We start from the raw sequence: 56,557 nt of genomic DNA, 5'->3' as shown, positions 1-56,557 counted from the left end.
TGTGAAGTATTTTTTCAATATAACATTTATTAACATTGCCGAACATGAACACCAGGCAGCTCGTGACAGCCTTGCAGCCCGCGCAGAATCAAACGGACGAGCGGTAGCCCATTGCGACCAGCGCACTGATCTGCATCAACCAGGCGTCTACACTCGAGACCGATGCTGTTAGGCGCAACATCAACGATCAGTGGTACCGCCCTTCATCGCCCACCCATTGACGGTGGGCGCGGGACGGCGCTGTATGGTCAATCCGCAATGCTTGAACAAGGATATTCAACATGGCAAAGATCAATGTATTGGCTGGTGATTTTCTACAAGGGAATGGCGAGTACCGACAGGGCGTCTTCAAGCTGCCGACCGTGACCAACCCCTCGCCGGGCGTCGAGGTCAAAGCTTCCGCATTCAAACACCTGGAAATCGCGACACAGGACAGCATCACCAACAGGGACGCCATTGGCTACGGCATCGCCGGGGCCATGCTGCTGGGTCCGGTGGGTGCGCTTGCGGGCTACCTGATAGCCGGCAAGGAAACCGAGGTGACCTTCATCGGCACCTTCAAGGATGGCCGCAAACTGCTGGCGGCCACAGACAGCGAAACCTACCGGGATATCGAAAAACGACTGACGGCCTGACGCCTGTCGTTTGCCCATGCCCGCAACCTCGGGCATGGGCTTCTCCCCTTCCCTACACCGATCCGGCTTCGCCCGGCACAGCCCGGCGTTGCTGGCGTCTGCCTTCCAGCCAGATCACCAGCCCCAACAGGCTGCCGCCGGCGATCAGCAGGCTGACGAACCAGCCCAGGGTGTCCGCCAGTTGGGTGAAGAACAGCGTGTACAGCTGGATGATGAAGAAGGTCGCGCCATAGCCCACCAGCATGGAAAAGCGCAGGCGAATGCGCAGTGCCAGCAAGCCCAGGCTGAACGCCGCCCACAGCCCATTGAACAGCACCAGTTCGCCGGACTCGGCCAGGTGCCACGGACCGTCGATCAGGTCGTAGCTGCCGAACAGCGACAACAGCCACAACGACATCTGGGCCATGAACAGCCCGGCGGAAATCCACACCTTGGCAAAGCCGCGATAACGGGCCAGCGTCGAGGCCTCGCCCCACAGATGGACAAAGCCGAACAGCACCATGACCAGGGCCGCGCCGAGGAAGCGCAGCGGGTAGTTCATGCCGAACCAGTAGGCGCCCCACCCCGACTCATAACCGCTGCGCCCGCCGAACCAGATGAAGAACAGCACACTGCACAGGGTCAGCAGCAAGGCGTTGTTCAGCACATAACTGAGCGCCAGCAACAGCAGCAGGTCCACCAGCAACAGCGCCGGCCAGTTGCCCGAGCCGTCGGAGTAGATCATGCCCAGCACCAGGCTCAGGCCGATCAGGGCAAAACCGCCGAGCAACTCCAGGGTCGCGCCGAGCAGTTTCAGTTGTTTGCCCAGCAGCCAGCGCCCGGCGACAAACAAGCCGACCATCAACAGGCCAAGGCCGCCCGCCAGCTTCGGCAAGGTGAACGTCAGGTGCTCATGCAGCAGGATCAGCAAGCCCGCCGCCAGGCTGATGGCGCCGAAGGTCAGGAACCAGCGCCCCAGGGAACGCCAGTCCCAGCGGGTCTGCGGGTACAGCTCGGCGATCCGCGCGTGGGCCTGGGTGTCGATCAGGCCGTCGCGCAGCCATTGGTCCAGAGCGTTGTGCACCTGGCGATTACGGCGATCCGGGTTCATTGGCCAGCCTCCCCGGCGCGCAGCGCAGTGCGTTCGAACAACCAGCCCAGGAGCATGCCGAGGGCGCCGGCCACGGCAAAAAACACCGCGGCACTCAGCTGTTCCCAGGCGTACTCATAAAAGCGCGTGTACAGGTCGATGCCGAGGAACACCACGCCAAAACCGGTGAAGCTGGGATGCTTGAAGCGCGCGCCGAGTACCAGTTGGACGATGGCGCCCAAGGTGAACAACAGGGTCCAGGTCAGGGTCTGGCGGTAAGCTTCTTCCAGGCTGAGGAACCACAGCGAACAGTTGAAGTACAACAATCCGAAGATCACATACAGCCGTCCGAAGCCACTGAACCGGCGCAAGGCGTGATCCTCGGCGCGCTGGTGCCAGAGCCCCAGGAGCGCAGTCAACGCAGCAATCACGGCCATGGAGCGCGGGTCCTGGATGCCAAAATAGTAAGTGCCGGAACCGCCATACCACTCCCACGAACCCAGGCCGTGGAAGACGCAAAGCAGGCCCAGCAGCAGCGGCCAGCGCAGGCGATAGCCATAGGCGGTGGCGATGCTCAGGGCGGCGGTGACCAGCAGCGCCAGGGACAGGTTGCCGAAGTCGCCGGTCTCGCTGTCGGAGCTGCCCAGCAACAGGCTGGCGCCCATCAGGATCAGGCCGATGGTCAGGATCGCCACCCCGGTGACCGGCATGCGCCGCGCCGGGTCGCGGGCCAGGCGCGCGCCGATCAGCCATAGCCCGACACCGGCGGCGAAAAACAGCACCGCCCCCACCAGCACCGACTCGGCCAGCAGGCCAATGCCGCCCAGCACCGCCATGCCGATCAGCAGCACCGCGCCGATGCCCAGCCATTGCAGGACAGTGGACAAGCGGTGTTCGGGACGTTCGTGCAGGGCGCCGAGCCGCTGCTGCGCCTCGGCATCGATCAGGCCACGGTGGCGCCAGTCGGCGATTTCGTGGAGCAACATCTGCTGGGTGGTTTTTCTCATGGCGCTCTTGGGGCTGGGGACATGGGGACCGGCTGCATACCGGCTATAGACTCGACAGCATAGCCAAGCGCTGCGCAGCCGTTTGTCTATCAAGACGCCCAGCGGACCGCCGCGCGGCACGCCGTAACCACAAAAAAGCTGATCCCAGCTCGTTACTGTAGGAGCGAAGCTTGCTCGCGATAGCCGTTAACGATAACGCCCACTGACTGGGTAAACGCGGCGCTCTCACGTTCATCGCGAGCAAGCTCGTTCCTACAACCTCCTTAGCTGTTGGCGCGCGAACCTCGGCGGCAGCCCCTACTCCGCCGTCGTCGGATCGATGATTGAGGTGACTCGCGATACCCGGTCCGCCGGAAAACCGCCTAGCCTGGCGTGCTCCCTGACGAGTTCCTCGTCCGGGGAGATATAGACACAATAGATCTTGTCGCCCGTGACGTAGCTATGCAGCCACTGCACTTGCGACCCCAGCTCACTGATAACCTTGCAGGATTTTTGCGAGATCTGTTGCAGATCCTGCGGCGTAAGCGCCCCGGCTTCCGGCATCTCGCGCTCAATGACGAACTTTGGCATGACAACCTCCACTTCGTGAATGGCCGGGGCACGCCGACAAACAGCGTTACCCCGTATATTGGCCGAGGCAGACAGCCCTCGGCGGATCGCCAACGGTCTGCTTGCCCGTTACCTGCCAAGCGCTGCCGCCAATAGCGGCGCGGCCTGTTCATCGGTCAACGCCGGGTGCACTTCCATGCGCAGCAGGTCACTCCACTCAAGCACCCATTTCTGCATCAGCGCGAGATCGCTGGTTTCCGCGATCCCAAACCCCGTCATGCCGCCAACGGCATGCCAGCGCCCCAACATGCTCACCCCTGCGGGTGGCGCCCCACCGGTCTTGAGAAATCGCTCGATCGCACTGTTACGACGCTCGGGACTGATTGACCAGCTGACAATGAATAACATTTGGCACCTCCAGCGAAACTGGCGCCCGTTGTTCTGCGCGCGCACCTGGCAGGCACCTTGACCACGGCCACGCATCGGTATCGACCCGCATTCCGTCTGGTCTGAAACGATTGTCCCAAGGGAAGGAATAGCAGCCTTGCGCCCCCGCCGCATGACCGCCGATCCTGTTCCCGCCCCCAGCATGAAGCCACCGGTCAGTGGCCCAATTGCTCGCGCGCCCCAGGCCGCTTGAAAGCACGCTCGTTTGGCCCAGCGACGCCCTCTCTACAGGGTCGGGAGGCCGGTAGATAAAGCCTGATCCGGGGGCTATACCTATGCATAGCGGTCGGCCCTACACCTAAGGAAGGGGGAAAAGACCATGGATAACAGCAATGGCTCAGGTAACAACCTCGTCCTCTGGTTACCCGGTAGCGCCCTCATCCTCAGTCTGGTCGTCTCGACCTTCGCCCTCACTCGCGAGCCTTTCCTCGAACCACGCCCCATCGGCGCGCAATTCCAGGCGCAACCACCGATAGAAGCGCGCCTGTGGCAGGACCCGTTCGATGCGCTCGAGCGTTATCGCAAAAAGTTCAAGGAGGGTAACAAGCCCCCAAGTAATGACTTTGAGTGCAGCCCCCAGCTTGTAGTCAGCAAGCCATTGGTACTGGACGCCGAACTGCAGCAACCACCGCCAGAGCCTCCCCAACTCATAGTGGCGCTGGTCGAAGGCGGCCCCTATGCCGATGAAGTGGAGCTGCGCCGGCGCATTCGCTATGCAATCCTGGCCGGGTTCAAAAACTCGCGCATGGTGCCCGAGGACGAACAGCACATCCGCTGCCTGGCCCTTGCCGACGACCTGTCAGGCACGCCGATAACGTCGCAAGCCGGTCAGCAAGGAAAGTCGAAGTACGCAGAAATCCCCTATGAAGCCTTCATTGCCAACCCATTCGACCCACCCAGGGACATGCAGGACAAACAGCGCCCATCCGCCCGGACCATACTGCTCTGGGTAAAGCAGGAGCATCTGGGCTCACACCCGCTACAACGACTCGAAGCCTTGCGCCTCACCCTGCAGAGCAGGCTTCATTCGGATTGCGGCCCGCCACAAACCTGCCCTGGTGTGTCCAACCAGACACTGCTGAAGGTCATCGGCCCCTCCACCTCGAAAGTCTTGCTCGATATGTATCGGGACGAAGCCAACGGCCACGCCAAGCCCAATATCGAGATTTACTCCCCCCTGGCCACTGCTGATTACGACATATTGATGCATGCCCTGGACAAGCCCTCGCCCGGCGAAGCAACCTCCCAGCAGCAAACACCAGCGGCGCCGAAACGCTCCATGAACCTGCTGCGCACCGTCAGCCACGACGGCACCATGACGCGCCTGCTGCTGGAGGAACTGAAGCTGCGCCATGTGGATCCAGTCGCGGGTGTGGAATGCAGCCAAGGGGCATTGCTGCGGGTCGGCACCCGCTGCGGCTCTGGAGGCTGGCCGCGCTCCAATCGCATCGCGCTGGTCTCCGAGTGGGACAGTTTCTACAGCCGCGCACTGAGCGAGAGTTTCAAATCGCAGGTTGCCCAGGATGCCGGCATCGAGGGCAAAGACCAGGCGGCGGTCAATGACTGGGTCTTACGCTTCAGCTACCTGCGAGGCGTGGACGGGCGTTTGCCAGAGGAGGTCGCCAGCGGCAACAAGGCGCCTGGTAGCGACGACAATAAAAACAGCAAGGACAAGAACACCCTGGATCTGAGCCCGCTGGAGAAGTCCGACGGCAATTCCCAGCTCGATTACCTGCGCCGCCTAGCCGACCATATCGCGCGCGAGGACGAAGCCTATCGCCGCAAGGGCACCAGCGGTATCGGCGCCATCGGTGTGCTGGGGGCCGATACCTACGACAAGCTGCTGGTGCTGCAGGCCCTCAAGGGCCGGATGCCGAACAAAGTGTTTTTCTCCACCAACCTCGATGCGCGCATGCTCCAGCGCGGCCAGGCCCAGACCACCCGCAACCTGGTCCTGGCAGCCCCCTACGGGCTCACGCTGACCCGCGCCCTGCAACAGGATGTGCCACCGTTTCGCGAGAGTCTGCAAAGTGCCGTGTTCATCGCGGTTCTGGCTGCCCAGGCACCACAGGACTACGAGACCAAGCGGGCGAAGTTCGACTACTCCAAATCGGAGCTGCTTTCGCCGGGCATCTATGAGGTGGGTATCAGCGGCTTCATCCCCCTGTCAAACAAGCAGAGTGCCGAACGCCCCAAGGATTGCGCGGCACCCGGCCAGACCCGGCAAGCAACGCACGACCTCATGGCGTTGCGTTGCCTGCAGGATCCTTCGCCCCCTCCTTATCCCGAACTCTCCCAGTCGGTACGCGACAAGCTCGATGAAAGACAGTCGTTTTTCTGGGCCGGGCCGCTGACGTTCATCCTGCTGGTAGTGGTGATCCTCCTTGGCTGGTGGTGGACCTATGCGCAATCCAGAGACAGCAAACTGCCAGCCTGGGTGCACAGTATCCCGCTGACGCTGTATGTGGTGTCCGGACTGTCGGCGTGGCTCGCCATGCGGTTCTGGCGCGTGGAGTTCATGTGGACCGCCTTCGTGCTGATCCTGTTGGGCATCGTTTGCTCGGAACTTATCCGCCGTCATCAGCCCCAACCAGCGCAACCCGGACAGGTCCCCGCTCCTGCAAGCAGTGGCTTGTTCGACGCCTCGGCGTGGTACGTCGTGGTACCGATCGTGGTATTCGTCCTGGCCTTGCTGTGGATGTACCAGATCCGGCGTGCATTGACGGATGACGGGCTGGGTGAACCGATGTTCCTGTTCGAGGGCATCAGTGCCTGGCCCACCTTGGCCCTGCGCCTGCTCGCCGTGGTCATCTCGATCACGGCGCTGGCCTGGGGTTGGCGCACCCTGCGCATCAACCGTGTCGAGATCGAAAAGGCCTACCACCTGGATCGACACATGAGCAGGCTGCAGATGAGCCTGTGGGGGCAGCTACTGCGCCTGGTCAACCGAGAAAGGGGCACAACGCCACATAGGTGGCGAGCCGCCCTGGGACGTTGCCTGTTCCTGATCCTGTTCCCGCTCTTAGTCAGCGAGCGCGACTGGCACACGCCGAAGAGACTGACGACCACAATCCAGTCATATGTTGCCGACAAGCGCAGGATCATTTTCGTCACGAGCTTCTGGAGAGAACACTGCGTGGCTGGCACCTTCGGCGCCCGAATGCTGCGCGCCCTCCTCGCCACCTGGATATTCGTCGTAATCACCAGCGCGCTCTTCGTGCTCTGGCCAATGGAAGGCGCGCCCATTCGGGGCGAGTCATCGATCTGGATGTTGAACTGGCTGCTGCCAACCCTGACCTTCCAGCTGTTGGTGTTCTGGGTAGTGGATGCCAACCTCCTGCTGACACGGTTCATCCGCAACCTGAGCACGCATTACGCGATCTGGCCAAAAGCACTGCGCAAGGAGCACTGGAGGGTTTTCGGCGTGCCTCTGCACCCCTGCATCGACGACTGGATGGACATGCAACTGATCGCCAAGCGCACGGCGACCGTCAATCGCCTGATCTATGCCCCCACGGTCGTCATGTTGATCCTGATCGCGTCACGCAACAGTGTGTTCGATAACTGGCCGACACCGCCCAGCATTGTCATTTCCTTCCTGCTGACCACCCTGATCTTGCTCGTTTCCGCTCTGTCGCTGCGACGTGCCGCGGAAAAGGCTCGGCGCGCGGCGTTACAACGTCTTGATAACCACCTGTTGGAAACACCCGACAACACACCGCTCTACAGCAAGCTCAAACTGATCCGCGAGCGCATCAATACCCTCAGCACTGGGGCCTTCTCGCGTTATTCGGAGGAACCACTGGTGCGCGCTCTGCTGCTGTCGCTGACCGGCGTGGGTGGCTCGCTGATTGTCGACGCATTGAATTACGCGAAGTTCTAGGCACCGACGGTCAGGAACGAACGGGCCGATCAGCTGTTGACGGCCATCGTTCAGGCATGACCAACCCGGCAGCCATCCATGAGTGGCTATGCTTGATCTGTTGCAGCAAGCAATCCCGCCTCGCCGATAACGGGCTACGACGGGCGCCCCCTTTTCCGTCAACGCCCCCCAGCGCCGCGCGACATCGGCAAGGAGTGGTTCGAGATGCAATTGATCAGCGTGAACATCGACAAGCCGGAAGCCACCAACTTCATTTTCGGCCAGACCCACTTCATCAAGTCCGTCGAGGACATCCACGAAGCCCTGGTCGCCAGCGTGCCGAACATCGCCTTTGGCCTGGCCTTTTGCGAAGCCTCCGGCCAATGCCTGGTGCGCTGGTCCGGCAGCGATCCGACGATGATCGCGCTGGCGCAAAAGAACGCCCAGGCGATCGCCGCCGGCCATAGCTTTATCGTGTTTCTCGGCGACGGTTTTTATCCGTTGAACGTGCTCAACACCCTGAAGATGGTGCCTGAGGTGTGCCGCATTTTCTGCGCGACCGCCAACCCGAGCCAGGTGATTCTCGCTGAAACGGCACAGGGCCGGGCGGTGCTGGGGGTGGTGGATGGCTTCTGCGCCAAGGGCCTGGAAGGCGACGACGACATCCTGTGGCGCAAGAACCTGCTGCGGCAGATCGGCTACAAGCAGTGAAGGTCGCGCAAGATTGCCCACCGCGCCGACCGGCTACTCGGACGGCGTGGTCCGGCAACTCTTGCGCTGACGGATCTCCTGCTCCGAAGGGCGCTCCTTGACGAACTCGAAGCGTGGCTCGCCCTCGTTGTAAGTGACCAGCCAGCCCCAGTCCAGCTCGGACTCATCCTGGCCCGGTTTCGGCGGCGCGGCCCACCACGGCTCTTTGCTGACGATCTGGCGCATGTCCTCCTCCCGTTGATTCGGCCTCATCAACTATAACGTGCAGGCCCTGGGGCACTCGGATTTCGGCTGACCGGCGAACCTGTTGACAGGGTTGCCCCGAGCGTCACCGCGCCAGCGCCCATTCGGCCGGCGACCGATAACGGCCCTTATGCGACTCGTACAGGGCAAAGTGCCGGGCACTCAGCTGAAAATCCGCAGGGGTCTGGGACTCGGGCACTGGCGCCCGATAGTCGCGCATCAAGGTCAAGTGTGGGCGAAATTCCCGCGGCGAATCGACCAACCCAAGGGGCAGCAGCGCTTCCTGCAAGGCATACACCAGCTGACGCAACGCCAGCGGCGCCTGTGCCGGCGCCAGCAACAAGACCCCGGCCCGGCGCCAGACCTCCAGGCGGTCGAGCGGGACGTGCAGCGCCTCACCGGGCGTTCGCACGTTCGCCGCCGCGGCGCAGATCCGCGGAATCTGCGCCACGGTGACCGAGCCCAGGAACATCAGGGTCAAATGAAAGTTTTCCGCCGGCACTGGCCGGCCGCTCCTGAGCCCCAGGGCGCTGCGCCACTGGGCAATGGCCCGGCGTTGGGCGGCGGTGCAGGGCAAGGCGAAGAACAGCCGCTTGAACGGCTCGCCCTGCTCGCGGGACTCATCATTCATGCCCTGTCCTCCGATTCGGCCCGGGCGAAGTGCTGTCTGTCAGGTTACTCCAGGCCCCTGGTTTCCCGGTTGCCCGAACCGACGGACAGGCGGCGCACGGCAGACCGGCGGTCGGCAGCAACAGCATAGCCAAGCGCTGGGACAGCCATCGCCTGGGCGCCCGGGCCTCGTCAGCCGAGCGGGTACAGCGCCTCGTCGAACTGTGACAACCGTGGAAATTCAATCGGCAGGTCGTCAGCGAGCTGCTCCAGTCGGTGCCGGTAAGCCACCAGGAACTCCTCGCGGGCCTGATCGCTGATGTAAGGCACATGCCAGGCGACGAAGGGCTCCAGCACCTTGAACCCGACATAGGCCAGGGTGCCGCGCAGGATCGGCCGCAGCATGTCGTTCAGCGGCCCGTGAATCGCCCCCTCGCCAAACATGTGCTCGCGACCGCCCAGGGTCACGCTGACCAGTGCCTTCTTGCCGCTCAGGCCGCCCTGGTCGTAGAAACGCTTGCCGCCATAGCAGATCCCGGACACCAGCACCCGGTCGATCCAGCCCTTGAGGATCGCCGGCGCCGAAAACCAGAAGATCGGAAAATTCAGGATCAACAAGTCCGCCCACAGCAGCTTGTCGAGCTCCTGGCGGATGTCCGCGGCGATCGACTGGCTTTTCACCCCCAGGCGTTGTTCCAGCGCGTACACCAGGTAGTCGGGATTCTCCCGTGAGGAAAAATCGGCGGCACTGGCCACCGGGTTCCAGTGCATCGCGTACAGGTCGCTGACCTGCACCTGATGCCCCTGGGCCTCGAGGGTGCGCAGCGCCTGGTCACGCAGGGCGGCGGTAAAGGATTGCGGCTCGGGGTGGGCGTGGACGATCAGTACATTCATGGCAGGTTCCTTAGGCATATTCCAATGAGCAAGGCGTGGTTCGGGCGGAAAAACCGGCCGCCCGGTAGCGCAACAAGGCGGGATCAAGCGTGCAGCCAAATGGCCAGACACAACAGCGCAAAGCTCTGTGCCCCGCCACCGGCGTAACGGGATTCAGCGCTGGATGGCCTTGGTTTCGACAAACTCGGCCAGGCCCTCCTCGCCCCATTCGCGACCGTTGCCGGACTGCTTGTAGCCACCGAACGGCGCCTGGTAGTTGAACGCCGCGCCGTTGATGAAGCACTGCCCGGCGCGCAGTTGCCGGGCCAGGCCCAGGGCGCGTTCGGGGCGGGCGGCCCAGACCCCGCTGGACAGGCCGAACGGCGAATCGTTGGCCAGGGCGACGGCCTGGGCCTCGTCGGCATAGGGAATCAGGCACAGCACCGGGCCGAAGATTTCCTCCTGGGCGATGCGCATGCGGTTGTCGACATCGGCGAACAGGGTCGGCGCGACATAATGGCCCCGCTCGTACTGCGCCGCACCGCCCCACAGCAGGCGCGCGCCTTCCTGCTCGCCGAGCTGGATGTAGGCCTCAACGGTGTGACGCTGGGAGGCCGAGCACATCGGCCCGAGAAAACTCTGCGGGTCCAGAGGGTCGCCCATGCGCAGGCTCCGCGCCTCTTCCACCGCCAGCTCCAGCGCCTCGGCATAACGCCTGGCCGGCAGCAGCATGCGAGTCAGCGCGGTGCAGGTCTGGCCGGAGTTGATCATCACGTCCTGCACGCCATAACGCACCGCCGCAGCCAGGTCGGCATCCTCGCCGATCAACAGCGGCGACTTGCCGCCCAGCTCCAGGCACACCCGCTTCACCGACGGCGCCGCGGCCTGGGCCACGCGCACCCCGGCGCCGGTGGAGCCGGTGAACGACAGCATGTCGACGTCCGGGTGCCGGGCCAGGGCTTCGCCGACCTTCGAGCCCGGCCCGCTGACCAGGTTGAACACCCCGGCCGGCAGGCCGATGGCCTCGATCATTTCAGCCAGCAGAAAAGCATGCAGCGGCGTTTCCTGGCTCGGCTTGAGCACCACCGTGCAGCCCGCCGCCAAGGCCGGCGCGAGCTTGCCGATCAGTTGATGCAACGGATAGTTCCAGGGATTGATAAAGGCGCAGACGCCCACGGGTTCGCGGACCACCAGCGAGTTGCCGACCTCGCGTACTTCGTCCATCGCCCCGGCGAGTTCGACGTACTGCTCCAACCCGACGATCGGCCCGTCGACCTGCACCGCGCGGCACCACTGCACCGGCATGCCCAGCTCAGCGGTGATCAGCGCGGCCATCTCGCCGGCGCGCTGACGCAACTGCCCGGCCAGCGCCCGGATATAACCGGCACGCACCGCCGACGGTGTTCGCGACCATAGGCCGAAGGCGCGCCGGGCCGCGGCCACGGCGTTATCGACATCGCGTTCGTCGCCCAGAGGGACCCTACCGACCACTTGCTCGGTGGCCGGGTCGGCGACCTCGGCCCTGCCCTGCCCCGACGGCAGGCGCCAGGCCCCATCGATGAATAGTCGGCTGTAATCACGCATCGATCGCAGCCTCCAGCAACTCACGGGCACAGCGGGCGATCCGCTGGCAGGCCTCGCGCAGTGGCGCCGCACCGAGGACCAGCCCCAGGCGGATATGCCCGGCGGCGCTTGGGCCGAAGGCCTCGCCGGCCAGCACCGACACCCCATGGCGTTCCAGCAGGCGATCGGCGAACGCCTGGGCGCTGAGCCCGGTTTCGCGGATATCGACCATCACGAACATCCCGCCATCGGGTTTCAGCGCGCGCACGCCGGGGCAATCGGCCAGGCATTCACAGACCAGGTCGCGGCGCTGGCGATAGGCCTCGCGCATCGCGTCCAGCTCCGGCAAACCGCTGTCCAGGGCGACCACGGCAGCATCCTGGATAAATTCCGGCGAGCCGTAGAGCATGCACAGGGCGAGGTTTTCCAGGTGCGCCGCCAGCGCCGGCGGCGCGACCACCCAGCCCAGCCGCCACCCCGTCATGGCGTGGGATTTCGACAGGCTGTTGAGGGTCGCCGTACGCTCGGCCATGCCCGCCAGGCTGGCCGGGCTGATGTGCTCGCCGTCGAACAGCAGCTCGCTGTAGACCTCATCGGAAATCAGCCACAGGTCATGCTTGATACACAACTCGGCCAGGGCCTGCCAGGTGCTGCGCGGCAAGCTGGCGCCCGACGGATTGTGCGGGCTGTTCAGCGCCATGGCCCGGGTACGCGGGGTAATGCGCGCGGCGACGTCCTCGGGCAACACCCGAAAGCCGTTCTCGGAACGCACCGGCACCGGCACCACCACGGCGCCGCATGCACCGAACACCGCTTCATAGGTGACATACATCGGCTCGGCGACCAGCACCTCGTCGCCCGGATCGAGCAGGCACTGGGCAACGCTGAACAGCGCGCATTGGGCACCGGCCAGCACCATCACCTGATCGGCGCCGACCTGCTGGCCGCTGCGCTGGCGGTGCCGCCGGGCAATGCTTTCGCGCAGGCTGCGCTTGCCTCGCACGTCGGTGTAATGGGTATTGCCGGACAGCAGGCTGTCGATAGCCGCCTGCACGATCGGCGCCGGGGTGTCGAAATCCGGGTCGCCGACCGACAGCAGCAGGATGTCTTCACCCTGCTCCTGCTTGGCCAGGGCCCGGTAGTGAATGCCCCAGGCGGCGGCACCGTCGCCGGCGATACGTTGAGTCAGATCGGAAAAACGCATGGTAAGAGTCCCCGCAAAAAGCGTTGAGGGTCAGCGCGCGCAGGCGTGCTTGAGTTCGATCAGGGTCACGCCGTTGCGGCGAAAGCCGCTGCGCAACTCGTTCTGCAATTGCTCCAGGCTCTGCGGCTGGGCCACGGTGCAACCGAAGGCGCGGCCCAGTGCGGCGAAATCCGGATTGCGCGGCAACACGCCGATCGGCTCGATATCCAGGCCCAGCATGTCGTCGCGGATCTGCCCCAGTGCGTCGTTGTTCCACAGCAGGATCACCAGCGGGCTGTCCAGCTCCTCGACCGCGGTCGCCAGCTCCTGCGCGGTGTACAGCAGGCCACCGTCGCCGACCAGCACCAGCCCGGGCCGCTGCGGCGCGCCGAACTTGGCGCCGATCCCCGCCGGCAGCCCATAACCCAGGGTGCCGTAGCCTGTCGGGTGCAACCAGCTGCGCGGCGCCCGGCTGGCGAACAGGTAGTTGCCGCTGTAGGCCAGCTGGGTCATGTCGCTGCTGACAAAGGCCTGCTCCGGCAGCTCCGCGGCCACCCGTTCGAGAATCGCCTGGTGGATCAGCTGCAGGGGGCCATGGCCGGCGCGTACCGCCGCGCGCAGCCGCGCCACCGCCTCGATGGCCGCCGTCGCGTCCCGGGGCCTTGGCTCCAGGCGCTGCAACAAGGCCGCGACCGTCTGCCGGGCGTCGCCCTGCAAGGCCAGCGCACAGGGATAGAAGTCATTGAACTTGCGCGGGTCGATGTCCACCCGCAGCAGCTCGGCATTCAGCGGCAGGCGCTCGCGCCAATAGTCGGTGTCGGCCATCTCGGTGCCCACGGCCAGCACCACATCGGCTTCGCCGATCAGTTGCCAGCCAGGCTCGACACACAGGGTCGAACCGGCGTTCAGCAGGGCATCAGGCGCCAGCAATCCCTTGCCGGCGACACTGCTGAAAAACGGCGCGGCCAGGCGCGTGCTGAGCTGTTGCAGTTCCTGCGCCGCATCGAGCGCGCCGCCGCCGGCGATGATCATCGGCCGCCGGGCGGCCTGCAGCCTGGCCGCCGCCTGGTCCAGGGCCTGCGCCGCCGGTACGCCGCGGCCCGGGCAGCGCCGCACTTCAGTGCTCCAGTCCCGGGCCACTGGCGCCGCCAGCACATCCAGCGGCACCGAGATATGCACCGGCCGCGGGCGCTCGCTGTCGAACACCGCGTAGGCGCGGGCAATCAGCTCGGGCAGGTCCTCGGCACTCAGGGCCACCGCGGAGAACGCGGTGATCGGCGCGGTCATCGCCCGCTGGTCCTGGGTTTCGTGCAGGCAGCCCCAACCCTTGCCGAGGCTGGCGGTGTGGTTGACGCTGGAAATCACCAGCATCGGGATCGAGTCGGCGTAGGCCTGGCCGATGGCGGTCGCGACATTGGTCACGCCGGGACCGGTGATGACGAAACACACCCCCGGCTTGCCACTGACCCGGGCGTAGCCGTCGGCCATGAAGCCCGCGCCCTGCTCGTGACGGGTCAGGACATGGCGGATGCCGCTGCCGGGCAGGCCGCGATACAGCTCCAGCGTGTGCACGCCGGGGATGCCGAATACCGTATCGACACCGTAATTGGCGAGCAGGCGTACCAGGGCCTGGCCGCCGGTCAAGGTAGTGCTGTGCATGTTCATCTCCTCAGGCGTGGCCGAGGCGTATCAACGCATCGACCGCAAGGGTGCCCCGGGCACCGACCAACAATGGGTTCACATCGAGTTCGAGCAACTGCCCGGCGTTTTCGCAGGCGTAGTCCGCCACCGCGCGGATCGCCGCCACCAGCGCGTCGAGGTCCGCCGGCTCGCGCCCGCGAAAGCCCTGCAGCAGCACCGCGCTGCGCAGGCTGAGCACGGCCGCGCGAATGGCGCCATCGGTGGTCGGCAGCAACAGGCTGCGGCTGTCCTGGAGCAGTTCCACCAGCACGCCCCCCGCGCCGATGACCAGCGCCAGGGCAAAATCGTTTTCCCGCTTGATGCCGACGATCAGCTCGGCCAGCGGCGCACTGGCCATGGGTTCCAGCAGCACCTGGGTGAACGGCACCTGCGGGGCGCAGGCGGCGATCCGGCGGCCCATCTGCTCCAGCGCCACGCTCAACGCCGCCGGGGAACCCAGGTTCAGTGCCACGGCGCCGACCTCGGTCTTGTGCGGCAACTGCGTGCTGACCGCCTTGAGCACCAGCGGGTAACCCAGCCCCTGGGCCGCTTGCAGGGCACCGTCCGGGGTGCTCAAGACGCCGCTGGGGATCGGCAGGCCGAAGACCTGCAAGGCCTGTTTCGATTGCCACTCGTCGAGCAGCCGCCCGCCCCCTGACAAGGAACCCGGCAAGGCCTGCGGACACAGCGGCGCCAGCGCCGCCTCGCCAAGATCCAGCAGCGCCTGGCGCGAAGCTTGATAGCGCACGATGCGGCGCCAGGCCGCCAGCCCGTCCTCCACCCCCTGCAAGGCCGCCACGCCGCGGGCGTGCAAACGCTCGCGGGCGCTGGCCGGCAACAGCTCGGGAAAGGCCGAGGTGACGAAACCGGTCTTGCCGTGGCGCTCCAGCGCTGCGCAGTAGAGCTCCAGCAGCAGGTCGCACTCCTTGCGCTCGCCGGTGAATGGCGCCGGGTAATCGAGCACCAGCATGGCCGCGTCGGCGCTGCTGCGCAGGGTACTGTCGAGCATGCGGGTCAGGGCCTCGCCATCGCCCCAGATCGCGGTGGTGAAATCCAGCGGGTTGACCAGGTTGGCGTAAGCCGGCAACACCTGGGCCAGTTCGGCGCGCTGGCTGGGGTCGAACTTGACCAGACTCAGCTCGTTGCGTTCGGCATAGTCGGCGATCAACCCGGCATCGCCACCGGAACAGGCCAGCGCGACCAGGCTGTCGCCCGCCGGCAGCGCGCCGCAGGCGGCGGCCTTGAGCGTCTCGACGAAACTCACCGGGCCACTGACGCGGATCACCCCGAGGCGGGCGAACAGGCTGTCGTACAGCGCATCGGAACCGGACAGCGAACTGGTGTGACTCAAGGCCAGTTCGGCACCGATCTGCGACACCCCGGTTTTCAGCGCGACGATCGGAATACCCTTCTCCAGCGCCTTGTACGCCGCCCTGGCAAAGCCGGGCACATTTTTCAAACCTTCCAGGTGCAGGCCGATGGCAGTCACCCGCGGCTCGTCGAGCAGCACATCCATCAGTTCGGCGATGCCCAGCTGCGCCTGGTTACCCACCGAGGCCATGTACGCCACCGGCAACGAGCGGTCGCTCATCGACAGGTTGTAGGCAAAGTTGCCGCTCTGGGTCAGCACCGCCACGCCCTTCTCCACCGGCTGGCCGCCGTGGGCCACCGGCCACAGCGCCGCATTGTGCAGATAGTCGAGCAAGCCATAACAGTTGGGGCCCAGCAGGGCCATGTTGCCGGCGGCTTCGAGCAGCTGCCGTTGCAGGGCCTGGCCCGCGGCGCCGGTCTCGGCAAAGCCCGAGGCATAGCAGATCGCCCCGCCCGCGCCCTTGGCCGCCAGCTCGGCGACGCAGGTCAGGGTCAGCTCTCGGTTGGTGGCGACGAACACCGCATCCGGACCACAGGGCAGCTCGGCCACGCTGGGTACGCAGGGCACGCCTTCGAGGCTGGCATGCTGCGGGTTGACCAGCCACATCGGGCCCTGGAAACCGCCTTCGGCGCAGCGCCGCAGCGCCCGGGCCATGCTGCGCCCCCCGACAAAGGCCAGATGGCGCGGTGCGAGCAGTCGTTTGAGGTTGTCGCGAAGAATCTGGGACATGGGCATTCTCCAGGCGGCTCAGCGCAACAGCGGACGCAGCAGTTCGCGGGAAATGATGTGCCGCTGGATCTCCGAGGTGCCCTCCCAGATCCGCTCGATCCGCGCGTTGCGCCAGATGCGCTCCACCGGCCCTTCGTCCATCAGGCCCATGCCGCCGAAAATCTGCACCGCCTCGTCGGCCACGCGCCCGAGCACCTCACTGGCGAACAGCTTGGCCATGCCGGCTTCGCCGTCGGTCATGCTGCCCTGGTCCATCTTCCAGGCGGTGTGCAGGGTCAACAGCTCGGCCGCGCGGATCTGCGTGGCCATGTCGGCCAGCTTGAACGAGACCCCCTGGTAGCTGCCGATCGGCTGGCCGAACTGTTGGCGATCCGCCGCCCATTGCAGCGAAACATCCAACGCGCGCTGGGCCTGGCCGACACAGTTGGCCGCGACCATCACGCGGCCGGCGGTGAGCCAGGCGTTGGCCACCTCCCAGCCCTTGCCGACTTCGCCCAGCACCTTGGACGCCGGCACGCGACAGTCGTCGAAGAACATCTCGAAAGTGTGGTAACCACGGTTGCTCACGCATTTGGGCCCGCGGCGAATGGTCAGGCCCGGCGTGCCGCGGTCCACCAGGAACGAGGTCACGGCGTTGCGTTTGCGACCGTTGTGCTCGTAGGTGTCGGTCACGGCGAAGACAATCGCGAAATCGGCGTGCCCGGCGTGGCTGATGAAATGCTTGCTGCCATTGAGGATGAAGTCATCGCCGTCGCGGACCGCGCGGGTCTTGATCGCGTTGGCGTCGGAACCGGCGCCCGGTTCGGTGAGGGCAAAGCAATCGATCTTCTCGCCCTGGATGCAGGGCAGCAGGTAGTCGTCGATCTGCTGGCCGGTACAGGCCATGAGAATCTTCGACGGCCGTGCGACAAACACATGCAGGGCCCAGGAGCACTTGGACAGCTCGCGCTCGATCAGCGCCTGGGACAGATAGTCCAGGCCACCGCCGCCGACTGCCTCGGGCATGTTGAAGGCATAGAAACCGGCGGCGATGGCCTTGCCGCGAATCTGCGCGGCCAGTTCCGCAGGGACTTCGTCGGCGCGGTCCACCGCCTCCTCATGGGGCAACAGTTCCTTGGCGACGAAGCTGCGAACCGCATCCACCAGCATTTCTTGTTCTTGGCTCAGTTGGAAATTCATGGCGCTACCTGTTGTGCGTTTTTATTGAGGGACCTTTAGGAGCGAGCTTGCTCGCGATGGCGTCATGCCTGACACAGCGCGGCGCCCACATCGCGAGCAATCGAGCGTCGACCGGCTGCTCCTACAGGGTCGGGCCTAGCGCCCGATAAAGTTCGGCGCGCGTTTTTCCGTCGCGGCGCGCAGGGCCTCGGCGCCATCCGCGCTGCGCCCGCACAGCAGGCCGGCGGCCAGCTCGGCCCGCAGTTGCTCGGGCAGGCTGCGCCCGGCGCCTTCGCGCAATAGCTGCTTGGTCTGGGCAAAGGCAAAGGTCGGCCCGCTGGCCAGGCGTGCGGCCAGCGCCCCGGCCACACTCGACAGCTGTTCGTCGGCGCACACCTCGCCGACCAGCCCGGCCGCCAGGGCACGCTCGGCTCCCCAGGGCTCATCGAGAAACAACAGGCGCTTGGCCTGTTCGCTGCCGATCAGCCGCGGCAGGTGCCAACTGGCGCCGGCGTCCGGCGAGTACGCCATGCTGGTGTAGCCCGCCTTGAACCGCGCCGATCGGGCAGCGATGCGCAGGTCGCAACACAGGCTCAGGTCCATTCCGGCGCCGACCGCGGTGCCGTTGATCGCGGCGATGGTCGGTTTATCCAGGCTGTACAGGCGGCCCATCAGCGCGTGGGCGGTTTCGGTCCAGCCATAACTTTCCAGCGCCCCACGGGCCTCGGCTTCGGCCCACTCGGTAAGGTCGGCGCCCGCGCAAAAGCTGCGGCCGCTACCGGTCAGCACCAGCACGCGGACCGCGGGATCGGCGTTGCAGTCATCCAGCAGGCCGTGGAGTTTGTGCAGCGTGGGAATGTCCAGCGCATTACGTTGGTCGGGGCGGTTGAGGGTGATCCAGGCAACGCCTGCTTCGACCTGACAGAGCAGCGACGACGGAGTAGTCATGTGAGTCCTCGAATTATTGTGTTTGGCGTGAGGTGGGGACGACTTGCCGACGATACTAAACGAGTGTTCAGCAAGGCGACAATCCGCGGCCCGGGGCCTTGTAACAGCGGTAAACAGGCGCTACTCGATTGTTTTCATTGAGTTATTTTTCTGTTCCGCGGTGCGCGGCCGGCGTGGTGTTACAACTTTGAACAACTGGCTACAGGGGAGCGGCCTTTGTAGCCGCTGCCGAGCCAAAGCGAGGCTGCGCACCAGCCCAGACACCGCCGAGAGTCAGTCACACCGCGTCGTCCGGTTTACGGGGCTGTGCCCCGATCGCAGCCTGCGGCAGCGGCTACAGGATTCGGTTGGCACAAACGAAAACGCGACAGTCGCCTGTCGCGTTTTGGTTTTACCGCTGCCCGTCCTAGACCGGCACGGTTGGCGCCAGCACCGGCTGGCGCTTGCGCTGCACCAGGTAGTAGGCGCCGTAGCACAGTGCGATAAAGCCGAAGCCCCAGTACAGCGAAGGCCGCTGGGTCGCGTCCATGGCCAGGAACACGAACAGCGAGCAGCACAGGCCGATGCACAGTAGCGGCAGGAGCGGGAACCACGGCGCCCGGTATTTCAGGTCACTGAGCTGGCCGCCGTCGCGCAGGTAGGCGCGGCGGAACTTGTACTGGGCCAGGGCGATGACGATCCAGGTCACGGTGCCGGACATGCCGCTCACGGCCATCAGCACCATGAACAGCGTGTCGGCGGCGATGAAGCTGGTCATCAGCGAGATCAGGGCAAAACCCAGGGTGATGCTCAGCGCCCGCAGCGGCACGCCGCGCTTGCTCAGCGGCGACAGGCTTTTGGAGGCCATGCCGGTTTTCGACATGGCCCACAGGATCCGGGTCGAGGCGTAGAGGCCCGAGTTGCCGACCGAGAGAATCGCGGTGAGGATCACGAAGTTCATCAGGTCGGCGGCATAAGGAATACCGACCATGTCGAACACCTGGACGAACGGGCTTTCCATCAGCCCCGCCTGCTGCCAGGGCACGATGGCCGACAGCACCACGATCGCCAGCACGTAGAAGATCAGCACGCGGAACACCACGTTGCGCACCGCCCGCGGGATACTCTTCTCCGGCTGGTCGGTCTCCCCCGCCGCCACGCCCATGATCTCGCAGCCCTGGAAGGCGTAGACCACGGTCATCATCACCGCGAACACCGCCGAGAGGCCGTTGGGAAACAGGGTGTCGCCGATCAGGTTGCTCATCATCGGCGCCGGTGCGCCGCTGGCCAGCGGGATCGCGCCGAAGATCACCAGCACACCGACCACGATAAAGCCCAGGATCGCCGCCACCTTGATCCCGGAGAACCAGTATTCCGCCTCACCGAAAGCGCGGGTGGCCAGGGCGTTGATGCCGAACAGCACCGCCACGAACAGCCCCGACCAGTACCAGATCGGCACGCCGGGGAACCAGCGCTCCATCAGCATCCCGGCGGCGGTGAACTCCAGGCCCACGGTGGTGGCCCAGCTCATCCAGTACACCCAGCCGATCATGAAGCCGGTGGCCGGACCGATGAACTTCGTGGCGTGGGTCTGGAACGAGCCGGATACCGGCATCTGCACCGACAGCTCGCCCAGGCAGACCATCACCAGGTACATCAGGAAACCGGCCACCAGGTACGCCAGGATGGCCCCGACCGGGCCGCCCTGGTTGATGATCACGCCGGAGCCCATGAACAGCCCGGTGCCGATCACCCCGCCCAGAGACAACATGAAAATGTGCCGGCTCTTCAAGGCCCGGGTCAGGTGGATGCCTTTGCGTTCGATAGATTCGCTCATGTCGGCACCTCAGCAGTCAGTGAGGGGCGCGGCGGCTGACAGGACGTCATGGCGCGGGGAAGGATCAGCTTTACGGCAGTTCATTATTATTATCTCCAATAAGCTTCGAGGACCGCGCCCGGCGCGGTTCAAGCGATTATTGGAAAGCCATGTAAGTTCGCGTTGAACCTGAAGATCAAAGATGTAAAAAGTCGTAAGGATTTTGTACGTCAGCTCTCCAGCAGCGCATCCAGGGTCTGCAGGGAGCGTTGCAATTGCGCGTTCACCTGCGGGGCCAGGCGCTGCACCGCCTGCTGATCGTTGCCCAGCGCCGCCGCCTCCAGCGCCCGCATGACCCTGGCCAGGGCGCTCAGGCCCATAGAGTCGCTGCTCCCGGCCAGGCGGTGGGCCAGATGGGCGATCTCAGTGCAGTCGTCGGCCGCGATGGCGTCCGTGAGCGTCACCCGGTGCTGGGCCAACGAATCGCGCAGTACCATCAGCAGGCCCTTGAGTTTCTCGGTGCCCAGCAAGGCACGATGGGTTTCCAGCAACGCCCCGTCCAGTTCTTCATCGGTCTGTGCCGCGGCAGCCAGCGGCGCCTGGCCCGCCAGTGCCTGGCGCAGGCTGTGCAGTTTCAGCGGCTTGGCCAGAATGCCTTGCATGCCGGCCTCCAGGTAGCTGCGCACCAGGGCCGGCTGGACGCTGGCAGTCAGGGCGAAGATCCGACAGTCGCGATTGGCCCCCGGCGTGCCACGAATGCGTTTGCACAGTTCGACGCCGCTGATGCCTGGCAGGTGCACGTCCAGCAGCATCAGGTCGAAACGCCGCTGCCGGCAGAGCGCCAGGGCCTGGCTGGCCTCTTCGGCGAGCCAGACCCGGTGCCCATCGCTCTCCAGCAGGCCGCTGACCACCTCGCGGTTCAGCGCCACATCCTCGACCACCAGAATCTCCAGCGCCTGGACCGGCGTGCTGGCCGTCGCGACTTCGCTGCCGCCAACGGCGGCCTGCAACTCCAGCTCGAACCAGAAGCGACTGCCCCGCCCCACTTCGCTGTCGACGCCAATGCGGCCGCCGAGCAACTCCACCAGATGCTTGCTGATCGCCAGGCCCAGGCCGGTGCCGCCATAACGCTGCGCGACCTCTTCGCTGGCCTGGGTGAAACGCTCGAAAATCTTCTCCTGCATCGCCGGGGCAATGCCGATGCCATTGTCGCTGACGCTCAGGCGCAGACGCTGGCCGCCCTGCTGCGCCGTCTGCGGCATCACCTCGACCGCCACGACGATCTGCCCGGCCGTGGTGAACTTGATCGCGTTGGCCAGCAGGTTGCTCAACACCTGGCGCAAGAACTGCTCGGCGCCGTGCAGGCGCTCGGCCAGTTGCCCATCGATCCGGCTGTGCAGGCGGGTACCGTTGCCCTGTGCCCGCGGCTCCAGCAGCGTCAGCACTTCGTCGATCAGTTGCCGCACCGAGAAGTCCACCGGTTCCGGATGGCTTTCGCCCTCCTCCAGCCGGGCGAAATACAGCACCTCGTTGAGGATCGTCAGCAGGCCTTCCCCGGCTTTGTACAGGGCTTCCAGGCGTTTGCCGTCGCGCTCGTCGAGGGGCGCGCCGCGCAGCAGTTCGGCCATGCCGAGGATGCCGTTGAGCGGCGTGCGCAACTCGTGGCTCATGGTGGCGAGAAACCGCGACTTGGCGAGGTTGGCCGCTTCGGCCTCGTCCTTGGCGCGCATCAGGCTGGCGGTGCGCCGCTCGACCATTTTCTGCAGCTCGTCGCGCTTGTCCTGCAAGGCCAGGCGATCGACTTCACGGCGGTCGATATCGCTGAGGATCGCCCGGCGCATGTCATCCAGGGCGTGGGCCACGGTATCGATTTCGTCTTCGCCGCCGCGGCGGCTCTTGTCCAGGCGCAGCGGCTCATGCCAATCGCCGTCGGCGACGCGCCGGGCGAATCCGGCCATCACTTGCAGGTGACGGGTCACCAGTCGGTAGAACAGCCCCGACAACGCCACCGCCAGGCCGCAGAGAAACACGCTCATCCACAGCAGGCTGGTCAGCCCGGTGGCGTACAGGCGCCGATGCACGGCGCCCAGGTCGGTACTGACTTCCAGCTGGCCCAGGTGCCGCGAGCCACCGCTCGGGGGCTGGTAATCCAGCTCGAAACGCTCGATGCGCAGCGGCCCGCGCGGCTCGGGGTTGCCCTGCACGAGGTCGAAGTCCGGGCTGCGCAGGTGCACCCGGGCCACGTCGGAGAAGTCCACCAGGCCGCGCAGCTGCACATTCAGTTGCTCCTGGTTCAGGTCCCACAGGCTGCGCTCCAGGCTGGCCAGGTAACCGGCGCGGATCAGCGCCATGCGCGAATCGATGTCGCGCATTTCCCGGCGGTACTCGAAATACAGCTGCACGGTGCTGGCGAGCACGGTGAAACACAGGCTGAACAGCAGGATGAATAGCAGCAGGCGTCGCAGCAGGCCGCCGGGCCGGGCGCTGATCATCGGGCATCCGCCGGCAGCTTGAGCATGTCGCGGTAAGTGGCCTCGCTTTCATTCAGCCAGAGTTCGATCTCGCCGGCATCGACCATGCGCTGCAGTTGCGCATCGATTTCCGCCATGCGCCGGGCCAACGGGGAGCGCCGCGACACCGCGATCCGCAGGTAGTCGACGCTCAGGGCCGCGGGCAAGGCGACGATGTCTTCGGCCCCCGGCAGGCGCTCGACGAACAACTGCCCGGTGCGCCGTTCCTGGGTGATGAAGTCGATACGGCCGCGAATCAGCTTGCCAAAATTCTGCTGGCTGTCGGACACCCATTCGATATTGCGGTGCCGGGCGACAAAGCGGTCGAACTCCAGGCCGTAGCTTTCGCCGAACAGCAAGCCGCCGCGGTAACCGGCCAGGTCTTCGAGGCGTTCGAACCGCACTGGATAGCGGCGATTGACGAACACCGCGACCTCTTCGCGCAGCACCGGCACGCTGGAAAAACGCATGCTCTGCTCGCGTTGCACGGTGCTGTAGGCCAGGATCACGTCGACCTGCCCTGCGGCGGCGTCCAGCAGGCAGCGCTGCCAGTTGCCGAGCACCACGATCTCGACCTCGTAGCCCAGTTGCCCGAACAGCTGCTTGACCACGTTGGGCGCCAGGCCGCGCACCTGCCGGCCGTCGCTCCAGGACACCGGCGGATACACCGGGTAGTCGCAGTAGCGGATGCGCTCGGCGGCCAGGGTGCCGAGCGGCGCCAGCAGCATCAGCAGCGCCAGCCATCGCCCCAGGGCATTCATGCCGCCACACTGGCCGTGAACAGATACCCGGCGCCGTGGATGGTGATGATCAGTTGCGGCTCGGCCGGATCGTCATGCAGCTTGCGGCGCAGGCGGCCGACCAGCACATCGATGGAACGGTCGTTGGGCACCCACTCGCGGTTGCGGATCTGGTCCATCAGCTGGTCGCGGCTCAGGGTATGCCCGCTGTTGCGCAGGAACACACTGAGCAGCTGATATTCGCCCTGGGTCAGCAGGGTTTCGCCGCCGGCCTGGTCGATCAGGCGCCGGCGATCGGTGTCCAGGGCCCAGGCGGCGAACTGTTTGACCGGACGTGCGATCGCCGGCTCGGGCTTGCAAGCCTGGGCATGGCGCACCCGACGCACCAGGTTTTTCGCCCGGGACACCAGCTCGCGCGGGTTGAGGGGTTTGATCACGTAGTCATCGGCACCGCATTCCAGGCCCACGATGCGGTCGATCTCGTCGTTGCGCCCGGTGATCAGGATGATCCCCACCTCCGAACGCACCCGCAGCTCCCGGGTCAGGGTCAGGCCGTCCTTGCCCGGCAGGCGGATATCCAGCATCACCAGATCGACCACGTGGGAGGCCAGGAAGGTTTCGGCCAGCTCCGCCGTCTCGGCGCAGTGCACCTCGTAACCTTCCTGGGAGAGATAGGCATGCAGCAGTTCGCGAATCAGCGGATCGTCGTCGACGATCAGTACCCGAGGAGTCATCGCTTGTTGTCCTGGACCTGCCCGAAGGCGCGTTTCTTATTAGAGTTTTACCGCATCAGCGCCCAGAGGTTAGCCACTGCTGAACGATCGATCAACAGCCCTCCGTCTATCGCCGGAATCGCCGCCGGGCACCAGCCTGCAAACCGTCGACCCAGGCTTCGCAGATCTGCATGCCCTGGTTCGGGGTGAACGTCCCGGGATTGAGCCCCGACTCCAGCCAGAGCCCATCGAGCAAGGCGCTGAGGCTGATCGCGGCGAGGTCGGCATCGAAGTCTTCCCAGCCCTCCTCCGCGGCCAGATCGCCGAGCACCCCGCTCAGCTCGTTGCGGTATTCGCCATAGGAGTGTTCGTGGGCCTGGTTGATCGCCTCGGCGGTCTTCACCGCGCCCCAGAACGCCAGCCAGGCGTCGAGCAACTGCGGGTCGAGCAATTCGGCCGAGAACGAGGCGCGAAAAAACGCCGACAAGCGCTCCCGGGCACTCGGCGCGGCCTGGGCCATGGCCTCGCGCAACAGGTTCATGACCCGTCCGGTCACCGCCAGATAGGCCTCGGCCACCAGTTCGTCCTTGCCCGAATAATGATGGCTGATCAGCCCTACCGACACCCCGGCCTCGGCACAGATCCGCCGTATCGAAGCGCCCTGGAAACCATGGCGCTTGAGGCAGACCAGGGTGGCCTCGATCAGATTGGCCTTGCGCAGTTCCGGCTCCATCCTGGAAAAACGGGCTTCCTGACTCATCGGCGGCAATCTCCTTTGGGCAATCGATGGGGGCGGCGCTGAACGACTGTACAGCAAGAACCTTCGCCGCCTCCAGCGCTGGCCACGATGGGCCCCGGGTGTTTACTTGCTGGCCCAGGCGTTGAAACGCTCTTCGAGTTCCTCGCCATGATCGACCCAGAACCCCACGTCCATCGCCAGCGCGCCCTTGAGGTTCTGCGGGGCGGTGGGCACCCATCGCGACAGGTCGGGAGCGAGCCGGGCGGCGGCCTCGGTGTTGGTCGGCCCGTAGGGAATCTGCTCGACATACTTGAGCTGGGCCTCGGGCCGGTTGGCAAAGGCGATGAACCGCTTGGCCTGGTCGACATGCCTGGAGCCCTTGATGATCGCCCAGTAATCCATGCCGTACAGGCTGCCGGGCCAGACCAGCCCCAGATGGCTGCCGGCCTGGGCCGCCTGCGCGACGCGGCCGCTGTAGGTCGAGGTCATCACCACATCGCCGGCCGCCAGCCACTGGGCCGGTTGCGCCCCGGCCTCCCACCACTGGATATGGGGCTTGAGCTGGTCGAGCTTGGCGAAGGCGCGATCGACACCCTGCGGCGTATTCAGTTGCGCATACACGTCTTCGACTTTCACCCCGTCCGCCAGCAGCGCGAACTCCAGGTTGTACACCGCGCGCTTGCGCAGGCCGCGCTTGCCGGGAAACTTCGCCACGTCCCAGAAGTCCGCCCACGACGCCGGCCCCTTGGCCAGTTTGTCCGTGTCATAGGCGATGGCCACGCTCCATACCAGGGCCGCCGAACCGCAGGCTTGCGCCGCGTCGGCAATCAGCTGGTCGGCGCGCCCCAGGATCTTCCAGTCCAATGGCTCGTACATACCCTCCTCACAACCGCGCATCAGGTCCGGACCTTCGATCTGCACCAGGTCCCAATCGACATTGCCAGTGTCGACCATGACCTTGATCCGGGCCATCTCGCCGTTGTACTCGCTCTGGATCAACCGGCTCTGGTCAATGGCGCTGAACGGCTGGAAGAACGCCACGTCCTGGGCCTTTTGCCCGGCGCCGCCGTAACCGACCACCACCATTTCCGGCGCCGCCTGGGCGCAGTCCAGGCCTGCAACCAGGGACAGCAACAAAGGGGAGAAAACGTGCTTGAGCGTATTGGATTTCATCGCGGGTTCCTCGTGCAGGTACCACGTGAGCAAGGTGCCGACGCAGCCCATTTTTATTGTTGTGAGGTTCGCCCCAGGGGTGGGCGCAGGTCGAAGCTACTGCAACGCCAAGTAAAAAAACAAGTTGATTTTTTACTAAGGGTAAATTTCTATAGGGCAAAACAATAACGCCGAACCTCTTGGCCGCGGCCCGCTGGAGCACCTGCATGTCGATCTCAAGCCCTGCTTTCGCCCATCTTTTCGAGCCATTGCAGCTACGTGGCAAGCGTCTGAAGAACCGCATCATGTCCAGTGGTCACGACACCTCGATGCCCACCGACAACCTTGTCAATGAACAGCTGATCGCCTATCACCGGGCACGGGCCGAAGGCGGCGTCGGGCTGATCGTGCTGCAGGTGGCCGGGGTCCACGACAGTGCGCGCTACACCTCCCATGTGCTGATGGCCACCGACGACGCCTGCATCGACGGCTATCGGCAACTGGCACAGACCTGTCACGCCCACGGCACCCTGGTGCTGTCGCAGATCTTTCACCCCGGGCGGGAAATCATGGAGTCCAGCGACGGCCTGCTGGCGGTCGCCTATGCCCCTTCGGCGGTGCCCAACGAACGCTTCAGAGTCATGCCCCGAGCCCTGGACCAGGGCATGATCGACGAGATAGTCGGCGGTTACGCCGCGGCTGCGCGCCGCCTGCACCAGGCCGGGCTGGATGGCGTGGAAATCGTCGCCAGCCATGGTTATCTGCCGGCGCAATTCCTCAACCCGCGGGTCAACCGGCGCGGTGACGGGTACAACGGTGACCTACAGCAGCGCCTGCGCTTTCTGCGCGAGGTCATCGCGGCGGTGCGGGCCAGTACCGACGAACAGTTCATCATCGGCCTGCGCATCAGCGCCGACGAGCGCGACCCCGAGGGCCTGACCGAGGACGAATCCCTGGCGGCCGTACAGGCCATGCAAACGCAACTGGACTACGTGCATATCGTCGCGGGCACCTCGGCGTCCCTCGGCGGCGCCGTGCACATCGTGCCGCCGATGGCCATCGAGGCGGCCTACCTGGCCCGGGAAGCCGGGACCTTCAAGGCCAGCCTGAAGATTCCGTTGTTCGTCACCGGACGCATCAACCAGCCCCAGGAAGCCGAACTGATCCTCGCCCGCGGCCAGGCGGATGTCTGCGGCATGACCCGCGCACTGATCTGCGATCCGCAGATGCCGAACAAGAGCGAGGCCGGGCGCGCCGAAGACGTGCGCGCCTGCATTGCCTGCAACCAGGCGTGCATCGGGCACTTTCACAAGGGGCTGCCGATCTCCTGTATCCAGCACCCGGAAACCGGACGCGAACTGCTGTTCGGCGCCCTGCAGCCCACCGTCAGGCCGCGCCGGGTGATGATCGCCGGCGGCGGCCCGGCCGGGATGAAAGCCGCGGCGGTGGCCGCGCAGCGTGGGCATGAGGTGACCCTGTATGAGGCCAGTGCGCAATTGGGCGGCCAGGTGCTGCTGGCGCAACTGCTGCCGCGCCGCAGCGAGTTCGGCGGCGCCAGCACCAACCTGCAGCGGGAGATGGAACTGGCTGGCGTGCGCGTGGTGCGCAACACCCGCGTCGACCGCGCCCTGGTGGAGCGCGAACGGCCGGACGTGGTGATCATCGCCACCGGGGCCGAGCCTTATTGGCCGGCCTTCGAGCGCGGCGGTGAATTACAGGTGGTGGATGCCTGGCAGGTGCTGCGCGATGAGGTGCCGCTCGGGCGCTCGGTGGTGGTGGTCGACTGGCGCTGCGACTGGATCGGCCCCGGCATCGCCGAACGCCTGACGCGCGCCGGGCATCAGGTGCAGTTGGCGGTCAACGGCACCCACTGCGGGGAAAACCTGCCGCTCTACGTGCGCGATCAACTGGCGGGGGAACTGCATCGGCTGGGCATCGCCATCACGCCCTATGCCCGGCTCTACGGTTGCGACGACAACACCGTCTACCTGCAACACACCGCCAGCGGCGAACCGATGTTGCTGGAGAACGTCGATACCCTGGTGCTCTGCCAGGGCCATCAGCCGCTGGACAGCCTGGCCAGCGAGCTGCAAGGGCTGGTGGAATTCCAGCGCATCGGCGACTGCCTGGCGCCGCGCACCGCCGAGGAAGCGATTTATGAAGGATTGAAAGTCGCCTGGCAGCTTTGAGCCTGTTTATACTCCGAGGCCTTCAGGCGGGCGCGGCGACGCGCCCACCCTTCCCGGTTCGGAACACGCCATGAGCAACAGCAGCACGACGCCGCCTGCCAGCAGCGCGCCCACGCCAGCGAGCGGTGCGGCAGCGCCACACTTTCTCGGCACGCGGATTCGCGGCCTGCGCAAGCGCCGCGGTATGACCCTGGCCACCCTGGCCCGGATGAGCGAACTGACGGCCGGCTATATCAGCCAGCTGGAACGCAACCTGGCCTACCCGTCCATTCCCGCGCTGTTCAATATCGCCCGCAGCCTGGGCGTGACCATCCAGTGGTTCTTCGCCAGCGAAGCCAGCACCGCGCCTGAAGACAGCGGCTACGTCGTACGCAAGAACAGCCGCCTGAGCGTGCATTACGAAGACGGCATCGTCGACCAGTTGCTGAGCCCGCAGCCCAACCGCCAGCTGGAAATCCTCCACTCGCGCTTTCCGCCCGGCACCTACAGCCAGCAAAGCTACAGCCATGAGGGGGAAGAAGCCGGTTATCTGCTGTCCGGGAGCTTCGAGCTGTGGGTCGGCGAGCGCTACTTCCAGCTCAACGAAGGCGACAGCTTCAGCTTCTCCAGCCAGGAACCCCACCGTTATGGCAATCCCGGCGAGGTCGACGCGCTGGTGATCTGGGTGATTACCCCGCCGACCTTCTAGGCCCCAGCCTTTACCCTTTGGCGCCAAACCCGGCATGGAAACGGCCTTCGCCCCAAGGGCTGCTTCCGTCAAAGGGCAATGCCTGAAAATATTCGGCCGGCACACCCGGCAGCAGCAACCCGTCCGGGGCCCTGAAGCCGAAGCGGCCGTAATAGCCGGGGCCGCCCGGCGCCACTTACCCCTCGGTGCCCAAACCCGGCCTGTCGGCATTCGGTCATTTTTATCGGTTGTAATGCGCATTGACGTCCGCCCCACGCAAAGGAAGAGCCCGATGAGACTCGCGTCCTACAACGTTGAAAACCTGTTCAACCGCGCCAAGGCCATGAACCTGGAAGGCTGGGCCGAAGGCAAGCCGGTGCTGGAGCGTTTCGCCAGGCTCAACCAACTGCTGGGCGAGCCCATCTACACCGACCAGGACAAGGCGCAGATGGTCAAGCTGCTGACCGAACTGGGCCTGAGCAAGTCGGACAAGGGCCCGTTTGTAATCCTGCGGCAAAACCGCGGCAGCCTGGTCAAGCGGCCCAAGGCCGGCGGCCTGGAGATTGTCGCCAACGGCCGCACCGAGTGGGTCGGTTCGCTGGAGCTGATCGAGGCCCCGGTGGACCTGGAAGCGATGCGCAATACCGCGCGGGTGATGATCGACCTGCACGCCGATGTGCTGGCGGTGGTCGAGGCGGAAAGCCGCCCGGCCCTGCGCGACTTCAACACGGAAATCATCGGCGCCCTGGGTGGCCCGCTGTACCGGCATGTGATGCTGATCGACGGCAACGATACGCGGGGCATCGATGTCGGCCTGATGACCGCCGCAGGCTACCCCATCGGCCAGCTGCGCAGCCATGTCGACGACACCGCGGCCAACGGCGAGCTGATCTTTTCCCGCGATTGCGCGCAGTTTCATATCCCGCTGCCTTCTGGAAAACAGAAGGACAAGCAGCTGATCGTCCTGGTCAACCACCTCAAGAGCAAAGGCTTCGGCGGCCTTGCGGCCTCGGCGAAAAAACGCCTGGCCCAGGCCGAGCGGATCAAGCTCATCTACCAGGCGCTGGTGGCCCAGGGCGAGGCCTATATCGCGGTGGTCGGCGACTTCAACGACACCCCGGACAGCGCGCCGCTGGAGCCCTTGCTCAAGGGTACCGACCTGAAGGATGCCTTCGTCCATCCGGCCTTCGACGACGGCGGTTACCCCGGCACCTTCGACACCTGCAAAGCGGCGAACAAGATCGACTACCTGCTGCTCTCCCCCGCGCTGTTCGCCACCGTCACCGCCGGCGGTGTCTGGCGCAAGGGCATGTGGCCGGGCAGCCAGCCCAAGCGCTGGGAGGTCTACCCGCAGCTGGACAAGAAGGAAAACGCCGGCTCGGATCACGCGGCGGTGTGGGTCGACCTGGACCTATAGGCCGCAAGGCCCCGCTCGCGAGCGGGGCCTGAGGGGTGGCCTGGTCAGCCCTTGACGGTGGCGCTGGCGGCCTCGTGGATAAAGGCCGCGACCTGCGCCGCCCGCGAGGCCAGCGAGGCATGGGAACTGGCCAGGGTGAGGGTCTTTTGTGGGTTGAGCCGGGCCGCCATCATTTGCTGGTTGCGTGGATGGATCATGCGGTCGTCGCTGGATATCTGGTACCAGGACGGTTTTTTCTTCCAGGCCGGCGCACTGATGGTATCGCCGAAGGTGCTGGCCAGCGGCGCCTTCTGGGTCACCGCCATGACCAGCGCTTCGTCGGCGCCCAGGTCCTGGCAAAAACTCTCATGGAAGGCCTGCGGCTTGAGCCACAGATAGCCATCGCTGTCGGGCTCGAGGTTGGCCGCCGCCGCGGGCAGGTGCTGCTGGGTGATCGAGCCCGGGCTTTCCCCGGCATCCGGGGCGAAGGCGGCGATATACACCAGCCCGACCACGTTGGGCTGGTCGCCCACTTCGGTAATCACCGCGCCGCCGTAGGAATGCCCCACCAGCAACACCGGGCCATCGACCTGGGCAATCATCTTGCGGGTGCGCTCGACGTCATCGGCCAGCGACGTCAAGGGCATCTCCACCGCGCGGATCGCGCTGTAACCCTTGCGCGCCAGCTCGATGATCACCTTGCTCCAATGGGCCGCATCGCCCCAAAAACCGTGCACCAACACAATCGTAGGCTGACCACTCATGAGCTTGAATCCTCTGTCTGGATAAAGACCGCTCGCCGATGGCGGCGGTACTGCCGGGCCCTGGGCATTGCGAGGCAGGTCGCTCGTCAAGTGACAGGCAGGAGACGCCCTCCCCCGTGCTGGCTTATGCTCGGGCACGCTCATTATCGAAGGGGACGGTGTCGACCGACCATGACCGAAAAGCCGAAGACTGTGCAGAGACACCTGCCCCCAGCCACCCCGCCAGCCGACCTCCGGCACCCGGCCGCCGATGTGTTTTTCGAAGTGTTCAGCCTGGCGCGGATGCATGGCGAGCTGCTGGGCGAGACGCTGCTGCAACCCGGCCAGCTGCTGCAGCGAGCGGCGGGCGGCGCCTGCTTCCATGTGATCCAGGACGCCGGCTGCCAGCTCAGGCTCGACGGCAATAACCAAACCACCAGCCTGATGCCCGGGGACATCCTGTTCGTGCCCCACGGCCAGGCTCATCAACTGCACAGCGCTGCGGATGCCAGCCCGGACCTGCCAGCGCGCATCACCAGCGGAGTCTTCCGGTTCGAGGGCGGGTGCGGCCAGGCCTTGAGCCAGGGTTTGCCCGGGGTGCTGCAAGTCAGCTGCCAGGGCGAGGACCCGAGCGACCTGATCGGCTCCCGTGAATGGCTGTCGCTGACGGTGGCGGCGATGCAAAAAGAAGTGCGCAACCCGTCGATCGGCAGCAGCATCATGCTGTCGCGGATCATCGACCTGATGTTCATCTGGGCCGTGCGCCATTGGCTGGCCCACGCCCCGCAAGGCATCAGCGGCTGGATCGCCGCCCTGCGCGACCCGCTGGTCGGCCAGGCGCTGGCGCTGCTGCACGCCGAACCGGGCGCGGCGTGGAGCGTCGAGCGCCTGGCCGGCCTGGTCAACCAGTCGCGCTCCAACCTGGCGCAACGCTTCACCCGCCTGGTGGGCCAATCGCCGATGCGTTACCTGATGCACTGGCGCATGCAACTGGCCAGTCAGCGCTTGCAGACCTCCAGCCTGCGCATTTCACGGATCGCCGAACAGCTGGGTTATGAATCCGAAGCCGCCTTCAGCCGGGCCTTTCGCCGCGAGTTCGGGGTCGCCCCCAGCGAATATCGCTCACGGGGTTGAGCGGATTTGCTGCCACCTTTCCGGTCCGGGGTTCAGCCGCGCCCTTGCAACGCCTCGAACAACGCCGCCGAAGCGTTGTACAACGGCACCCGACCCTTGAGCAGGATCTGCGCGCTGCGCCGGTAGGCGGCCGCGTCGATACGCATCGAGCCACCCTCCTCGCGCGCGGTGATCAAGGTGTCCAGCACCCCCGCCGGGTTTTCGATCGACACCGGGTATTCCGCCGTGGTGGCGCCCAGGGGCTTGGGCGCCTTGAGCAGTTCATGGGCCACGGTGCCTGGCGCCAGGCAGGCGGCGGCCAGGCAGCAGCCACCGGAGACGGCCAATGAAGGGTGGGCGTTTTGCGGGGTGAAATACCGGGTGTTGATATCGCCCGCGCCCTGGGCCGGGCTGACGATGCAGATCTTCGGCAGGGTTTCGCTGCGTTGCAATTCATCGGCGCTCATCAAGGCGCCACTGCGGTTGCGCAGTTGCATGCGCAGGCCGCCCTCGACCATCAAGCCAATCAACCGGGCCTTGAAGTCGGCATCGGCGTCCAGTTGCGCCGGGGTTTCCAGGCCGGTCTTGCCCAGGTCCGCGGCCTGGACGATGACCATTGGCACCGCCACGTCGAGGCAGGTGGCGCGCACGCCATTGAGCAGGTCGATGCGTTGCCCGGTGGGGAACAGCTGGCCAGTCTTGGCTCCCACCGGGTCGCTGAGAAACAGGTCGACCCCGGGGAACACACCATTGACCCCGGGAATGCGCGTATCGCTCAGCAGGCGACCGTCGCGGAACGCCAGGCGCGCGAGCATGGTGGTCTGGGTATTGCTATTGAAGATCTCGATCTGCGCGCTGTCCTCGTCCGCGCTCAGCCAGCCACGCTCCAGGGCGTACAGAGGCAAGGCCGCCGACATGTTGCCGCAGTTGACGCTCCAGTCGATCGCGCTTTTACCCGCCGCCAGCTGCGCCAGGGTGCTGACCATCCGCGCCTCGCCAGGCTGGCGCTCGGCGATGAACACCTTGTTGCTGGTGGGCCCGCCACGGCCCAGGCCGGTGATCTGGTTATTGCCCGGCAGCTCGCCGCTCAACGGCACCCCCATCAGGTGGCGCAAGAGCTCTTCGACCAGCAACGGGTCCTCGGGCAGGGTTTCGCGAGCCAGGATCACACCGGTGGAGGTACCACCGCGCGCATGCCAGACAGGGAATTCAACGATGCCGGCGCGGATTTCGGGAAGGTCCAGTTCAAAAGGCATGATCGGGCTCGCAGTGATGGACGACAGGCAGCGATCATAAACCGCGGCCTGGGCGAGCGCAGCTTTCCAGGTCCAGGGCCGTGCGCGCCCTGCAGGGCAGCCAGGCAGATGAACGAACTTGAACTAGTATGGATTGCGTAAGGCCCGCGCCATCGGGCTGTCCCATGGCCGTGGCTGACCAAGGTGCTTCATAAGCGGTTGCGTGCGAGCTGAAGGCTTCCGGGAGGCGAATCATGCTCGATCAGATTGCGCTGGGCATGCTTGTCTTCGCCGGAATAATCCTGTTCTACGGAATCATCGTTCTGCACGACATTCCCTACGAAATTGCCGTCCATCGGAACCATCCACATCAGGACGCCATTCACGCGGCAGGCTGGGTCAGTCTGTTCACGCTCCATGCCCTGTGGCCGTTCCTGTGGATCTGGGCCATGTTGTACCGCGAGGACCGGGGCTGGGGTTTCGCGACCGACAAGGCGCGGATGCAGGCCGAAAGAGATCTGGCCCAAGAACTGGCCGAGCTGCGACAGCGGATCGAGCGACTGGAAGGACAATCCCGGACCGGGCCCCGTCCGGAAGGGAAGCTGTGACCCATGGACCTGCTACTGATCCTGACCTACACCGCCATCTGCGTGGCCATCTTCAAGATCTTCCGTATCCCGCTGAACAAATGGACGGTGCCCACCGCCGTGCTGGGCGGCGTGGTCTTGATCGGCGCGCTGATTTTCCTGATGAACTACAACCACCCCTATTCGGAAGTGGCGCGCTCCTACTTCGTCTCGGTGCCCGTGATCCCGGTCGTTACCGGCCGGGTGATCGAGGTGCCGGTCCAGGGCAACACGCCGCTGGAGCCGGGCGACGTGCTGTTTCGCATCGACCCCGAGCCTTTCGAGAACCGCCTCAAGTCGCTCAAGGCCCAGCAGACAGCGGCGCGGGGCGACCTGTACCGGATCAACGAGTTGATCAGGCGCAACTTCGGCACCCGCCGTGAGCAGGAAGCCGCGATTGCCCGGGTCGACGACCTGCAGGCTCAGATCGACAACGCCCAGTTCGAGCTGGACAGCACCGTGGTCCGCGCCCCGAGCAAAGGCTTCGTCACCCATGTGTCGCTGCGCCCGGGAATGATGGCGAGCAAGCTGCCGCTGCGCCCGTCGATGGTGTTCATTCCCGACGAGGGCCATTACTTCTCTGCCTGGATGCGCCAGAACAGCCTGCTGCGCCTGGTCCCGGGGGACGAGGCGGAAGTGGCGTTCGACGGTATCCCCGGCCGCGTCTTCAAGGGCCGGGTGAAGAATGTCATCACGGTGATCGGCGAAGGACAGGTCCAGCCGTCCGGCACCCTGCTGAGCTACACCGGCTCACCGCCGCCGGGGCGGGTGCCAGTGGTCATTGAAATCACCGACCCGGACTACCTGCCCTACGCCAGACTCATGCCCGGTGGCGCCTATGGCCAGGCGGCGCTCTATAGCCAGCACTTCCACCATGTGGCGATCATGCGCAAGATCCTCCTGCGCATGTCGGCCTGGATGAACTACATCTTTCCGTTCCATTGATGAGCCGGGATCGGGCCTGATGCTTGGTGCGTTGCAAGTCCGGCTTGATTTCACTACCGGTCGAGTGGCTGCTTTCGCCTGTTGGCCTCGACAGAAAAAGCGGGTGGGCCGCTTGTTTCCCTTCTCTCTATACTGGCTTCCCTGAATGACAGTCAGAGCGCAAATGATGCCCGCCACAGCCGATAAAAATTCCCAGGTCATTTTGGTCTTGGCTCAACAAAGCGACTTGGACAATCTTGTAGCCATTCGAATCGAGGCCATGCGCGAAAGCCTGGAGCGGGTTGGGCGATTTGATCCAGTGCGCGCACGCGAACGCTTTCTTAGCGGGTTTGAAGCCCGCAATACACGCTACATCGAGGTATCTGGAGAGAGGGTTGGTTTTGTCGTGGTCAAGCACCGGGACAATGAACTCTTGCTCGACCACTTGTATGTGAGACCGAGCGCGCAGGGATCAGGAATAGGCTCTGCTGTTCTCGCCCAGATTTTCAAAGAGGCGGATGTGTCTGGGCTCCCTATTAGAGTGGGTGCCCTCAAAGGCAGCGCTTCGAATCGTTTTTATACCCGCCATGGTTTCCACTTCATCGAAAGCGCTGAATTCGATAATTACTATGTTCGTCAGTGCATTCCGACGATGGGCCTATCGCGCTGATGTCCCCTGCTGCAAGGCTGTGCAAGCCTGCAAAACCTTCACTCTTCGCCGTTGACCGGCTACGCCACCCCATCTGCCCTCCAATGACCTGGTTATGTGGCATCGGCCAATGACTTTGCGTGCGTAGCAAAATCATCCTGTATCTGCTGGAACCCGCAGCGCAGGTAAAACGCGGCTCCCTGTGGTGTATCCGTGGATAGGCGCACCACACAAAATCGCTGAGCCGCGTGTTCCAAAAGCCGCTGCACCAGGGCTTTGCCCGCATTCCGGCCCCTTGCTGCACGCGCAACGTATACCCTCCGTAGCCTGCCGATATCCGGCCCGGCATAGGGGTCACGAGTAAGGCCACCGATGGCAATCAGTTGCCCGCTGCGGAAGGCGCCCAACAGGCACTCACCCGGTTGATCGAACCGATTCGAACCGTTCTCCCACTCTGCGACCAAACGCGTGAGAAACCTGAAACCGTCCGCAACTGCCTCCGCTTCCAGTGCCAGGACTTGCGGAGAAAGCGCTGAGATCTGGCGTATCGCCAGTTCGTCCGTTGACATAACCACTCGATATCCTTGTGTGGGTGGGTATCGGCCAGAAGCCGCCAGTCACGGCGACTGGCAAGCGAACGCCGAAAATGCGGCTTCGCTAGCCCTTTTCGCCTTGACTGCCGATATTCGTCGCCATCACGGACATGACCACCGAACGGCCTCAAAACCTACCGTTTACTGAAGGCAAGACGAGCCGCGAACAGCACGAAAATCATGCCAGTGGCGCGATCCATCCAGGTAATCACCTTCTCCCTGCGCAACATTTTGGCCAGCGGCTGGGTCGCGCCAATCAGGATGATCGACCAGAGCAATCCGATGGCGACGTGAATGCCGACAAGGCCAAACGTCCAGGTAATCAATGGCTGGCCTTGCGGAATGAATTGGGGGAGGAAAGAGACGTAGAAAATACCGATCTTGGGGTTCAGGACATTGCCCATCATCCCCTTGAAGAACCAGTTCGTCGTTGTATTGTCAGTGCCGCCGGCAGGGGACAATGATTGGCGGGGCCGCAACAGCATGTTGAGCCCGAGCCAGGCCAGATAGGCCGCACCGCAGTATTTCAAGACATTGAACGCCAGCTCTGACACGGCAATCAGTGCCCCCAGTCCAAAAGCCACGGCGGCGCCCCACGACAGGCAGCCCGCACTGATGCCAAGGGCCGCGCGTAAAGCCTGCTGCTTTCCTTCCACAGTGGCCGTTCGCAATACCAGGGCGGTGTCGAGGCCGGGCGTCAGGGTCAACAGTGTCGCGGCAAACGTGAAGGCAATAAGGTTGTCGAGGAAAGGCATAGGTGAGTCTCAGCCAGAGGTAGGCGAAAGATTATCCTTGAAAGGCGGCCGATTGAAATTCATGCCGACGCGCATCCCTTCCTGCACCTGGCCCATCAGCCCCTGACTACAAACCGCCCTATTCCCGCCGGCCAAAACTAAGCCCGCCGCGCCAACAGCAACACCGAAGCCGCCGCCGACAACAACGCCGCGCAGCAGCGGTTGAAGAGCTTCTTGCCCCGTGGCTCGGCGAACCAGCGGCGCAGGTGCAGGCCCATGTAGGCGTAGGCGCTGATGGCGATCCATTCCAGGGCCAGGAACAGTGCGCCGAGCACCAGGAATTGGGCGGGAACCGGGGCTTGCGGGTCGACGAACTGCGGCAGGAAGGCGGTGAAAATAAGGATGGCTTTCGGATTGCCGATAGCAATCAGGAATTCCTGCCGGGCCAAGGCCAGCAGGCCCAGTGGCGCGGTCTTGTTCTCGGCTTCGACCTGGGTATCCGCCGTCCACAGCTGGTACGCCAGGTACAGCAGGTAGCCAGCCCCCAGAATCTTGATCCCGTGAAACAGCAGCTCCGAAGCTTGCAGCACCACCGCCAGCCCGGTCGCCGCCAGGGCGATCATCAGGGCAAAGGCCGCCAGCCGCCCTACTCCCGCCAGGCAGGAGACGCGAAAGCCATAGGTAGTGGCATTGCGGATCGACAGCAGGTTGTTCGGCCCAGGCGCCATGTTCAGGGCGAAACAGGCCGGGAGGAAGAGCATCAGGGTGGCAAGGTTCATGGAGGTGTCCGTCGGCTGATGGCTTGAGTTCCACACCCGCCAACCGGGCGGTTGCGGGCCCACAAGCCTCGCCCAATCCAGGGCATGCCGTCGAGAATTTTTGTCGATGCAGGCTGCGCCTACTCCTCCAGGGCCGCAAGCCCGGGCAGCAGCTTGTCCAGGGTCAGCGGAAACTCACGCACCCGGATGCCAGTGGCGTTGTAGACGGCATTGGCTACAGCCGCCCCGGCCCCGCACACACCCAGCTCGCCAAGGCCCTTGATGCCCAGGGCGTTGGCCCTGGGATCGGGCTCTTCGAGAAACAGCACATCCATCGCCGCGATATCGCCATTGACCGGCACCAGGTACTCGGCCAGGTCGTGGTTGACGAAATGGCCGTGGCGGGTGTCCAGCAGGGTCTGCTCCATCAGGGCCGCACCGACGCCCCAGGCCATGCCGCCGAGGATCTGCGAGCGCGCGGTCTTGGGGTTGAGGATGCGCCCGGCGCCGATCACCGCGAGCATGCGCCGCAGGCGGACTTCGCCGGTGTCGATGTCCACCGCGACTTCGACGAAGTGCGCGCCGTTGGAATGCTGGGAAAACTGCTTGTAGTCCTCCCCCATCGGCCCGACGCTGCCTTCGGCCTGCAACCCCGTGGGAGCCACTCGCAGCAGCAGATCGCTGAGGCGCTCCGAGCGCTCGCCGGTGCTGATACGGCCGTCGGCGAAGCGTACCGGCGCCTGGTTGTAAGGCGCGCCGGCGGCCTGGATGATCCGCTGCTTCAGGGCCTGGCAGGCGGCCTCCACCGCCGAGCCGGAACTGGCCGCTCCCCAGGAGCCGCCGGAGCCCGAAGTCTGCGGGAAGCGGCTGTCTCCCAGTTGCACCTGCACCGCCGACATTGGCACCCCCAGGCTGTGGGCGGCGACCTGGGTCAGGATGGTGTAGGTGCCGGTGCCGATATCGGTCATGTCCAGGCGCACCAGCACCCGACCTGTCGGACCCAGGCTCACCTGGGCCCTGGACAACCCCAGGTAATTGGGCCGGATCGACGCGGCCATGCCCATGCCGATCAACTTGCGGCCCTCGCGCACGCTGCCGGGCTTAGGCTTGCGGCGGCTCCAGCCGAAGCGTTCGGCACCGGTGCGCATGCAGGCCAGCAGGTTGCGCGAGGCAAACGGCACGCCGAGTTCGGGGTCCAACTCCGGCTCATTGCGCACCCGCAGTTCGATGGGGTCCAGGCCCAGGCGTTCGGCCAGCTCGTCCATGGCGCTCTCGAAGGCGAGCATGCCCGGCGCTTCGCCCGGCGAGCGCATCCACTCGCCGCGATTGAGATCCACCGGCACCAGCCGATGGCGCGTCAGGCGATTCGGCGCGGCATACAGCGAGCGGGCAAACACCGCGGTCTGCTCGCAGAACTCTTCGAAACGCGAAGTGCTCGACCAGACGTCGTGCCCCAGGGCCGTCAGCTTGCCGCTGCTGTCCGCCGCCAGCCTTACCCGGTGCTGCATGGCCGGGCGATAACCGGCGTTGGCGAACATCTGCTGGCGGGTCAGGGCCACCTTCACCGGGCGCTTGAGTACCCGGGCGGCCAACGCCGCCAGCACCGCGTCGGGATGGATAATCAGCTTGGCGCCGAAGCCCCCGCCTATGTAAGGGCTGACGATACGCACGCGCTCGGGCGCGATGCCCAGGGTGTTGGCCAGGCCGCTACGGAAGTTCGCCAGGGTTTGCGCCGAGGTGTAGAGGGTCAGCTCGTCCCCGGACCAGGCGGCGATAGAGGCATGGGGCTCCATTGGCACGTGGCTTTGGTACGGGGTGCTGTAGGTGCTGTCGAGCTTGACCGGCGCATTGGCGAACCCCGATTCAAAATCGCCGATGGCACTGTCGGTCTGGAAGCCGGCGTTGGTCCGCGGCGGGATGTAGGCCTGGGCCAGGCGGGAAGCAAGGTCGAAGTCGCCCTGCTCCGACGAGTAGCGCACGCGAATCAGCCGAGCCGCCGCGCGCGCGGCCTCGAAGGTCGAGGCCACCACCAGCGCCACCGGTTCGTCGTAGTAGCGCACAGCGTCGCTCGCCAACACCGGCCGGGCCCGGGTGAACACCTCGCCCGTGGTCGGCGTCACCGCCGGGCCGAATGCCGCCTGGGCCGGTGCGTTGCGATGGGTCATGACATAGAGCACGCCCGGCGTGCGTTCGGCCTCGCGGGTGTCGATCGCGCTGATGCGGCCCCGGGAGATGGTCGCGCCGAGGATGTAGCCATAGGCGGTGTCGCCCATTTCCCGCTGCTCGTAGGCGTAGGTCGCGCGGCCGGTGACCTTCAGTCGGCCGTCGACCCGGTCCAGCGGTTGGCCGATGGGGCCGTTGGCGGCGGATGGGGTGGGTCCTGATGTGCTCATGCCAATGCTCGCTCTTGAGTCGCACTGGCCAGCATCTGGCGCAGGGTGCGTTTGGCCAGGGGGATCTTGAAATCGTTGCCGCCCTGCCCGCGCGCGCCGGCCAGGGCGGCCTCGGCGGCGCGCTGGTAAACCGCCATATCGGATGGCTGGCCGAGCAACACCTGCTCCGCTGCTGTGGCCCGCCAGGGTTTGGGGGCGACGCCGCCGAGGGCCACGCGGACCGTGCGCACCTGCCCCGCGCGGACTTCGAGCACCAGCGCCACGGAGACCAAAGCGAAGGCATAGGAAGCGCGATCCCGCACCTTACGATACAGCTGCCGTCCCGGGAGTGGCGGCGGCAACGTGATGGCCTCGATCATCTCGCCATGGGCCAGTCGGGTTTCGAGCTCGGGCGTGGTCCCGGGCAAGCGGTATAGCTCATCCAGGGCCAGGGAGCGGCGCTGGCCGTCGGGCAGGAGGGTCTCCACCCGCGCCTCCAGGGCGACCATGGCCACCGCCATGTCCGAGGGATGCGCCGCAATACACAACTCGCTGGCGCCGAGAATCGCGTGCATGCGGTTGTGCCCCTGCAAGGCCGAACAACCGCTGCCAGGCTCGCGCTTGTTGCAGGCCATGCCCGGGTCGTAGAAGTACGGGCAGCGCGTGCGTTGCAACAGGTTGCCGGCGGTCGAGGCCTTGTTGCGGATCTGCCCCGACGCACCTGCCAGCAGCGCCTGGGACAGCAGCGGGTAGCGCTCGCGGACCCGGCTGTCGGCGGCCAGGTCGCTGTTGCACACCTGGGCGCCGATACGCAGGCCACCCTCGGCGCTGTCCTCGATCGCGGCCAGGGGCAAGCGGCTGATATCGATCAGGTGGCTGGGCCGCTCGATGCCCAGCTTCATCAGGTCGATCAGGTTGGTGCCACCGGCGATAAAGCGCGCCCCTGGCTGCGCGGCCATCAGGCTGACCGCCTGCTGCACATCGCTCGCACGCGCATAGCTGAAAGGCATCATCGGTTCAGGCCTCCTCGGCGGCGTCGCGGATGGCGGCGACGATATTCGGATAGGCCGCGCAGCGGCACAGATTGCCGCTCATGCGTTCACGGATCTCGCTGTCGCTCAGGCCGGCGGGCGGGCCTGTCAGGTCGTCGGTGACATGGCTCGGCCAGCCGGCGCGCACTTCCTGGAGCATGCCGACCGCCGAGCAGATCTGCCCCGGCGTGCAGTAGCCGCACTGGAAGGCGTCGCGGGCGATAAAGGCGGCTTGCAGGGGGTGTAGCAGATCGCCATTGGCCAGCCCCTCGATGGTGGTGATTTCGTCGCCGTCATGCATCACCGCCAGGCTCAGGCAGGCGTTGATCCGGCGGCCATTCACCAGCACCGTGCAGGCGCCGCACTGGCCGTGGTCGCAGCCCTTCTTCGAGCCGGTCATGCCCAGTTGATGACGCAGCGCGTCGAGCAAGGTGGTGCGTGGGTCGAGGTCCAGCAACTGGTCGCTGGCATTGATGCGTAGGGTGATCGCCTGGGACGGCAATGGGCGGGCGGGGCTGGGCGGCGTCGGGGCGGGTTGGGCCAGCGCGCCGCTGCCCCCCACCCAGAGCAGGCTGGCGGCGGCCCCGGCTTGCAGCAGCGCGCGGCGCGACGGACGCGGTGAATCCAGGTCTTGCATGGTGCTCTCCTGAAATGAACGGCTGGACGCGAGTATCGCCAAGGGCGCGGCGCCGTTCTTTCAGGTATCAGGACGAGCTTGTCAGGATTCTGGACGCCTGCTGGCGGTAGCTGTTCGGGGTGGTCCCGATGATCCGCCGGAAGGTCGAGGTGAAGTGGCTCTGGCTGGAGAACCCCAGCTCCAGCGCCATAGCGCTGATCGGCATGCTGCCGGCCCGCAGCAGGCTTTCGGCGCGGCGCACCCGGCGCTCGATCACATAGGCATAGGGCGCCATGCCGGTTTCGGCCTTGAAATGCCGGGCGAAGGTGTCCACGGGCATGCCGGCGATCCGCGCCAGTTCGGTCAGCGAGATGCTGCCTTCGATTCGTGCATCGACGTAGTCGCTCAAGCGCTTGAGCAGTTGAGGCCCCAGCCGTCCGCTGCCAGCGCTACCGGTATCGACCCGGCCCAGGCGCAGCCCCACCAGCGCCACCAGATGCTCTATGTAGCTGGCTTCCGGGACATGCCCGCCGGCCATCTCGGCGCTGAGGGCGGCGAGCAGCGAATGGATCACCCCATCGCCGCTGTTGATGCGCATGGGCAATTCAGCCAGCCGCGGGCAGCCGGGAAAATCCAGGGCAGTGTCGATCCACAGGGCGGTATAGATCAGGTCGGCATCGCGAAAATAGCCCTGGCGCTCGACGCCGGCCGGCACGAAGCTGATCGACCCGGGGCGGTCGCAGCCTTCGTAGGTGAGCGTTGAACTGCTGCGGATATGAGTCTTTGCCGTTGCCCCGCGCTCCGTGAGGATCACCACGTGCTGCGGCGCCGTCCAGCTGAGCTCGGCTTCGCGGCAGGCCCAGCGACGATGATCGATGGTCACCAGGCCGTCGAACAGCGACGCCGACTGCAGGACCGCGCCCTCGGCGCCGCGCGCGCGGATGCAGCCCGCGCCCACCCGAGGTTGCAGCAACAGGTTTGCGGATTCCCGTAACAGGGTCATGAGCCAGGCACCTCTGGAATACAGCGAACGGCCAGCGTACTCCAACAGTCGCGGCCAGTTCCAGGCGGATGGCGCGCGGGGCACCTTGCCTGCTTGTCGCGCCACCCTGCCCGGCCAAACCGAACTGATTTACAATGCCATTCTTTTTTTCTGGCTCAGAGGCTGGCGATTCGTGGATGCCCTGTCGCTTGTCTACAAGCACCTGACCGAGTGGGTAATCGCCCCTGTCACCGCGCAATTTCTCGGCATTTTCAATCTGAACGGCCGGCTCGGGGTCCTGTTCCTGTGCGTGTCCTACGGCGTGGCCTATGGCCTGTTCCGTTTCCGAAAGCGCCGCGGCTTGAGCCACGCCCGCTCGTTCTGGCAATTCCTCGGCGGCGGCCGGGTGCACCTGCATCCCTCGGCGCTGCTGGATTACCGCTACTACTTCGTGCGCGCCATCCTCAAGGTTGCGCTGGTGTTGCCCATCGTCCATCTGGTCGACCCTTACATCCTGCGCTCCGGGGACTACCTGGCCTTTTTCAGCAACCTCTGGGGCGAGCGCCCGCGCCTGGGCCAGAACCTGGGGCTGGCGCTGCTCTACGGGCTGGGGGTGTTCCTGCTCAAGGACTTCCTCCATTACTGGGCGCACCGGGCATTTCACTCGCGCTGGCTGTGGGCCTTCCACAAAGTCCATCACTCGGCGCCGGTGCTGGTGCCGGCGACGGCGAGCCGGGTGCACTTCGTGGAAAAGATCGTCGAGAAGCTGAGCATCAGCCTCGGCCTGGGCCTTTACGCCGGCTGCGTCTGGTATGCCTGCGGCGGCGAGATCGGCCGCTACACCCTGTTCGGCGTGACCTACCTGATATTCATCTTCAACAGCCTGGCGGCCAATCTGCGGCACAGCCATGTCTGGCTGTCGTTCGGCCCGCGGCTGGAGCATGTGTTGAACAGCCCGGCCCAGCACCAGATCCATCACAGTGACGCGCCCCGTCACTTCAACCGCAACTTCGGCACCAACCTGTCCCTCTGGGACTGGATGTTCGGCACGCTCTACGTCACCTCCTCGACACCCGAGCCGCTGCGCTTCGGCACCGACGAGCGGGACCAGCGGCGTTACCTGACGGTCTACAGCCTGATCGTCACGCCCTTCGTCGACACCGCCCGCAAGCTCCTGGCGAAACGCCCGCGCGGGGTGACGCCCGAGACGCCCTGGTCATAGCCGGGGCGACAGCTATTGCTCGAAGCGACTGCTGGCATCGCGGTCGCGCTCGTAGCGCCTGGCGAGTGGAAACGCCGGCAGCCAGGACTCGCGACGAATAGTCCAGCTTTCATAGGTGGGCTTGAGTTGGTCGGGGGCATCCAGGGCACCCAGGTTCACTTCGATTTCGTCGGCGCTGCGGGCGAACACCGACGAGCCGCAGTGCGGGCAGAAATACCGCCCGGCGTAGTCGCGGGTTTCGCCCTCGACGGTCACCGCGTCCTCGGGGAAGATCGCCGAGGCATGGAACAGCGCGCCATGGTGCTTGCGGCAGTCGAAGCAGTGGCACAAACCGACCCGGTATGGCGGCCCCGACGCCACGAGCCGCACCTTGCCGCACAGGCAACCGCCAGTGAATCGTTGCATGCCGTACCTCCTCTTGGGTCAAGCGTTGGTGGTGGCTGGCCAGGGCCGCGTCCAGTCATGGCGCCGGCTTGGCGGGCGCTGGCAGGCTGCCGGCCCGAGGCTCCTCTGTCTGCGCCTTGCGCTGCAACTGATTGCGCCAGACCCGATAAGCGCGGATGCCGGCGCGTACCGAGGGGAACAACAATCCCTGCTCCAGCTCGCGCGCCAGGCCTGAACGCACCAGCATCCGCAGGAATGCCCCGTGCGGCCGGGCAATGCCCAGGATGATGCCGCGGGCCAGCAGGGTGTCGCGCACCTCCCTGAGGGCCACGATGCCGCTGACGTCGATCGAAGTCACCGCCTCGGCGACCAACAGCACGGCGCGGGGCTCGGGCTCGCGTTCGACCGCCTCCAGCAGGCGCGCCTTGAAGTAGTCGGCGTTGAAAAACAGGATCGCGTCATCGAAGCGATACACCACCAGCCCCGCCAGTGTGCGCGCCTGCGGATATTGGCTGATATCGACCTGGCCTTCGATCCCGCGCACCCAGCCCAGCACCGCGTCGGTGGGCTGATAGATGCTTTTGAGCAACCGCAGGATCGCCAGCAGCACCGCGACGATGATGCCCGGCAGCACCCCCACGCCAATCACCCCCAGGGTGGTCAGCACACAGAGCCAGAACTCGAAACGGCTGAGCTTGCGGATGACCCGCATCGCCTGGATGTCGATCAGCCCCCAGCCGGCCATCAACAGCACCGCCCCCAGCGCCGCCTGGGGGATCCAGGCCATGGGCGCGGTGAAGAACAGCAGGATCAGGGCAATCACCAGGGCGGCGATGATCCCCACCAACTGGCTCTTGCCGCCCACCATGCTGTTGACCGCCGTGCGCGAATCGGCGCCGCTGATGGCGAAACCGCTGGAGACCCCGGCAGCGATATTGGACACCCCCAGCGCCAGGAACTCATGGTTGGCATTGACCGTATAACCGTTCCTCGCGGCGAAGCTGCGGGCCGTCAGCATCGCACTGCAAAAACTCACCGTGGCGATCGCCAGCGCATCGCGCAGCAGCCGTTTCAGTTCGCTCAGGTTGGTCTCGGGCCAGCTCAACTGCGGCATGCCCGAAGGGATCGGCCCCAGTACCGAGACCCCGTAGCGGTCCAGGCGCAGCACCCCGACGCACAAGGTGGCGATGGCCACCGTCACCAGCGCTGCCGGCAACCTGGCAAAGCGCCGCGGCAACCAGATCAGCAGCGCCAGGGCGCCCGCCCCGATGGCCAGGGTCGGCCAATGGGTTTCGCCAAGCCGCTGCAGCATGTTCAGCAGGCTGAGAATGAAACCGTCGCCTTCGATCTTGTAGCCCAGCACCTTGCCCAGTTGCCCGGCCAGCAGGCTCAGGCCGATGCCGTTCAGATAGCCGATCAGGATCGGCCGCGAGAAAAAGCTGGCAATAAACCCCGCTCGGGCGATGCCGGCGCCGATCAGCATCAGGCCGACCAGCACCGTGACAATCACCGCCAACTGCGCCAGGCGCTCGGGATCGCCCAGCGCCAGGGGCGCGATCGCACCGGCGACCATGGCGCAGGTGGCCGCATCCGGCCCGACCATCAACTGCCGCGAACTGCCCACCAGGGCATAGACCATCATCGGCAGCACACAGGCATACAAGCCGTACTGGGGCGGTAGCCCGACGATCTGGGCGTAGGCGATGGCAATCGGGATTTGTACGGCGGCCACCGACAAACCGGCCTGCAGGTCGTACCTGAACCATTCGCGGCGGTATTGCAGGAGATTGGCCAAGCCTGGCAGCCAACGAGCGAGCAGCATGGAGGTACCTTTGAGCAGGGGCTTTGACGTAGGGATATGCCGGGCACGAAACCTCGTGCCCTGGATGAGAGATAAGCAGAGTCGGTTTTCTTTTCAATAAAATTGCGGCGTATCGAACCTCCCCTGGTTTAGCAGGCACCGCGGTTGCCTCCTGGCGAAACGCTTGCGCGGGTGGCGCCCAACCATCTGCGGTATCCGATGATCGGGCCTGGCAGCTGGCAGGCTCCTTTACTAGTGTCTACCCAACAGCAGCCGAACCGGTTTTAACGGGCCTGAGTTCACTGTCCATGCCGTACTCCTTTTCGAACAGTAGCGTGTTCGCCTACTCGTTCCTCCCGGTACTCAAGGAGAGAACCATCCAGGAAGTGCACATGACACTTCTTGCCTGCCAAGGGACATTCTGAAACGTATCAGGCTTTCAGCTAGAGGGTTTTACACCCGAGCGCCGAGGTGAAAAGAGGCGCACTCATCGAAAGGAGATCGAAGATGGCTAGCATAATGAAAGTTTTGGACATCCACCTGTCACTGCTCAAGTCCAACCCACCACAGCTGCATATATTGGCCCATGGCCTGGTGGGCTCTCCGGGCTGGACCAACCCAAGATTGCAACCGCGGTTTTACATCGACTTCCCGAAAGACGGGATTCAAGACTTTGACTTCGTTGCTGACCCGCCTCAGGGAGTTTCCATACTCCCCGTCTACCCCATCACCGCATCGGAGTACTGGGAAAACCCGCCACTGGGTAAGCTCAAAGGCATAAGAGTCCACTCTGCCACCAACTCGGTTGAAGAGTATATCGAGGGTGCAAAATCCATAGCCTGTTAATAGTCAAAACAGAGGGATATGTGTCAGGCCCTGCCTGACACATATCAGATCGAATCCAGCCTTCAGCCATTGCCTATTTTTTGCTGTTCCTGGGGTCGTCCGCCGGGTTGAGGTAGGTGATGCCCCAGGGGCCCGTGCCGTGGAGCTGGAGCACGGTTTCCTGTTTTTGCGTGGCGGCGTACATCGGCGTGCCGACGGGAATGATCAGGGTGTCACCCGGGTGATAGGCCTTGGCCTTGGCCGCGTCGAAGCTGTCGCCGGTGGCGAAGTAGAAGGTGCCCGAGATCACGGTGACACGTTCGGTCACGGGGTGGGTATGCACGCCGATTTTCGTGTTGGCCGGCAGCATCAGGCGCATCGTGAAAGGCTCTGGTTTTTTCAGGTCGCCTTCGATCACCGAAATCATCACCCCGGGCCCTACCGAGGGCGCGGGTGTCCATTTCAGTTCGGCGGGGGTGGCGGCAATCAACCCTGTGCCCTCGGCGAGCGCGGCAGATGCCAGGAAGGCTGCGCTGAGAATGGCCAGTGAAACAGCGACGGCTTTGTGGGCGCTCATCGTGATGTCCTCGCATTTGAGAGCGGTGGGTGAATCGCAGCAGCAGCCGACATAGCGTCAACGCAAAAGCACAGCGGCTGCGCGATCGAGTCATATAGGGTGACGATAGCCGAACGCCGATGCGCGGATATATCCATTGCGAACAGCCTTGATAGCGCACGGGCATGGATGCTGGACTCCTGCCGATCTGCGCCTGCCTGGCAAAAGACAAAATTGCCATGTGTTTCCTTCGTTCTTTCATACGTCGCAGTTCTCACTGCCCGTTGCCCATGCCTGGAGTTCCCCCCGATGCCCTCGCCCCGTCCCCTGCCCGCTGCCTTGCTGGGCCTGGCCCTTGTCTGTCCGGCCCCGGCCGAAGCCCAGGGCCTTGAGCTGGGACAAGTGCTGATCGGCGCCGAGGAGCGCAGTGGCGAAGACGCATCGACCGAGGAGGCCAAGGCGCGGCTGGCCCAGGTGCCCGGCGGCAGCAATGTGGTGGACCTGCGCCGCCCGCTGCAGGGCCGCGTAGCCAGCAATCAGGATGTGCTGGCGTATCAGCCGGGGGTCTATGCCCAGTCCGCGGGCAACGAAGGGGTGAAGATCTCGATCCGTGGTTCGGGGATCAACCGCGCGCCGGGCGCCCATGCCTCGGGGCTGTACACGATGCTCGACGGCCTGCCGTTGAGCGGCCCGGGCGGCACACCCTATGAGTTGCTCGAGCCGCTGTGGCTCGAGCGTGTGGAAGTGCTGCGCGGCGCCAACGGTTTCGACCGCGGCGCCCTGGCCCTGGGCGGCGCCATCGACTACATCAGCCACACCGGCTACGACGCGCCGAAGTTGCAGGTGCGCTACGCCACCGGCAGCCACGGTTATCAGCAGCGCCAGGTCAGCTCCGGGCAGGTGCTGGGTGACTTCGACTACTACCTGTCCCTGACCGACGCCCGCTCCGATGGCTACCAGGACCACAGCGCCAGCAAGAGCCAGGGGGTGATCGCCAACTTCGGCTATCGCTTCAACCCGAACCTGGAAACCCGCTTCTACATCCGCCATCGCCAGACCGACAACGACCTCGCCGGGCGGGTCACCAAAGGCTCCATCGAGCACGACCCACGGGCGGCCAACCCGGCCTACGTAACGCGGGGCGACAGCCGCGACCAGCCGGGCAGCACCTTTATCGGCAACAAGACCACCTGGTACATCGACGACGATTCAAGTATCCAGACCGGCCTGGTCTACCACGACTACCCCATGGACCTGCGCGAAGGCCCCAACCGCCTGAAGGTGGCCTACACCGATGTCAGCGGCACCTTCGACTACAAGCGCCGCGACACCCTCTGGGGCCTGGAAAGCCACAGCACCCTGGGCCTGCGCGTGACCAAGCACCTGCCCAACTCAGGGGCCAGCGAATTGGTGCGTATCCCCAGCGGCAACACCGCCGGCTACGCGCCGGGCACCCACATGCGCAACTTCACCTACCAGGGTTCGGACAGCGTCCTGCATCTGGGCAATGACCTGGAAATCGCCGACGACCTGTGGCTGACCACCGGCCTGGCCGCCATCTACACCCGCCGCGAAAGCGCCGTGACCTACCCCGACGGCGGTGGCAAGACCAGCCTCGGCGACTGGGACTACGCGCCGCGCGTGGGCCTGCGCTACCAGCTGACCCCCAACCTGCAACTGTTCGGCAACCTCAGCCGCTCGGTGGAGGCGCCCCACCCCTGGTCGCTGATCTACAGCTCCAACATTCGCTTCCCGGCCGGCAGCGGCGCCGCCACCGGCACCCAGCGCGACCCGATCAAACTGCAAAACCAGACCGCCACTACCCTTGAACTCGGCGGCCGTGGCGACAGCGCCATCGGCCAATGGAGCCTGGCCTGGTACTACGCCCAGGTGCGCCACGAACTGCTCTCGGTCTTGCCGGACGCCAACGCCACCACCCCCTACGAGCTCAACGCCAGCCCCACCGTGCACCAGGGCGTGGAAGCCAGCCTGGACAGCACGCTGTGGTCGCGGGACGACGGCGGCCAGTTGAGCCTGCGCCAGAGCTACACCTTCAGCGACTTCCACTACCGCGACGATGAACGTTTCGGCGACAACCGCCTGCCGGGCCTGCCGATGCACTACTACCAGGGCGAGTTGCGCTACGACTGGCCCCTGGGCTTCTTCGCCGCGCTCAACACGCAACTGGTGTCCAAAGTGGCGGTGGACTACGCCAACAGCTATTACGCCGATCCCTACGCGCTGTTCGGCGCCACCCTGGGCTACAACGCGCCCAAGGGCGACTGGCAGACCTGGCTCGACCTGCGCAACCTGACCGACCAGCACTACGCCGCTACCGTCACCCCGGGCTACGACGACAAAGGCCTGGACGCCGCGCGATCGACGCCGGGGGAAGGCATGGCGATGTATGTCGGAGTGTCGTGGAGTTTGCGCTGAGGGGGTCGAATCAGGGCGGTTTCCGCCCTATGCCCAGGCGCGTTCAGGACGTCGTGCCCCTCCATCTTGCCGGATCAATGTGACAGGGATGACCGTTACCGAATGGGTCGCGACCGGCCAACAGCCGGTACTCGCCCAGCGTTTAATCGATGGCATTGATGATTATTATCGAGAGGCTCGCCTCTCGGCGTGCCAAAACCGACTCCTATAATCGCCTCGAATTTTCCCCCGCGCCCCTGTCCGCCTCAGGCGACATCCCCCTTGGAACCCAGCACCATGTCAAGCGCAAGCCAGGCCCCTCACGGCCTCCTCGAACATAGTCAACAGAGCGTCAAACAACAGTGGCTGGCGATTCTCTCGGTCGCCGTGGGTGCCTTCGCCCTGGTGACCAGCGAGTTTCTCCCGGTGGGCGTGCTCAACGATGTCGCCAGCGACCTGGGCATCACTGCTGGCCACGCCGGTCTGATGGTTACCCTGCCCGGCATCATGGCCGCCCTCGCCGCCCCCTTGCTGTCTGTGGGCATCGGTGTCCTGGACCGTCGCAATCTGCTTATCGGCCTGACGCTGATCATGATCATCGCCAACTCGGTCGTGGCCTACGCCAGCGACTTCAACCTGCTGCTGTTCGGCCGTGTGCTGCTGGGCATCAGCATCGGCGGTTTCTGGGCTACCGCCATTGCCCTTAGCGGCCGCCTGGCCCCCAAAGGAGTGGGCGTAGCCCAGGCCACCTCGATCATCATGGTCGGTGTGACCCTGGCCACCGTACTGGGCGTGCCCGTAGGCACCTGGCTGAGTGGCCTGATGGGGTGGCGCATGACCTTCCTGGTCACCGCGCTGTTGGGTATACCGGTGCTGCTGGCGCAGGTCTTCCTGCTTCCGCGGCTCACCCCGGACAAGGCCATTCGCATCAGTGACCTGCCGGCCTTGTTCATCAACCCACAAGCTCGGGTCGGACTGATCGCAGTCTTGCTGATCGGCCTGGCGCACTTTGCCGCGTACACCTATGTCGCCCCCTTCTTCAAACAGAGTGCCGGCTTCGATGGGCCGACTATTGGTTCATTTCTGCTGCTGTATGGCGTGGCCGGGGTCGTGGGGAATATTTTCGCCGGCTTCGCCGCCAACCGGAGCGTGCGTCATACCCTGTTGCTGGTCGCACTGATGATCGGCACCAGCACTGCCCTGTTCCCCTACTTCGCCACCGGCATGACTGGCGCTGCGATGTTGATCGCGCTCTGGGGCTTCGCCTTCGGCGCCTTCCCGGCCTGCGCCAGTATCTGGATGTTTGTCGTAGCGCCCAAGGATGTCGAACGCGGCATGCCACTCTTCGTCGCCTTGTTCCAGGTGATTATTGCGTTGGGCTCGTTCTTCGGCGGGAGGATCGTCGACCAGCTGGGCAGCTCGGTGCTGTTGAGCCTGGCCACGGTCCTGGTGGGCTGCGGTTTTGTCACGGTACTTGTGCTGGGACGCAAGGTCAGTAATAGCCTGGCGGCCCAACCCGGCTAACAGGTTGATGTAAATAGCCGGGCCTTGTAGCAGCAATGGCCGCTCAAGCGCCATGGATCAGCTCTCGGAGGACACCACGGACTCCGGACTGGACTCGGCAGCCAGCTTCAATCGGTCGGCCTTGCTGATGTATTTGGGCTTTCGCGGTGCCAGCTTGGCACTGGCCTTTTTCGCGTTAGCCTTTAATAGCTGATTGATTTTCTTGCGACGATTCATGTTTTTTCTGCTCGGTTTGTGAATGCTTGAATGATAGGGGATTCAAAGCGCCCCTTCCTGTACAACCCCTGGACCGCGTTCAGGCCAGCAGCTCGCTGATCCACCGGGCCTGCCGGGCGATGTCCTGGACCTTCTCCTCGGGCACGGCCTGCCGTGCCCGGGCGAAGTGGGCCAGGGTCTTGTGTTTCAGGCGCAGCATGCGCTGCCACTTGGCCAGGAAGGCCGGGCTGCGGGCCTGCAGCTGCAGCGGGCCGAAGTACAGCTCCTCGGCGGTATAGCTCACCGGCCCGGCGCGTTCGGCGACGATGATTTCGTAGTAAAAGCGGTTTTCCCGCAGCACTTCCTCGCCGAGGATGCGGTAGCCATGCTCCATCAGCCATTGGCGCAGGGGCTGCTCGCCGCCGTTGGGCTGCAGGATCAGGCGTTCCTGGCCACTCAGGCGCGCCTTGCCGCTGTCGAGGATGTCGCGGATGGTCTCGCCGCCCATGCCGCAAATGCTGATCGCCGTGATCCCGTCTTCCGGCTCGATCGCCGCCAGGCCGTTGGCCAGGCGCACGCTGATGCCCGAGTCCAGCGCGTTTTCGCGCACGCTGCGCTGGGCCGCGTGGAACGGCGTCAACGCCACCTCGCCGGCCACCGCCGCGGCGATAAGGCCACGGCGCAGCAATGCCACCGGCAGGTAGCCGTGATCCGAGCCGATATCGGCCAGGCGCGCACCCGTTGGCACATGCGCCGCCACGCGCTCCAGGCGCATGGACAATGTCTGTTGGTTCAACTGCCGCCCCTTTTCACCACGAACGTCCGGCGCCTGTGGCCGGATCGGGGCGCGATTCTGTCGGGCAATGCCGTGCATTTCAAATTTATGCGACCAGGGCCAGGGTTCGCGCCGTCCTGCCAGGCACCGCCCGCTAGCCGCCTCAGTCGTCGAAGCCGTAAAGGACCGCCGGGTTATCCGCCAGGATGCGCCGGCGCCAGGCGCCGTCCGTGGCCCAGTGGGACAGCAGGTCGAGCATGGCGCTGTCGCTCGGCCTCGGGTCGCGCCCCGGGTGCGGCCAGTTGCTTGCCCACAGGCAACGTTCCGGGTGGCTATTGATCAGCGTCTTGGCCAGTACGCCGACATCCTCGTACAGCGGCGCGCCGACCCGGGAGGTTTCGTAAGGAGCGGAAAGCTTGACCCAGGTATTGCCGCCGTCCAGCAAGCGCAACAGGGTCTGGAAGGCAGCATGGCCAACGGGGACCGGCTCGAGGAACTTGCCCACATGGTCGATGCTCAGCCTGCTCGGCAACGCCAGCAGACGCTCCTGATAACAAGGCAGGTCGCGGCCGTCGAGTTGCAGATTGATCACCCAGCCGAGTTCGGCAATACGCCAGGAAATCCTTTCCAGCGCGTCCCAGGGCAGCACCCCGCCCGCCCCTGGCACCATCATGAAACGTACGCCGCGCACACCTTGCTGATGCAGGCGGGACAGTTCGCTCCAGCGCGTTTCGGCCTTGATCACGGCGATGCCCCGCGCTGCCTGGCCGGCCTGCAGCAGCGCATCCAGCAGGCAGGCATTGTCAAAGCCGTACCCCACTGGCTGGACCAGCACCGCGCGCTGCAGGCCCAGTTGCTGTTGCATCCGCGCGTAGTCGCTCCAGGTCGCGGTCGGGACCGCCGATGGCGCCGCAAAGCGCACGGGGTCGTACACGTGCACGTGGCAGTCGGTGGCGTGGCTGGGCAAGGTCATAGTCGCGAGTACTCCTGGTTAGTGGGATTGCAGCCGGAATACATCCCGGGCGCGGGCCGCGCGCGCCAGGTTCACCGCCCCCTGCGGAACTCGTCCTGCGAGCAAGGCCTGGACCTGGCGCACGGTGTCCATGGCCTGATGCTCGCTGGCTTCGGGTGTCAGCCCACCGATGTGCGGGCTGGCAATGACCTTGGGATGGGCGGCCAGCAGTGGCGCGGGCATCTGGTCTGGCGCGCGGCCGACATCCAGCGCACAGCCACCAATCAGCCCCTGCTCCAGTGCCTCGAGCAGGGCAGTGTCGTCCACCAGTTCCCCGCGCGAGGCGTTGATGAAGAACGCGCCGGGGCGCATCGCGCGAAAGGCCTCGCGCCCGAACAGGTTGTAGGTCCGCTCGACCGCCGGCGCGAGGCAGACCACATAATCGGCGGCGCCGATGGCCTGCTCGAACGACACCTGTTCGATGCCGGGCTCATCGATCCGGGCATTCGGGTCATTGACCCACACGCGCATCTGCAGCAGCCGAGCAATGTCGGCCAGGCGCTTGCCAATGAAGCCGTAACCGATGATCCCCAGCGTCGCCCCGCGCAACTCCCGCCCCATGAGCACCTGCGGCGCCCTGCCCTGCCAGTAATCGGCGGCCGCGCGGCTGATGCCCCGCGCCAGGTCGATCATCACGCCGATCACCCATTCGCTCACCGAGCGGTCGAACCCCGGCGTCGCATGGGTGACCAGAACGCCGTGACGGCTGGCGGCTTCAACATCGATGTTGCGGATGTCCACCGCCACCCGGCAGATCGCCGCAAGCTGTGGCAGGCGTTCGAACAATTCGGCGGGCGCGGCCGCCTCGCGGCTGGCGACAATGATCGAGCAGCCCTGTGCCCGATCGACCAGTTGCTCCAGCGACAGCGGATCGGGCGAGTCGTTGAGCCGGACATTGCCCAGGGCCTGAAGCTGCCTGAGCGGCTGCTCGGCGTAGTAATTGGCGCGCACGCCGGGGGCATGGGTCAGGAAGATCTCAGTCATGGTCACGCTCGCTTGTCGGCGCCGGGCCGGGCCACCGAATGTCGGGAAATCAGCATTGGCTGGAACACCAGATTGACAGCGGGCAGCTGTGGGTCGCGGGAACGCTCGACCGCGCGCTGGACCATGATGTCGGCCATCTCGGTCAGCGGCATGGCCACCGATGTCAGGCTGGGGTTGCTGAACGCGGCAATGGACAGGCCGTCCATGCCGACCACCGAGATGTCCTCGGGCACCCGCAGCCCCGCCTGGATGAGCCCGGACATCAGGCCCATGGCGAGCATGTCGTTGACGGTGACGACACCGGTCGGCCTGGGCGTCATTGCCGCCAGATCGGCCGCCATGGCGAATCCCAGGTCGGCAAGCTCCGAATCGCCGAACGTCTCGAGCACCGGCCCTTCGATGACTGTGGCGCTGACCTGCGCGCCCTCCTGCGCGGCGCGCTCGCGAAAGCCCTCGATCTTCGCCGTACGGCTGATGGTCTTGCCGCTGGGCACCAGAAACGCCAGGCGCCGATGACCGTGTTCGATCAAGTGCGCGGCGGCGATATAGCCCGCCTGGAAGTTATCCGGCGACACATGGTCCACCCGCGAGTCGCTGTCCTCGGTGGTTTGCCGGTCGTAACTGACGACCGTCAGCCCACGCTGTACCGCGGCCTCCAGGTGACGCTCGTCGTCCTGGGACGAGACCACGATCACCGAACGCACGCCGAACGACAGCAGGTCATCGAACATCCCGGCCTCCTGCTGCTTGTCGCGGTGGGTGTTGCCCAGCAGCAGCCGGTAGGAAAACTGCGCCCGGGCGGCGGCCTCGATCTTCAGGGCGATCTGCCCGTACATCGGGTTGGCGGTGGACGGAACCAGCAGGCCGAGCATTGGCGTATGGCCAGTCTTGAGCTGCCGCGCCACCCGGTTGGGCTGGTAGCCGAGCTTGAGAATCGCCGCTTCGACGCGAGCGAAGGTGTCGGCGCTGAGCTTGTCGGTGCGCTGGTTGAGCACATTGGACACAGAGCTGACCGAAACCCCCGCCAGAGCGGCCACATCGTGAATCGTTGTCATGTTTTGCATTAACCCATATTGAAAGTGCGCGGCAGCCACAGGGAAATCGATGGCACAAGGACAATCAGAATCAGCATGGCCGCCAGCAGGCAGAGGTATTTGACCATCCGCCGGGAAACCTCCTCGACCCGCGTGCCGGTCATCGCGCAGGTGGCGAACAGCCCCAGGCCGAACGGCGGCGAGAACAACCCCAGGCCCATGGCGATCACCGCGACGGTGCCGAAGTGAAAAGGACTGACGCCCACCTGCACAGCGATCGGCACCAGCAGCGGGCCGAAGATGATCAGCGCCGGCGCACCCTCGAGCACCGCGCCGAACACCACCATGATGATCACCGAGGTGATCATAAACGCCACGGGGCCATAGTCATGCGCCAAGGCCAGCATGAAGTCGGAAATGATCGCCGGAATCTGCAGGATCGTCAGGGCGAACGCCAGGCTGGAGGCGGCGGCGATGATGAACAGGATACCCGCGGCCATCGAGGCCGAGCGCACGAACAGCCTGGCGATGCCTTTGAACGTCAGCTCGCGGAAGGTCAGCCCGCCCACCAGTAGCGCGTAGACCACTGCGAACGCCGACACCTCGGTGGAGGTGGCCACGCCGGAGGTCACGCCCTTGCCGATCATCGTCACCATGATCAGCGCCACCAGCGCGCCCCCCAGCAGACGCACGACCGGCCGGCGCGAGGGGAAGGCCAGGTCGGGGTCGACCTTGCGTCCGAAGATCACCGCCAGGGTCGCCAGGCCCAGGGCGAGCATCACCGCCGGCACGATGCCGGCGAGGAACAGGCCGCCGATCGAAATGTTCGCGACAAAGCCCATGATGATCATGTTGATGCACGGCGGGATGGTTTCCGCCATCACCCCGGAGGCCGCCAGGACCGCCGCTGTCTCC

General features: G+C 65.1%; 50 protein-coding genes and 1 pseudogene (1 of these 51 only partly in view). 14 read left to right on the top strand and 37 right to left on the bottom strand.

The features are described 5' to 3' along the window. The first annotated feature begins 281 nt into the window (after positions 1–281). Entirely contained in the window at positions 282–635 is a 354-nt protein-coding gene (locus AC3RCP_RS14095; protein ID WP_007931870.1) for a hypothetical protein, read from the top strand. A 52-nt stretch (positions 636–687) separates the two neighbouring features. Here AC3RCP_RS14095 and AC3RCP_RS14090 read toward each other — a convergent pair whose 3' ends face one another. From AC3RCP_RS14090 to AC3RCP_RS14075, 4 genes are all read right to left on the bottom strand, one after another. Next, complete coding sequence (locus AC3RCP_RS14090) at positions 688–1,725, bottom strand: hypothetical protein (protein ID WP_492570072.1); 1,038 nt, start codon at positions 1,723–1,725, stop codon at positions 688–690. Beyond that, on the bottom strand, positions 1,722–2,711 hold the full coding sequence (locus AC3RCP_RS14085) for a DUF2157 domain-containing protein (RefSeq protein ID WP_492570070.1): 990 nt from the start codon (positions 2,709–2,711) through the stop codon (positions 1,722–1,724). The genes AC3RCP_RS14090 and AC3RCP_RS14085 overlap by 4 nt, the downstream gene beginning before the upstream one ends. Before the next feature lie 297 nt (positions 2,712–3,008). After that, positions 3,009–3,281 (bottom strand): DUF4242 domain-containing protein, encoded by a 273-nt coding sequence (locus AC3RCP_RS14080; RefSeq protein ID WP_007931876.1) that lies wholly within the window; start codon positions 3,279–3,281, stop codon positions 3,009–3,011. Between the two features lie 108 nt (positions 3,282–3,389). Next, positions 3,390–3,668: a DUF3303 domain-containing protein gene (locus tag AC3RCP_RS14075; protein ID WP_007931878.1), complete on the bottom strand. Its 279-nt coding sequence runs from the start codon at positions 3,666–3,668 to the stop codon at positions 3,390–3,392. Between the two features lie 358 nt (positions 3,669–4,026). On the opposite strand from AC3RCP_RS14075, the gene AC3RCP_RS14070 reads away from it, so the two are divergent. Continuing rightward, entirely contained in the window at positions 4,027–7,590 is a 3,564-nt protein-coding gene (locus AC3RCP_RS14070; protein ID WP_492570068.1) for a hypothetical protein, read from the top strand. Positions 7,591–7,794: 204 nt separating this feature from the next. Then, positions 7,795–8,280 (top strand): adenosine-specific kinase, encoded by a 486-nt coding sequence (locus tag AC3RCP_RS14065; RefSeq protein ID WP_007931881.1) that lies wholly within the window; start codon positions 7,795–7,797, stop codon positions 8,278–8,280. 33 nt (positions 8,281–8,313) lie between these two features. On the opposite strand, the gene AC3RCP_RS14060 is transcribed toward AC3RCP_RS14065, so the two are convergent. The 15 genes and pseudogenes from AC3RCP_RS14060 to AC3RCP_RS13990 all read right to left on the bottom strand — a co-directional run bounded on the left by AC3RCP_RS14060 (position 8,314) and on the right by AC3RCP_RS13990 (position 26,308). Then, positions 8,314–8,505, bottom strand: a complete 192-nt coding sequence (locus tag AC3RCP_RS14060; protein ID WP_007931882.1) for a hypothetical protein — start codon at positions 8,503–8,505, stop codon at positions 8,314–8,316. A 103-nt stretch (positions 8,506–8,608) separates the two neighbouring features. Next, complete coding sequence (thpR, locus tag AC3RCP_RS14055; RefSeq protein ID WP_492570066.1) at positions 8,609–9,154, bottom strand: RNA 2',3'-cyclic phosphodiesterase; 546 nt, start codon at positions 9,152–9,154, stop codon at positions 8,609–8,611. Between the two features lie 170 nt (positions 9,155–9,324). After that, the gene (locus AC3RCP_RS14050) at positions 9,325–10,026 is read right to left on the bottom strand and encodes an NAD(P)H-dependent oxidoreductase (RefSeq protein ID WP_492570064.1); all 702 of its coding nucleotides are present in this window, start codon (positions 10,024–10,026) and stop codon (positions 9,325–9,327) included. A gap of 153 nt (positions 10,027–10,179) precedes the next feature. Beyond that, complete coding sequence (locus tag AC3RCP_RS14045) at positions 10,180–11,589, bottom strand: aldehyde dehydrogenase family protein (protein WP_492570062.1); 1,410 nt, start codon at positions 11,587–11,589, stop codon at positions 10,180–10,182. Continuing rightward, complete coding sequence (locus tag AC3RCP_RS14040; protein WP_101337716.1) at positions 11,582–12,772, bottom strand: pyridoxal phosphate-dependent aminotransferase; 1,191 nt, start codon at positions 12,770–12,772, stop codon at positions 11,582–11,584. The genes AC3RCP_RS14045 and AC3RCP_RS14040 overlap by 8 nt, the downstream gene beginning before the upstream one ends. A gap of 30 nt (positions 12,773–12,802) precedes the next feature. Beyond that, entirely contained in the window at positions 12,803–14,410 is a 1,608-nt protein-coding gene (locus tag AC3RCP_RS14035) for a 5-guanidino-2-oxopentanoate decarboxylase (RefSeq protein WP_492570060.1), read from the bottom strand. Between the two features lie 10 nt (positions 14,411–14,420). After that, positions 14,421–16,523 carry an acetate--CoA ligase family protein gene (locus AC3RCP_RS14030; RefSeq protein ID WP_492570473.1) on the bottom strand — a complete coding sequence of 701 codons (2,103 nt, stop codon included), beginning with the start codon at positions 16,521–16,523 and terminating at the stop codon, positions 14,421–14,423. 27 nt (positions 16,524–16,550) lie between these two features. After that, positions 16,551–17,711: an acyl-CoA dehydrogenase family protein gene (locus AC3RCP_RS14025; protein ID WP_492570059.1), complete on the bottom strand. Its 1,161-nt coding sequence runs from the start codon at positions 17,709–17,711 to the stop codon at positions 16,551–16,553. Positions 17,712–17,846: 135 nt separating this feature from the next. Then, positions 17,847–18,638 (bottom strand): enoyl-CoA hydratase/isomerase family protein, encoded by a 792-nt coding sequence (locus AC3RCP_RS14020; RefSeq protein ID WP_492570057.1) that lies wholly within the window; start codon positions 18,636–18,638, stop codon positions 17,847–17,849. 395 nt (positions 18,639–19,033) lie between these two features. After that, positions 19,034–20,454, bottom strand: a pseudogene (locus AC3RCP_RS14015) (amino acid permease); the annotation flags it as partial. Positions 20,455–20,663: 209 nt separating this feature from the next. Further along, a complete protein-coding gene (locus tag AC3RCP_RS14010) occupies positions 20,664–22,925 on the bottom strand; it encodes an ATP-binding protein (RefSeq protein ID WP_492570055.1) in 2,262 nt (753 codons plus the stop codon). Next, positions 22,922–23,695, bottom strand: coding sequence for a substrate-binding periplasmic protein (locus AC3RCP_RS14005; RefSeq protein ID WP_492570472.1), 774 nt, complete (start codon positions 23,693–23,695; stop codon positions 22,922–22,924). The genes AC3RCP_RS14010 and AC3RCP_RS14005 overlap by 4 nt, the downstream gene beginning before the upstream one ends. A 5-nt stretch (positions 23,696–23,700) precedes the next feature. Continuing rightward, positions 23,701–24,417 carry a response regulator gene (locus tag AC3RCP_RS14000; RefSeq protein ID WP_053278786.1) on the bottom strand — a complete coding sequence of 239 codons (717 nt, stop codon included), beginning with the start codon at positions 24,415–24,417 and terminating at the stop codon, positions 23,701–23,703. Positions 24,418–24,523: 106 nt separating this feature from the next. Next, complete coding sequence (locus AC3RCP_RS13995) at positions 24,524–25,156, bottom strand: TetR family transcriptional regulator C-terminal domain-containing protein (RefSeq protein WP_492570053.1); 633 nt, start codon at positions 25,154–25,156, stop codon at positions 24,524–24,526. A gap of 102 nt (positions 25,157–25,258) precedes the next feature. Continuing rightward, positions 25,259–26,308: an ABC transporter substrate-binding protein gene (locus AC3RCP_RS13990; protein ID WP_492570052.1), complete on the bottom strand. Its 1,050-nt coding sequence runs from the start codon at positions 26,306–26,308 to the stop codon at positions 25,259–25,261. Between the two features lie 206 nt (positions 26,309–26,514). Between AC3RCP_RS13990 and AC3RCP_RS13985 the strand changes: the two genes are divergently transcribed. From AC3RCP_RS13985 to AC3RCP_RS13975, 3 genes are all read left to right on the top strand, one after another. Next, positions 26,515–28,476 carry an oxidoreductase gene (locus AC3RCP_RS13985; RefSeq protein ID WP_492570050.1) on the top strand — a complete coding sequence of 654 codons (1,962 nt, stop codon included), beginning with the start codon at positions 26,515–26,517 and terminating at the stop codon, positions 28,474–28,476. Between the two features lie 70 nt (positions 28,477–28,546). Beyond that, positions 28,547–29,164 (top strand): cupin domain-containing protein, encoded by a 618-nt coding sequence (locus tag AC3RCP_RS13980; RefSeq protein WP_007931910.1) that lies wholly within the window; start codon positions 28,547–28,549, stop codon positions 29,162–29,164. A 271-nt stretch (positions 29,165–29,435) separates the two neighbouring features. Continuing rightward, positions 29,436–30,560, top strand: coding sequence for an endonuclease/exonuclease/phosphatase family protein (locus tag AC3RCP_RS13975; protein WP_492570048.1), 1,125 nt, complete (start codon positions 29,436–29,438; stop codon positions 30,558–30,560). A 44-nt stretch (positions 30,561–30,604) separates the two neighbouring features. Here the strand turns inward: AC3RCP_RS13975 and AC3RCP_RS13970 are convergent, their stop codons facing one another. After that, positions 30,605–31,303 carry an alpha/beta hydrolase gene (locus tag AC3RCP_RS13970; RefSeq protein ID WP_492570046.1) on the bottom strand — a complete coding sequence of 233 codons (699 nt, stop codon included), beginning with the start codon at positions 31,301–31,303 and terminating at the stop codon, positions 30,605–30,607. A gap of 171 nt (positions 31,304–31,474) precedes the next feature. Between AC3RCP_RS13970 and AC3RCP_RS13965 the strand changes: the two genes are divergently transcribed. Further along, positions 31,475–32,416 carry an AraC family transcriptional regulator gene (locus tag AC3RCP_RS13965; RefSeq protein ID WP_492570044.1) on the top strand — a complete coding sequence of 314 codons (942 nt, stop codon included), beginning with the start codon at positions 31,475–31,477 and terminating at the stop codon, positions 32,414–32,416. 32 nt (positions 32,417–32,448) lie between these two features. On the opposite strand, the gene AC3RCP_RS13960 is transcribed toward AC3RCP_RS13965, so the two are convergent. Beyond that, on the bottom strand, positions 32,449–33,651 hold the full coding sequence (locus AC3RCP_RS13960; protein ID WP_492570042.1) for a PrpF domain-containing protein: 1,203 nt from the start codon (positions 33,649–33,651) through the stop codon (positions 32,449–32,451). 233 nt (positions 33,652–33,884) lie between these two features. On the opposite strand from AC3RCP_RS13960, the gene AC3RCP_RS13955 reads away from it, so the two are divergent. The 3 genes from AC3RCP_RS13955 to AC3RCP_RS13945 all read left to right on the top strand — a co-directional run bounded on the left by AC3RCP_RS13955 (position 33,885) and on the right by AC3RCP_RS13945 (position 35,850). Beyond that, positions 33,885–34,238: a DUF3302 domain-containing protein gene (locus AC3RCP_RS13955; RefSeq protein ID WP_150050673.1), complete on the top strand. Its 354-nt coding sequence runs from the start codon at positions 33,885–33,887 to the stop codon at positions 34,236–34,238. Positions 34,239–34,241: 3 nt separating this feature from the next. Then, positions 34,242–35,201: an HlyD family secretion protein gene (locus tag AC3RCP_RS13950; protein WP_007931928.1), complete on the top strand. Its 960-nt coding sequence runs from the start codon at positions 34,242–34,244 to the stop codon at positions 35,199–35,201. Positions 35,202–35,367: 166 nt separating this feature from the next. Further along, on the top strand, positions 35,368–35,850 hold the full coding sequence (locus AC3RCP_RS13945; RefSeq protein WP_101339423.1) for a GNAT family N-acetyltransferase: 483 nt from the start codon (positions 35,368–35,370) through the stop codon (positions 35,848–35,850). Between the two features lie 92 nt (positions 35,851–35,942). Here the strand turns inward: AC3RCP_RS13945 and AC3RCP_RS13940 are convergent, their stop codons facing one another. The 7 genes from AC3RCP_RS13940 to AC3RCP_RS13910 form a co-directional block, all read right to left on the bottom strand. After that, the gene (locus AC3RCP_RS13940; RefSeq protein WP_492570039.1) at positions 35,943–36,404 is read right to left on the bottom strand and encodes a GNAT family N-acetyltransferase; all 462 of its coding nucleotides are present in this window, start codon (positions 36,402–36,404) and stop codon (positions 35,943–35,945) included. Positions 36,405–36,556: 152 nt separating this feature from the next. Beyond that, positions 36,557–37,177: a LysE family translocator gene (locus AC3RCP_RS13935; protein WP_101337700.1), complete on the bottom strand. Its 621-nt coding sequence runs from the start codon at positions 37,175–37,177 to the stop codon at positions 36,557–36,559. Between the two features lie 137 nt (positions 37,178–37,314). Beyond that, positions 37,315–37,935 (bottom strand): LysE family translocator, encoded by a 621-nt coding sequence (locus AC3RCP_RS13930; RefSeq protein ID WP_007931942.1) that lies wholly within the window; start codon positions 37,933–37,935, stop codon positions 37,315–37,317. Between the two features lie 119 nt (positions 37,936–38,054). Then, a complete protein-coding gene (locus AC3RCP_RS13925) occupies positions 38,055–40,307 on the bottom strand; it encodes a molybdopterin cofactor-binding domain-containing protein (protein WP_492570036.1) in 2,253 nt (750 codons plus the stop codon). Further along, complete coding sequence (locus AC3RCP_RS13920; RefSeq protein WP_101337697.1) at positions 40,304–41,299, bottom strand: FAD binding domain-containing protein; 996 nt, start codon at positions 41,297–41,299, stop codon at positions 40,304–40,306. The genes AC3RCP_RS13925 and AC3RCP_RS13920 overlap by 4 nt, the downstream gene beginning before the upstream one ends. A gap of 4 nt (positions 41,300–41,303) precedes the next feature. Continuing rightward, positions 41,304–41,954 (bottom strand): 2Fe-2S iron-sulfur cluster-binding protein, encoded by a 651-nt coding sequence (locus tag AC3RCP_RS13915; RefSeq protein WP_101337696.1) that lies wholly within the window; start codon positions 41,952–41,954, stop codon positions 41,304–41,306. Positions 41,955–42,021: 67 nt separating this feature from the next. Continuing rightward, complete coding sequence (locus AC3RCP_RS13910) at positions 42,022–42,936, bottom strand: helix-turn-helix domain-containing protein (protein ID WP_101337695.1); 915 nt, start codon at positions 42,934–42,936, stop codon at positions 42,022–42,024. 172 nt (positions 42,937–43,108) lie between these two features. Here AC3RCP_RS13910 and AC3RCP_RS13905 point away from each other — a divergent pair, with 172 nt between their 5' ends. Continuing rightward, complete coding sequence (locus AC3RCP_RS13905) at positions 43,109–44,137, top strand: sterol desaturase family protein (protein ID WP_492570471.1); 1,029 nt, start codon at positions 43,109–43,111, stop codon at positions 44,135–44,137. A 12-nt stretch (positions 44,138–44,149) separates the two neighbouring features. Here the strand turns inward: AC3RCP_RS13905 and AC3RCP_RS13900 are convergent, their stop codons facing one another. Continuing rightward, the gene (locus AC3RCP_RS13900) at positions 44,150–44,542 is read right to left on the bottom strand and encodes a GFA family protein (protein WP_101337694.1); all 393 of its coding nucleotides are present in this window, start codon (positions 44,540–44,542) and stop codon (positions 44,150–44,152) included. 55 nt (positions 44,543–44,597) lie between these two features. Then, entirely contained in the window at positions 44,598–46,343 is a 1,746-nt protein-coding gene (locus tag AC3RCP_RS13895) for a SulP family inorganic anion transporter (protein WP_492570033.1), read from the bottom strand. Positions 46,344–46,829: 486 nt separating this feature from the next. Between AC3RCP_RS13895 and AC3RCP_RS13890 the strand changes: the two genes are divergently transcribed. Then, positions 46,830–47,168 (top strand): hypothetical protein, encoded by a 339-nt coding sequence (locus tag AC3RCP_RS13890; RefSeq protein WP_101337692.1) that lies wholly within the window; start codon positions 46,830–46,832, stop codon positions 47,166–47,168. 73 nt (positions 47,169–47,241) lie between these two features. On the opposite strand, the gene AC3RCP_RS13885 is transcribed toward AC3RCP_RS13890, so the two are convergent. Beyond that, positions 47,242–47,724, bottom strand: coding sequence for a cupin domain-containing protein (locus tag AC3RCP_RS13885; RefSeq protein WP_492570031.1), 483 nt, complete (start codon positions 47,722–47,724; stop codon positions 47,242–47,244). A gap of 288 nt (positions 47,725–48,012) precedes the next feature. Between AC3RCP_RS13885 and AC3RCP_RS13880 the strand changes: the two genes are divergently transcribed. Both AC3RCP_RS13880 and AC3RCP_RS13875 read left to right on the top strand, forming a co-directional pair. Continuing rightward, entirely contained in the window at positions 48,013–50,139 is a 2,127-nt protein-coding gene (locus tag AC3RCP_RS13880; protein ID WP_492570029.1) for a TonB-dependent receptor family protein, read from the top strand. 276 nt (positions 50,140–50,415) lie between these two features. Continuing rightward, positions 50,416–51,642, top strand: a complete 1,227-nt coding sequence (locus AC3RCP_RS13875; RefSeq protein WP_087089273.1) for an MFS transporter — start codon at positions 50,416–50,418, stop codon at positions 51,640–51,642. Positions 51,643–51,699: 57 nt separating this feature from the next. On the opposite strand, the gene AC3RCP_RS13870 is transcribed toward AC3RCP_RS13875, so the two are convergent. The 6 genes from AC3RCP_RS13870 to AC3RCP_RS13845 all read right to left on the bottom strand — a co-directional run. Next, the gene (locus tag AC3RCP_RS13870) at positions 51,700–51,858 is read right to left on the bottom strand and encodes a DUF2986 domain-containing protein (protein WP_007931951.1); all 159 of its coding nucleotides are present in this window, start codon (positions 51,856–51,858) and stop codon (positions 51,700–51,702) included. 79 nt (positions 51,859–51,937) lie between these two features. After that, complete coding sequence (locus AC3RCP_RS13865; RefSeq protein ID WP_492570027.1) at positions 51,938–52,633, bottom strand: tRNA (adenine(22)-N(1))-methyltransferase; 696 nt, start codon at positions 52,631–52,633, stop codon at positions 51,938–51,940. 142 nt (positions 52,634–52,775) lie between these two features. Beyond that, positions 52,776–53,585 carry an amidohydrolase family protein gene (locus AC3RCP_RS13860; RefSeq protein WP_101337689.1) on the bottom strand — a complete coding sequence of 270 codons (810 nt, stop codon included), beginning with the start codon at positions 53,583–53,585 and terminating at the stop codon, positions 52,776–52,778. Between the two features lie 18 nt (positions 53,586–53,603). Then, entirely contained in the window at positions 53,604–54,608 is a 1,005-nt protein-coding gene (locus tag AC3RCP_RS13855) for an NAD(P)-dependent oxidoreductase (protein WP_101337688.1), read from the bottom strand. 2 nt (positions 54,609–54,610) lie between these two features. Further along, a complete protein-coding gene (locus AC3RCP_RS13850) occupies positions 54,611–55,663 on the bottom strand; it encodes a LacI family DNA-binding transcriptional regulator (protein WP_492570025.1) in 1,053 nt (350 codons plus the stop codon). A gap of 8 nt (positions 55,664–55,671) precedes the next feature. After that, positions 55,672–56,557: the final stretch of a TRAP transporter large permease gene (locus tag AC3RCP_RS13845; protein ID WP_492570024.1), read on the bottom strand. 1,055 nt of this gene lie beyond the right edge of the window; the window shows 886 of its 1,941 coding nt (coding positions 1,056–1,941); its start codon lies off the right edge, out of view; it ends in the stop codon at positions 55,672–55,674.

Source organism: Pseudomonas sp. GW822-FHT05A08 (genome assembly GCF_058800485.1).
The sequence above is the reverse complement of the archived record's forward strand: the minus strand, read 5'-3'. Positions and strand labels throughout refer to the sequence as shown.

Coding starts and splice junctions, on each gene's coding strand:
- AC3RCP_RS14070 (WP_492570068.1), top strand. CDS start 4,027: ATGGATAACAGCAATGGCTCAGGTAACAACCTCGTCCTCTGGTTACCC.
- AC3RCP_RS13890 (WP_101337692.1), top strand. CDS start 46,830: ATGGCTAGCATAATGAAAGTTTTGGACATCCACCTGTCACTGCTCAAG.
- AC3RCP_RS13860 (WP_101337689.1), bottom strand. CDS start 53,585: ATGACCTTGCCCAGCCACGCCACCGACTGCCACGTGCACGTGTACGAC.
- AC3RCP_RS13875 (WP_087089273.1), top strand. CDS start 50,416: ATGTCAAGCGCAAGCCAGGCCCCTCACGGCCTCCTCGAACATAGTCAA.
- thpR (WP_492570066.1), bottom strand. CDS start 9,154: ATGAATGATGAGTCCCGCGAGCAGGGCGAGCCGTTCAAGCGGCTGTTC.
- AC3RCP_RS13880 (WP_492570029.1), top strand. CDS start 48,013: ATGCCCTCGCCCCGTCCCCTGCCCGCTGCCTTGCTGGGCCTGGCCCTT.
- AC3RCP_RS13920 (WP_101337697.1), bottom strand. CDS start 41,299: ATGATGCCTTTCAGCTATGCGCGTGCGAGCGATGTGCAGCAGGCGGTC.
- AC3RCP_RS13945 (WP_101339423.1), top strand. CDS start 35,368: ATGCCCGCCACAGCCGATAAAAATTCCCAGGTCATTTTGGTCTTGGCT.
- AC3RCP_RS13900 (WP_101337694.1), bottom strand. CDS start 44,542: ATGCAACGATTCACTGGCGGTTGCCTGTGCGGCAAGGTGCGGCTCGTG.
- AC3RCP_RS13895 (WP_492570033.1), bottom strand. CDS start 46,343: ATGCTGCTCGCTCGTTGGCTGCCAGGCTTGGCCAATCTCCTGCAATAC.
- AC3RCP_RS13970 (WP_492570046.1), bottom strand. CDS start 31,303: ATGAGTGGTCAGCCTACGATTGTGTTGGTGCACGGTTTTTGGGGCGAT.
- AC3RCP_RS13910 (WP_101337695.1), bottom strand. CDS start 42,936: ATGACCCTGTTACGGGAATCCGCAAACCTGTTGCTGCAACCTCGGGTG.
- AC3RCP_RS14075 (WP_007931878.1), bottom strand. CDS start 3,668: ATGTTATTCATTGTCAGCTGGTCAATCAGTCCCGAGCGTCGTAACAGT.
- AC3RCP_RS13955 (WP_150050673.1), top strand. CDS start 33,885: ATGCTCGATCAGATTGCGCTGGGCATGCTTGTCTTCGCCGGAATAATC.
- AC3RCP_RS14000 (WP_053278786.1), bottom strand. CDS start 24,417: ATGACTCCTCGGGTACTGATCGTCGACGACGATCCGCTGATTCGCGAA.
- AC3RCP_RS13990 (WP_492570052.1), bottom strand. CDS start 26,308: ATGAAATCCAATACGCTCAAGCACGTTTTCTCCCCTTTGTTGCTGTCC.
- AC3RCP_RS13950 (WP_007931928.1), top strand. CDS start 34,242: ATGGACCTGCTACTGATCCTGACCTACACCGCCATCTGCGTGGCCATC.
- AC3RCP_RS14065 (WP_007931881.1), top strand. CDS start 7,795: ATGCAATTGATCAGCGTGAACATCGACAAGCCGGAAGCCACCAACTTC.
- AC3RCP_RS13980 (WP_007931910.1), top strand. CDS start 28,547: ATGAGCAACAGCAGCACGACGCCGCCTGCCAGCAGCGCGCCCACGCCA.
- AC3RCP_RS14090 (WP_492570072.1), bottom strand. CDS start 1,725: ATGAACCCGGATCGCCGTAATCGCCAGGTGCACAACGCTCTGGACCAA.
- AC3RCP_RS14095 (WP_007931870.1), top strand. CDS start 282: ATGGCAAAGATCAATGTATTGGCTGGTGATTTTCTACAAGGGAATGGC.
- AC3RCP_RS13855 (WP_101337688.1), bottom strand. CDS start 54,608: ATGACTGAGATCTTCCTGACCCATGCCCCCGGCGTGCGCGCCAATTAC.
- AC3RCP_RS13935 (WP_101337700.1), bottom strand. CDS start 37,177: ATGCCTTTCCTCGACAACCTTATTGCCTTCACGTTTGCCGCGACACTG.
- AC3RCP_RS13985 (WP_492570050.1), top strand. CDS start 26,515: ATGTCGATCTCAAGCCCTGCTTTCGCCCATCTTTTCGAGCCATTGCAG.
- AC3RCP_RS14045 (WP_492570062.1), bottom strand. CDS start 11,589: ATGCGTGATTACAGCCGACTATTCATCGATGGGGCCTGGCGCCTGCCG.
- AC3RCP_RS14020 (WP_492570057.1), bottom strand. CDS start 18,638: ATGACTACTCCGTCGTCGCTGCTCTGTCAGGTCGAAGCAGGCGTTGCC.
- AC3RCP_RS13930 (WP_007931942.1), bottom strand. CDS start 37,935: ATGAACCTTGCCACCCTGATGCTCTTCCTCCCGGCCTGTTTCGCCCTG.
- AC3RCP_RS14010 (WP_492570055.1), bottom strand. CDS start 22,925: ATGATCAGCGCCCGGCCCGGCGGCCTGCTGCGACGCCTGCTGCTATTC.
- AC3RCP_RS13925 (WP_492570036.1), bottom strand. CDS start 40,307: ATGAGCACATCAGGACCCACCCCATCCGCCGCCAACGGCCCCATCGGC.
- AC3RCP_RS14085 (WP_492570070.1), bottom strand. CDS start 2,711: ATGAGAAAAACCACCCAGCAGATGTTGCTCCACGAAATCGCCGACTGG.
- AC3RCP_RS14080 (WP_007931876.1), bottom strand. CDS start 3,281: ATGCCAAAGTTCGTCATTGAGCGCGAGATGCCGGAAGCCGGGGCGCTT.
- AC3RCP_RS14050 (WP_492570064.1), bottom strand. CDS start 10,026: ATGAATGTACTGATCGTCCACGCCCACCCCGAGCCGCAATCCTTTACC.
- AC3RCP_RS14060 (WP_007931882.1), bottom strand. CDS start 8,505: ATGCGCCAGATCGTCAGCAAAGAGCCGTGGTGGGCCGCGCCGCCGAAA.
- AC3RCP_RS13995 (WP_492570053.1), bottom strand. CDS start 25,156: ATGAGTCAGGAAGCCCGTTTTTCCAGGATGGAGCCGGAACTGCGCAAG.
- AC3RCP_RS13975 (WP_492570048.1), top strand. CDS start 29,436: ATGAGACTCGCGTCCTACAACGTTGAAAACCTGTTCAACCGCGCCAAG.
- AC3RCP_RS13850 (WP_492570025.1), bottom strand. CDS start 55,663: ATGACAACGATTCACGATGTGGCCGCTCTGGCGGGGGTTTCGGTCAGC.
- AC3RCP_RS14025 (WP_492570059.1), bottom strand. CDS start 17,711: ATGAATTTCCAACTGAGCCAAGAACAAGAAATGCTGGTGGATGCGGTT.
- AC3RCP_RS13960 (WP_492570042.1), bottom strand. CDS start 33,651: ATGCCTTTTGAACTGGACCTTCCCGAAATCCGCGCCGGCATCGTTGAA.
- AC3RCP_RS13870 (WP_007931951.1), bottom strand. CDS start 51,858: ATGAATCGTCGCAAGAAAATCAATCAGCTATTAAAGGCTAACGCGAAA.
- AC3RCP_RS13915 (WP_101337696.1), bottom strand. CDS start 41,954: ATGCAAGACCTGGATTCACCGCGTCCGTCGCGCCGCGCGCTGCTGCAA.
- AC3RCP_RS13885 (WP_492570031.1), bottom strand. CDS start 47,724: ATGAGCGCCCACAAAGCCGTCGCTGTTTCACTGGCCATTCTCAGCGCA.
- AC3RCP_RS14040 (WP_101337716.1), bottom strand. CDS start 12,772: ATGCGTTTTTCCGATCTGACTCAACGTATCGCCGGCGACGGTGCCGCC.
- AC3RCP_RS13965 (WP_492570044.1), top strand. CDS start 31,475: ATGACCGAAAAGCCGAAGACTGTGCAGAGACACCTGCCCCCAGCCACC.
- AC3RCP_RS14035 (WP_492570060.1), bottom strand. CDS start 14,410: ATGCACAGCACTACCTTGACCGGCGGCCAGGCCCTGGTACGCCTGCTC.